Below are 57671 nucleotides of genomic sequence, written 5' to 3'. Positions count from 1 at the left end.
ATGGTTCTTCTAAGCACACTGACATCATGAAGACTCAAGGCTTAAAACAAGCGCTGAACAAGTACGGTTTTGATGCGGCCTTTGGTGGCGCGCGCCGCGATGAAGAGAAATCACGGGCGAAAGAGCGTGTGTATTCATTCCGCGATAAGAACCATACATGGGACCCTAAAAACCAACGTCCTGAGCTATGGAAGACGTACAACGGTCAGGTTAATAAGGGTGAGAGCATTCGTGTATTCCCGCTGTCTAACTGGACTGAGCTTGATATCTGGCAATACATCTATTTAGAAAACATCGAGATCGTGCCGCTTTACCTCGCGGACAAACGCCCAGTTGTTGAACGCGATGGCATGCTGATCATGGTTGATGATGATCGTATGGAGCTTCAACCGGGTGAAGTGATTGAAGAGAAGAGTGTGCGCTTCCGTACCCTTGGTTGTTATCCATTGACTGGGGCCATCGAGTCTGAAGCAAACACTTTAACTGGCATTATCGAAGAGATGCTGGTGGCAACGTCGAGTGAGCGCCAAGGCCGAGCGATCGACCACGATCAGTCAGGATCGATGGAGCTTAAGAAACGTCAAGGTTACTTCTAAAGGATCTAAGGAAAGATAATGAACAGTGCAGTTGAAGCTCAATTAGCCGAGCTTGGTATCGAAGGCTATTTAACACAACACCAGTACAAGTCGTTACTTAGATTCTTGACTTGTGGCTCGGTGGATGACGGTAAAAGTACATTAATCGGTCGCTTACTCCATGACTCAAAACAAATTTATGAAGATCAGCTAGCGGCAGTGCACTCAGACAGCCAACGTGTGGGCACCACGGGTGAAAAGCCCGACCTTGCGTTGTTGGTCGATGGCTTACAAGCTGAGCGCGAGCAGGGGATCACGATTGATGTGGCTTACCGCTATTTCTCGACGCAGAAACGTAAATTCATCATTGCAGATACTCCTGGACACGAGCAGTACACACGTAACATGGCTACAGGTGCATCGACATGTGACTTAGCTGTGATTCTGGTTGATGCACGTAAGGGCATTCTCGATCAAACTCGTCGTCACTCTTTCATTTCCAACCTGTTGGGTTTGAAGCACTTTGTTGTGGCGATCAACAAGATGGACTTAGTGGATTACTCCCAAGAGCGCTTTGAAGAGATCCGCGATGAGTATCTGAAGTTCTCTGAGAATCTGACAGGGGATATTGATATTCAAATCATCCCGATCTCAGCGCTTGAAGGGGACAATGTGGTGGATAAAGGCCAAAACCTGACTTGGTTTAAAGGCCCATCATTGCTTGAGCTTCTTGAAACGGTCGATGTGGATCAAGAAAAAGGCGCGGGTGAATTCCGCTTCCCTGTGCAATACGTTAATCGTCCTAACCTCGATTTCCGTGGTTTTGCGGGGACCATTTCTTCTGGTTCGATCAAAGTCGGTGATGCCATTAAAGCATTGCCATCGGGTAAAACGTCAACTGTGGCTCGTATTGTGACCTTTGATGGTGATATCGAAGAAGCTCGTGCCGGATTAGCTGTCACTCTGACGCTAAGCGATGAGATCGATATTAGCCGTGGCGACTTAATTGTTCTAGATAATGCTCAAGTGGAAACCACAAACCATTTGCTTGCCGATGTGGTGTGGATGACAGAGCAACCCCTGCAACCGGGTCGTGACTATGACATCAAAATCGCAGGTAAGAAAACCGTAGGTCATGTTGAAGCGATTCGTCATCAATATGACATTAATAATCTCTCGACTCATAGCTCGGCAGAGCTGCCATTGAATGGTATTGGTTTGTGTGAATGGTCTCTTAATGAGTCAGTCGCGCTGGACAATTATCAAGACTGTGCAGATACCGGTGGCTTTATCATTATCGATCGTCTGACAAACGTGACGGTTGGTGCCGGCATGGTTAAAGAGAGCCTCGCCGTGGTTGAGCGCGATTTGACGGACATCTCTGCGTTTGAAGTTGAGCTTAATGCGCTTGTCCGTAAACACTTCCCACACTGGGAAGCAAAAGACGTCAGCCAGTTTCTGAAAAAGTAACTGGCTTACCCAAGTACGATAATTTCAGGCTCTGTCTGCTGTTGTACTTGGGGCGTCGCTACCTAACTGAATTGCGAAATGTCGTTAGGTATTCTCCTAATACCAGAATGCTTCGGTGGAGCCCAAGAAAACCGAGCATTCTGATGTTCTTTTCGCTTGCGCTGATTTTTGTCTGTTTACTCGTTTGTCGGTGTTTCATGGATAAATGAGTCGTTGTTGTGCCCTTTGGGGCTATTTGGTAAGGAAAGGCTATGTGGGAACAAGGGTTTGTGTTAGCGATTTTGCTTGGCATTATCACTTGCTTGCTTGTCACGAAAATTAAGCCTAGTTATGTCTTTGCGGGGGCCGCTTTTATTGCATTCATGGCTGGGATGATGGATTCAGCCACTATCGCATCCAATTTTACCAACTCTTCATTGTTAACCCTGGTTCTATTGATTCTTGCATCCTGTGCTCTAGAAAAAACACTGCTGATCAGTTGGGTGAGCCGAAGTATCTCTGAGGGCCAGTTAGGCAGCGTGATTGCTAAGCTCGGCGTATCGACAGCCTTGCTCTCTTCATTTACGAATAATACCGCTGTGGTTGTTTCATTGATTGGGGCGATTAAGCGTAATCAGCAGCATGCACCTTCGAAATTACTTATCCCCTTGTCTTACGCCGCCATTTTTGGTGGCACATTAACTTTGATTGGTACGTCGACTAACTTAATCATCAACAGCTTTGTCGAAGACGCAGGCTTACCGAGCCTGAGCTTTTTTACACCTACGATGATAGGTTTGGCTGTGCTGGTGGGAGGGATGCTGATTCTTATTCCACTGAGCTACTTGCTACCGAATTATGATGATCAAAACCAAGAAGATTTACCTTACTTTCTTGAGTCTCGCGTTGAGCCTGGCTCACCGCTAGTTGGGCGTACGATCAGCGAGAATAATTTACGTGCGCTGCGCAAACTGTTTCTTGCAGAAGTGGTGCGCGATGGTGTTACTGTTTCTTCTGTGGGACCGGATTTTGTGCTCAACGCAAAAGACCGCCTGCTGTTTTGTGGCGATGTTGAGAGCGTCGCGACCCTGCAAGAAATTCCGGGCCTCAAGTTGTTTGGTCAGCAGCACTTAAATGGGCAAAACTTTATCGAAGTTGTGGTGAGCTCGTCGGCGACATTTTGCTACAAAACCCTCAAAGAGAGCCGATTCCGCGACCGATTCGATGCCGTTGTTGTGGCGATTCGCCGAGGCCACGAACGCCTAGAAGGTGGCTTGGGTAGCATTACCTTAGCGCCAGGGGACACGTTAGTTCTGGTTCCAGGCAAGCGTTTTGAGTCTGAACGCCGAGCTCATCGTAAAGAGTTTGTTTTAGTGCATGACTTGGACTCTAGCGCTAGGCTTGATACGAATAAGTCTTCCATTGTATTACTGGGCTTTGCAGCCGTAATTGGATGCGCTCTATTAGAGTTAGTGCCGATTATTAAAGGTCTAGCTGTGTACCTTATCGCGCTTATTGCGTTTGGTATTGTGCAGATTTCAGAACTGCGCCGCCGTTTTCCGATCGATATCGTCGTGATTGTCGGTTCCGCTTTGTCTATTGCTCAACTGATGATCTCTTCTGGATTGTCAGAAAGAATGGGAGTGATGTTTATTGAAGCGTTTAATGGCTGGGGAGTATTTGGTGCGTTGGTGGCGACTTATATCATGACATTGGTACTCACTGAATTGGTGACAAACAATGCCGCGGCTGCGCTTTCTTTTCCTATCGGCTATAGCATGGCGGTGGGTTATGGCGTGGATCCGATGCCATTCATCATGGCGGTTTTGTTCGGCGCGAGTGCGAGCTTTATCTCTCCCTACGGTTACCAAACTAACCTGCTGGTGTACAGCGTAGGAAATTACAAATTGACCGACTACGTGAGAATTGGAGTGCCAATTTCGATTGTGTACTCTGTATTAGTACTTACTTTGATCCCGGTCTTTTTCCCGTTTTAATTCCGATATTTACAAGGATACGTTATGACTGCCGAAACGACGGTAAAAGATGAAAACATTGTTTGGCACCAGCATTCGGTTGATAAAAAGTTTCGTGCTGAATTAAAGAAGCAAAAACCTGCCGTATTGTGGTTCACTGGTTTATCTGGAGCGGGTAAATCAACCGTAGCAGGGGCGTTGGAAAATCGCCTTGCAGCATTGGGTTACCACACCTATTTATTGGATGGTGACAATGTACGGCATGGTTTGTGTAGCGATTTAGGTTTTTCTGAACAGGACCGTCGCGAGAACATTCGTCGCATTGGTGAACTGGCGAAGTTGATGGCAGATGCGGGTTTAATTGTTCTGTCGGCGTTTATTTCACCGCATCGTGCAGAGCGGAAGTTAGTGCGCGATTTATTGCCAGAAGGCGAGTTTATCGAAGTGTATGTCAATGCATCTCTAGAGGTTTGCGAAGGTCGAGATCCTAAGGGTTTATACCGTAAAGCCCGTGCGGGAGAGATTCCTAATTTCACTGGTATTGATTCGGAATATCAAGCGCCAGAGAACCCTGAAATCGATTTGCCCGCGGGAGAAAAGAGTGTCGATGAGCTGGTAGATTTGTGCTTAATCGATCTTAAACAACGCGGTGTGATCCGATAAAAAAGCATTTAGATCATAGGTGACCTAAAGCTCTTTGAGCTGCTTGAGAAGTATTTGGATCATAGGTGATCAAATGCTTCTCAAGCTGGCTAGACGGTATGATGAACCGTACTTTTAGCTTCACTATGGACACTAAATCTATGATTTAACAGTGCAAGCATTTGATCGTAGTATTCGGCATGTGGTTTGTTTCCGAGCAAGGTACAGAGCTCATTACCTGTGGGTGTGAAGCGGTAATATAAAAGGCGGACACCTTTGCTGTTTACGTTCAGTGACAAGTTTTTACCTTGGTAGGTGAGGGCCAACGGTGTCTCGATACTAATTTCGCCAGATTCAAGTTCGGCACTGTGCAGCAGCCCTAATTCAATTAAGAGCAACAAGCTTGAATACGGCAGTTGAAAACTTCCCATATTTAGGCTGTTGGCGACGTCTCGCTTGCCGAAGCTAAATATTCCTCCTTGCGCTTTGTAACCAATCAGCAGTTTTCTGCTGTGATCCCCTCCAAAACTGCACGCTAAAGAGGCGGCTCTTTGCAGAGTTTGTGCTTCCTTTGGTGACATATCTTTGAGGGTTTTCAACGCTTTCATGGACGTTGAACCCGGATTGGTCACTTCACGCTTCATCACTTGAGCCCATAGCTTTTGCATCGCGCTGTTATGGATGTCTTGAGCCATCTCAAAAAATCGATGCAACCAATCTTGGTCTGGCTCTCCCGCTGTCTCATCTCGGCATGAACTGTGCGCTAATTTTAAAATCTGTTCTAAGTTTTTTTGTCGCTGTTCTTGGCGTCTTTGCTCTCGCAATTGGGCTCTTTCAAACGCAGATTTGGCTGGCGGTTCGGTTTGCAGTAAGGCGTCAAGACCGTGTATTTGGGCTATGGTTTTTACCTTACTAGCACTGTCTTTTATGTAGCCTTGTTTCTTTTCTTGTTGCGTATTTTTTTTTGTGTCTGACTGATGTTCGATGACAACAGGTTGCTTTGTCGGGTCTGCCATTCGTTTTCCTACCAAGAACTGCGCGGTTCGCACGTTTAAATTTACACCTTATCTGACCAAGCGACCAGACAGGAGTTCTCAGTTTTTGAACGAATAGGGCTATTCAAAATGATAATGAGTTGTTAAAATTGTTATCGTTATTTTGGAGGGGCTATGAAGTTCTCAGAAGCAGGTAAACTCAAAAAGCACCTGTCGATAGCGTTTCTTTTGGTTATTTATGTGGGCGTGTTAGCGTATTTATCTCGTTATATCGTGTAGCACAAAGCTAAAAAAGGCGCCAGTGTGACGCCTTAGGTGTAGCGAGGCTTATCGACGACTTAAATTACATATCGTCGTAGGCTTCTATTTCTGATCCCTCAATAACGTAAGCCGTTTCTGCCAGCTCGTGGTTTATCGTCTCGGTTTTCAACGTTCCAACCACATATATAACATCCCACAACTCTTGAACAGGCGCGCCTTTCGGAAACTTCACGTAAATGATCTGGTTTGGAGGCGGTGGTGGCACGTGAATACAAGCTCCAAAGTATGGCACTAATAAAAACTCGGTGACGGTATCGGCATCACCTTCAAGTGGAATAACAAACCCTGGAATTTTAACTTGGCTTCCGTTCAGTTCTGGTCGAACATTACCAATCTTGGACTGCTGCGCTGCGCCACCACTGTGATCAGATGCAGGCATGCCTATACTGTCGAACAATTTACGCTCTTTTTCTGGAACAAGGTCAATCCAGTCAAGCTTCAATGGTTCTTCGCTGGCCATAACAGGCGCTGTGAATGCGACGACCAGCAAGCAACTTGCGAGTATTTTTTTCCACATTTTATTAAATCCTTATTGTCATTCCGTCACTCAGTGACTGTCGGTAGGCGCGGAGTGCGGGAATGAAACCAATCACAATACCAGCGCATTGTACGAAACCTAATAACATCCACTCATAAGTAGATAAGATGCTTAAGGTGAGATGTATTCCATAGTGTTGTTGGATGATCGGCTGCGCGATAGCAAGAATGGCATACAGCCCAGTAACGCCAGTAATAATACCAGCAGCAGTAAGCAAGCTAGCTTCACTAATTAAGAGTGAGAAAACATGACGAGGCCTTGCTCCCATGGCACGCAAAATCGCCATTTCACGGCGGCGTTCCTGTAGGCTAGTTAATAGACTGCTTAACATACCTAACAACCCTGCTATCACGACAAAACCAGATACTGCCATTAGGGCTTGCTCTGCAACCGACATCATTCCCCATAACTCATGCAACGCAACGCCGGGCATAATGGCGCTGAGCGGCTCTTTGGGGTAGGTGTTAATTTGTCTTTGCAGGGCGAAAGTTTGAATACGAGATTTCAAACCAACGAGCATAGCGGTAATTTGTTTGGGCTGAAAGTCTCTGTTTTTGAGATCTTGTGCCTTGGGTGTCGGACCCAAACGCGCACCACTTTCCCATCCGACGTGAATGGCTTCGATTGCTTCTAGTGATACATGGACGGTTTTGTCGACTGGTGTTCCTGTAGGTGCAAGGATACCGACAACTTTAAATGGCAGATTGTCATGACGGCTAAAGCCAACGTCGCTAATGCCGTGGGCAATGATGATTTCGCTACCGATATCATAACCAAGTTGTTTAGCGACATCAGAACCTAGCACGGTTTCAAATAAACCATTGAATTCTCTACCCTTGCTGAATGTTAGTGGTTGCTTACTTCCAAACTTGTAATGCTCAAAGTAACTGTGATTGGTTCCCATAACTCGGAAGCCTTTATGCGAGTCGCCAAGCGAGATTGGAATAGCCCAATCGACTGAACGATGATTGGCAAACTCTTGGTAGCTTTTCCAATCGATGTTGTTGGTCGCATTACCAATACGAAAGACAGAATAGAGCAATAGGTTCACTTGCCCAGAACGTCCACCAATAATGAGGTCAGTGCCTGAAATTGTATTGGCGAAGCTATCCTTAGCTTGAGTTCGGATACGCTCGACGCCCAAGAGGAGTACCACTGAAATCGCAACGGTCATGATGGTTAGAATTGCCGTCGCTTTGCGGTTCATCAAGCTTTTCCAGGCGAGCTTTACAACAGCACTCATGATATGGCTCCTAGGCTAGATACTTGATTAATGTCGGGTAGATTAAGCGTGCGATCGAATAAGGGTTCGAGTGTTGGGTCGTGGCTAACGAATACCAGTGTGGCATTGGCTTGATTCGCTTGCTCCATAAGGAGCTCAATAAATGCTTTACGATTGTCATAGTCTAAAGCTGAGGTTGGTTCGTCAGCGATCACTAACTCTGGATGTCCTATCAGAGCTCGAGCCGCAGCCACACGTTGTTGTTGACCAATACTCAATTCAGAGACAGGGCGTGTATGAAGCTCGTTTGGCAAGTGTAGTCGTTCTAGTAGGGCCTGAGCCTGTTCATTTAATGTTTGAGATGAGGCACCTAAATGGGCACGGTCACGTCGTATTTTACTGAACTGACATGGCAATAATACGTTTTCAAGTACGTTAAGGTACGGCAATAAATTGAACTGTTGAAAGATGTAGCCAATATGATTGGCGCGAAAGCGGTCTCTCTGACTGGCACTTAAACTAGCAAGATCAGTATCGAGTACAGATAGAGAGCCTGAAGTTAATGTGTTAATCCCCGTCAACAAAGCGAGCAAGGTCGATTTACCGCAGCCACTTGGACCTTTGATAAACACATGCTCGCCTTGTGTAATGTGTAATTTGGGGATGTGGATGGTTGCGTTGGTTGAACCGGGCCAGAAAAATTGGGCATCCTCTAGCTCGACAACATTTGGTGTGGTTTCAGTCATATTAAATCACCAAAGCTGTGGCGTGTAAGTGGGTACTTACACGCCACTCGTGTTATTTGATTACGATTTGGGTGTTATCTTTGCTTAATTTAATTGCTGATTGCATGGTATCAGTGAATATATTGACGCTGATGGACTCTGTAGTTGGGAATTGGTTAAACCAATCGGTTTGGATTTGGCTAAGTTGATTAACTTGTTCGCAATTGAAGCGATATTGCACCGAAAATTCACCGTGACCGCCATGATCGTGCGCCTCATCATGATCGTCATGGTGGTCATGTTTATCATGATGTTCATTATGATCATGGTGTTCGTGCCCTTCATGATCGTGATGTGCATGGTCATCATGGTCGTGCTCACTATGATCATGTTCCTCATGAGTTTCGCTTAGGTTGTGGCTCACGTAAGCTTCTTCAACATTACAATCAGCTTGTGAGTTAATAGCGAACAATGCGTTGCTGTCTTCGAGTGCAGCGACGGCTTGTTTAAGCGCTTGCTCTTGTTGCGCGTTTTCTGGAGCATGTTCGAAACCCACAACATCAGCTCCAGGAGCTGTAATCTCTACTAACAGATCTTTGCCATCTTGGGCGATATTAAACTCGACGTGACCATGCACATGAGCACCATGCTGGCGGTATTCGTTTGCATTCGCTGCTGTCGATAAAGTGAGGCCAATAGCAAGGGCTAAAACGTGTTTTGATGACATTGTATTTTTCCTAATTTTACTGGCATTAACCAAAGGCGGTATTGCTCAGATTCGAGTTTCACTAAGTTATTGTTCCCTGACACACTAGGTGCGGAAATGAACTCAATAATTTTGAGTGTGGAATAGTTTGGAAATTAAGCAAAATAAGGAGGGGCACGAGCAGCGCCAAGAACTTCTTCGCCGTACACGAGATGCAAAAAAACATGATGATGCTGGGCGCGCGTAAAAGTCGGTGTAGAGAGGGTAGGTTGTACCTTTGCTATACCGTGCTGAACACCAGAAAATAATTGGCAATGATGATGGGTATGATGGTCGGGCGTCAGATCGACTTGATGAAGTACAACCGCAAAGTTCCAAGCGATCAGCAACGCAACACTGAAAAATAAAGCAGTGCGATACCAATATCTTAGTATTTTTTGCTGGTGGTGGTACATCTGAGCTCCTCTTACCGACTGTTATAATATAACACCCATAATGAATAAAAGTTCACTCTTTTGTTGGCTAGCAGAAAAATTTAACTCAACACATACGTGCCGAAAAATATTGGTAATACTCTCTGATGGAAGTGTCGCACTTATAAAGAGCAGAGTTGTCACTGCCCATGCTTCTAATCAAATTCATATAGCTCCTTACAACAAGAACAAGGAGCCATTCAATGAAGCTAGATGTTCTGTTTAATAAGCTCAATAACTTTTGTTATCTCATCTTGCTCAAGTGCGCCCTCTTTGACGAACAGAACTTTGCCCGTTTTGTCTTGAACAATAATGGCCGAGCTTTCTTCTTTCAGGTCCCAAGTATTAGCAACTACGCCATTTTCATCAAGAACCATGGATGACCAAGGAAACTCTTTTTTGCTGTCTTGAGCTGAAGACTTCACGAACGAGCCAGTCCCCCAAATTGCATCATCTTGGTTGATGATAGTCGTCGTCTGGTAGCTTTCTTGTGGAAAATTTTCCGCTGTTATTGCTGACATTAAAGGGGCATTCATTTCTTTTGAACTGCTACGGCCTGCGATGGCTTGAATAACACGAACTTTGCCTTGCATATGTTGAGTTGCCCAGGGTTGGTATGCAACGCCTTCGCCTTGTAAAACAATCTCGCCGTAAGCGGCAACATTGACAGGAGGAACGCTTTTACCCACTGACAAGTTGTGTGCAAAGGTCAAGCTTGGCGTTAAGGCCAATAGCAGAGGTAGGAGAGTCTTAGTTTTCATATTGTTATATTCCGTACGAGGTTTGGAAGCTTCCAGTATATATCCAGATCTTAGAAATTTGTAGGACCGTTTATAACATTTATTTAACGTATGGAGTGGTGTAATCTTGCGTTATATTTAGAATTTGCTAAAATGAGTTCCGTCGCAAATTGCGCATTAAGATTGCAGAGGAAAAATAAGCAATCCGTGTTTTCTCAAAGGAATTGAGGTGAGTTATGCTACGTGAGTTTGCTGTATATCGACCATTACAAGTGGCCCGTTTTGTTAAAACGTTGTTCAAAGGTCAGTTTTTTATTGTTGGGGTTGGCTGTTTTCAGTTCGACAATGGCAAAGTGTTACTACCTGACGTCAACGATCATAAAAGGCTCACCATCTTTAAAGAAGTCAACCAAGTGATAGCATCATTATCGGCTTAGTTAGCTTGATACCCACTTAGATTTAGAAAAGAGCGACCATATCGGTCGCTCTTTTTGTTGCTGGTTAGGTTTATCCTTGGAGGCTTGGTGGGAAGCAAACTCCCGTTCCTCCGATGCCACAGTAACCATCAGGGTTTTTCGCCAAATATTGCTGGTGGTAGGTTTCCGCAAAGTAATAAGGACCTGCTGGTTGTATTTCGGTGGTGATGTTCGCGCGCTGCTCTTCTTGCAGTGCTTGCTGATACAAGAGTTTCGATTTCTCTGCGCTCTCGAGTTGCTCCGTCGAATAAGTGTAAATTGCAGAACGATATTGAGTACCTAAGTCGTTACCTTGACGCATTCCCTGAGTTGGGTCGTGTTTTTCCCAAAAAACAGCCAGTAGCTTTTCTAATGAGATGACGCGTTCATCGAAAACGACTCGTACGACTTCTGTATGACCCGTTTTACCCGTACAGACTTCTTCATAGGTGGGATTGGGTGTGTACCCCCCAGCGTAACCGACCGAAGTAGATACAACGCCGTCGAGTTGCCAAAATACGCGCTCAGCGCCCCAAAAACAGCCCATTCCGAGCAAAATCTGCTGTTGGTGTGACGCCAGAGGCGCCTTTAGGTTAGATTTATTTACAAAATGATGATCGTCAATCTGCATTGGTTGATCTCTACCTGGCAAGGCATCTTCTATACTGATCAATGTTTGTTTGTTGAGCATGGTATTTGTCCTTCAATACGTGTCTTAAATTTGCGAACTTTTTCATTTCGTCTGTATCTGATGCTGTGATGACATAGACCGCGTTAAACCTATTAATATTACAGACTTAGAACCTAATTGGCGTTATCATTATTTACGTTTACTTAACCTCATTCAGCCATAAAAGCATGATAAAAAAAGCTCTCCCCACCATTGTTGGCCTGTTAGCCTTTTCTCATGGTGCCTATGCCGATGTTTCTTTGACTTTGAAAGGCATTGATGGCGCTTTAGAAGAGAATGTCAGTGCGTATCTATCATCTATTCCAGAGAAGGATTACTCCACTTCTCTGCGTTTTCAAGCGAGATTAGATCAAAGTATCACTGAAGCGCTTAACGCGCTTGGGTATTATCATGCAAAAATTTCATACTCTATTCCTGAAGCGAATGATGAGTTAATTGTGCTCATCAAGCCGGGCTTGCCAGTGAAAGTGAAAGTCATGGATGTGGTCATCACTGGAGAGGCCAAGGACGATGAAGAATTTGCAAAACTTATTGAGCGCTCTCCGCTCAAAGTTGGTCAAGTTTTGAATCAAGGCCAATACGACACCCTTAAGTCAGGCATTCGTAACTTGGCGCTTCAGCGTGGTTACTTCAATGGTGAGTTTACGCTAAGTCGATTAGAGGTTATCCCTGATCTGAACGAAGCTAATGTCCGTTTGCACTACAGCAGTGGAATACGTTTCAATTTTGGCGACGTTTCTTTTATTGGCAACCACATCTGGGAAGACCGTGTCGCATCACTACAACCTTTTAAAGAAGGGGACCCATACAACGTTTCGAAGCTGGGCGAGTTTAACCAGAAGCTATCAAATACGGAGTGGTTTTCCTCAGTTTTTGTTGAGCCTGAATTGGATAGGCTTGATGATGGCCGAGACTTGCCAATTAAAGTGTCTTTATCTCCTGCTTCGAAGAATCAGATCGAGACGGGTATTGGTTACTCAACGGATGTCGGCGTTCGAGGAACGTTGAAGTGGAAGAAACCTTGGGTGAGCTCCCGAGGACACAGTTTCAACACTGCTTTATCCCTATCTAAGCCAGAGCAAACCGTGACTGCTTCTTACAAAATTCCTTTAGAAGATGTCGCTAACGATTATTATCAAGTTCAATATGGGCTTAAAAACCTAGACAACCGTGACACACAGAGTATCGAGTCTAACCTTGCAGTGGAACGTCATTGGTTAGCAGACGGTGGTTGGCATAATACCGTTTATGTTCGTCATTTGTACGAGAGCTTTACGCAAGGTTTACAAGATGATGAATTCAACTTCGTACTTCCAGGTGCGACATTTTCTCGGACTAGGGTTCGAGGGGGCAATATGCCAATGTGGGGAGACAAGCAAAGCATCACTATTGAGTATGGTGATACCGCTATGCTTTCTGAAACTAGAGTGCTCCGCTTAATTGGCTCGACTTCTTGGATTCGTGGTATTGGAGAGAATCATCGTGGTTTGTTCCGCTTAGAAGGTGGTGCGAATATTACCGATGAACTTGAAAAACTATCACCGTCGCTGCGTTTCTTCGCTGGTGGTGACAATAATATTCGTGGTTACGGCTATGAATCTATTTCACCTGTGGATGAGAGTGGTGCTTTGACGGGTGGTAAATACATTGTTAGCAGTACATTAGAATACCAATATCGTGTTTATGGAAACTGGTGGGCTGCAACGTTTTACGATATTGGTGATGCGTTTAATGAAACACCAGATTGGAAATCAGGCGCAGGTGTTGGTATCCGCTGGGCGTCTCCGGTGGGCCCTGTTAGTTTTGATTTTGCATGGGGGTTGGATGCAAAACCAGAACGAGAGTTTCGTATCCACTTCTCATTGGGGCCTGAGCTATGATCAAAATGATGTTTAAGTGGACCAAATGGCTGTCGCTCAGTTTGATTGGTCTATTGCTGTTGCTCATCATTATTGTCGCGACAGTTTTGTTTACCCACCCAGGCCTCAAATTTGCCTTGTGGGGAGCTGAAAAAGCATTACCACAATTGCAGATTGAAAAAGTGCAGGGTTCATTGTTTCCTCGCTTCGAACTGCATAACGTCAGTTTTGTCGATGAGTCTTTGAATATCGACGCCAAAGTCGAGCGTTTAGCTTTGGCAGTGAACTTCCGCTGTTTCTTTGACCCTAAGGTCTGTGTCGATGAGTTAAGACTGCAGGGGCTTGACTTTAAGATGCCAGAGCTACCGCCAGCAAGCGAGGAGCAAGAGGAAACACCACCACTGCGTTCTATCAGTACGCCAGTGCCAATTTTTGTTAATAAAGTCAGCTTTAATGACATCAATGTCAATGTGCTGGGCAATCAAATTGATTGGCAAATGTTCTCGACCGCTTTGTCGATGCAAGGCGATCGTTTGGTGATCGCACCAACAGCATTGAAAGACATTAATGTTGCGCTCGCACCAAGTGAAGCGGCCCCAGAAGCGGTTGTTGAAGAGCCGAAAGAAGCCGATGCTACGCCGCAAGATATTGTGTTACCCGAAGTATGGATTCCACTGACGGTGGAAGCGCGCCGTCTTGATATTCACAATTTCAAACTGGCGGGAGAAACGCCAGTGATCGTCAATCATCTTGGTTTGGTTGCAAGAGCAGGCGGTGAACGTGTTGATGTCAAAACGTTAGAGCTCGACATGCCAGAAGTGGAAGGCAAGTTGAGCACACAAGTGACGCTTTCTTCTGATTACCCTATCAAAGCGCAATTGGACGCGTTAGTAAAGCAAGCAGATGCGAAGGGACAAAAACTGTCGCTTTCGGTCTCGGGTTCGGTTGGTGATTTGTCACTAAATGCTACGCTTTCTGAGCTTGTACAAGCGGAGATCAAAGGTGATATTCAACCGCTTAAAACGCAGTTACCGTTTGATGTCGCGATTAAAAATGTACAGGCGCAATGGCCGCTATTTGGACAAAGCGATTACCAGGTTTCTGTACCAAGCTTGGCGGCAAAAGGCTCACTTGATGGCTACGAAGTCGCATTAGAAACCAAAGCTTCGGGCAAAGATATTCCCGCCGTTGATGTCGCACTAAACGGCAAAGGTACGTTAGAGCAAATTGACCTCGAAAGCCTTGTAGTGAAAACCTTAGGGGGCGAACTCTCTGGGAAAGTCATGGCCAATTGGGCCGCGCCAATCAACTGGCAAGCTGACTTAAACCTGAAGAACATTCAACCAGGATTGCAGTGGAAAGAAGCCGAAGGGGATATCAGCGGTAATCTTTCGACTTCGGGGTCGTTAACAGAACAAGGCGGTTGGCAAGTCAGTTTGCCTAAGTTAGACATTGACGGCATTTTGCGAGGTTATCCGCTGAATGTTGAAGGGCAACTTGAAGCGTCAGATAAGAACGGCAAAGGCGAAGACATCCAACTTACCACTCAGGGTTTAGCGCTTTCTCATGGCCCGAACCAACTGAGTGCAAAGGGTAAGATCGATAAGCAAATTCTGATGGATGTTGAGGTTAACTTCCCTGATTTTGCAAAAAGTGTTCCCGATCTTGCAGGTAAAATGCAAGGTAAAGTAGCACTACGTGGTAGCTTGAAAGAACCAGACATCAATCTTGATCTCGCTTTAAATCAGATAAACTGGCAGCAACAGGCGAACGTAGAAACGATCACCTTAAAGGGCGATGTGAAGCCTCTGCCAGCACCAAAAGCGAATATAAGCCTTATTGCGAACAACATTACCTATGACGACATAAAAGTTGATAGTGCTGACCTTGAAGTCTCTGGGGATGAAAAACTGCATCAACTTACGCTCGATGTAGTGTCTGACCTGGTGTCGACCAGTTTAGAAATTGAAGGGACATTCCAGCAGAAACCAGAAATGATTTGGGATGGGGCGCTGCGCCGCTTGACGCTGAGCTCGCAACAAGGCCCGTGGGCGTTGCAAAAATCGACCGCGGTGAAGGTCAATATCGACAAACAGATCGCGAACGTTCAAGCGCATTGTTGGTTGCAAGCGGAGTCGAGCGTATGTCTAACCGAAGACATTAGTGTCGGTAAGAGTGGCCAGGCGAAGTTAGCCATCAATGATTTTGATTTTGACCAAATCAAACAATTCCTGCCGCCAGAAACCAAGCTGCAAGGCTCGGTTAATGCACAGGCTTTTGCTAAATGGGCACCAGAGAAAAAGCCTGAAGTAACCTTAAGTGTCAATATGCCAAAAGGCCAAGTTGAACAAGCGCTTGAACAGCCAATTAAAGTCGGTTGGGAAAGCTTCAACTTTAAAGCAGCATTAGCGAAAGACAAGCTTGATGCCGAGTGGCTATTTGATGTGAAAGATAACGGCGACTTGTCTGGTAAGGTTTCTTTACTGAATGTCTCGACTGAAAAGCCCACTATTGATGGTAAGGTTTCACTCTCTACGTTCCACTTGGATTTCTTGGCACCGTTGATTGGTGAGTACAGCTTGTTTAAAGCAAACATGAATACTGACCTAGCGATATCAGGTGACGTCATGCATCCGAAGGTGAACGGTCAGTTCTTGATTGACCAGATGAAGCTACAGGGTGAAGTCACACCGATAGATATAAACTCAGGGCAGGTCGTCATCAACTTTAAAGGCCATCAAGCGGACTTGGATGCCGGAATTTTAACCCCGGATGGTGAGTTGAACGTTACCGGTGATGCCGACTGGCAGGACTTACAGAACTGGCGCACTAAAGCGCGTGTATTTGCTAAAGAGCTCAATGTTGATTTGCCTCCAATGGTAAAAATCAAAGTGGAGCCTGACATGACAATAGATGTGACCCCTCAGCTTGCGAAAATTGAGGGTGATATTAATTTGCCATGGGGCAGAATTGTCGTCGAAGAGCTTCCACCAAGTGCGGTAGGTGTATCGAGTGATACCGTTATTCTCGATAAAAACTTGCAGCCAGTGGACGATGTGGCTGCGATGCCGTTTGATGTGGAAACGAACATCAACATTAAAATTGGTGATGACTTCCAACTTGCCGCTTTTGGTTTAAAAGGTGGGTTGAAAGGGAACCTAAACGTGACACAAAAAGACAAAGGTCCTTTCATCGTTGGTGAAGTGAATGTTGTCGACGGTTCTTATCGTTCGTTTGGTCAGGACTTATTGATTAAAGAAGGTAAGATTCTGATGAATGGTCCACCAGATCAACCTTACTTGTCTATCAAAGCGATTCGTAATCCAGACAATACCCAAGATGATGTCATTGCAGGGGTACAAGTGTCGGGCCCAGCATCTGATCCGAGTATAGAAATTTTCTCAGAGCCCGCGATGAACCAAGCCAATGCACTTTCTTATCTACTTCGTGGTCAAGATATTGATGGTGAAGCCGGTGGTAATGCAATGACGACTACCTTAATTGGTTTAAGCTTGGCGAAGAGTGGTCGTGTGGTTGGTGAAATCGGTGAAGCCTTTGGCGTACAGGATTTACAGCTGGACACTGCTGGGTCGGGCGATGATTCGCAAGTGACGGTGAGTGGTTATATTCTGCCAGGTTTGCAGGTGAAATATGGTGTCGGCATCTTTAACTCCCTAGGTGAGTTCACTGTGCGTTACCGATTGATGCAAGACTTGTATTTAGAAGCAGTATCTGGTGTAGATAGCGCCGTTGACCTACTCTATCAGTTTGAGTTCGATTAAAGTGCTTTAACCTAAGCATACACAGTCATGACTAAGGAGTGGTTATGCAGCATTTGATTTTTGTCTACGGCACGTTACGCAAGGGAGAGTACAACCATCAGTATTTGCGCTCGGCGCAGTTTCTTGGTTTACATGAAACGGATGCTCAATTTGCAATGTATGACTTAGGCCCTTATCCAGCGTTGTCTGTTGGGCAACGCTCGATTCAAGGTGAGGTGTACCTGATTGACAGTGAAACCTTATCTGAGCTAGATAGGTTAGAAGATGTGCCAGTGGAATATCGCCGAGAGAGCATCGTCACGCCGTTTGGCCAAGCTTGGATCTACTTATATCAAGATACTGAGCAATTAACCGAAGAAATCGCTTCCGGAGATTGGTGTCAAAAGGTGTGAGCTATACTGACATTATCAATAGCAACGAGCTAAACACTAAGGAGTCACGATGAAAGCATTCGTAATTGGAGTAATGGCGTTGCTTCTTGCTGCATGCGCACAAACAACACTACCGACTTCGAATAATGTGACCGATTGGCAAGTGTTTGGTAAGCAGTCAGCTTTAGATGGATTACGGGAGTTATCTGAGGAGCGAATTGCGAAGCTGGATGATGTTAACCATGCGACGCCAGAACTGATAATGGCTTATCAAGCGGGTTACCAGCAAGGTAAACAAGAGTATTGCGAGCAAAGTGCTTATATGCTCGGTGTTATCGGGCGGCCGTATTTTGGCATTTGTGATGATGTTGACCCCTTCTTTCAACATGACTACGACGCTGGACGAATGTCTTCAGCAGGCGCACCTATCTAGTTGACACAGGTAAGATGAAAGCAAAAGAGCTGCCCTAGAGCAGCTCTTTTTAATTTTGTATCAGCAGTGATGCTTATTTTTTCTGAGCTCGCTCGTAAGATTCTAGGATCTCAGCTTTAGCGGCAGCAACATCTGCCCAACCATCCACTTTCACCCATTTGCCTGCTTCAAGCTCTTTGTAACGCTCAAAGAATTGCGTGATCTGCGCTTTCAGTAGTTCTGGGATATCGTCCACATCTTGGATGTGCTCGTACTCTTTCGAGATTTTTGAGTGGGGAACCGCAAACACTTTTGCATCTTCACCCGATTCATCTGTCATCTTCAAAACGCCAACAGGACGGCAGCGAATGACTGAACCTGGCATGAGTGGGTATGGTGTTGGTACCAATACGTCGACTGGGTCGCCATCAAGAGACAGGGTATTGTTCACGTAGCCATAGTTGCATGGGTAGAACATTGGTGCAGACATGAAACGGTCGACAAATACAGCACCAGAGTCTTTATCTACTTCGTACTTGATTGGATCTGCATTTGCAGGAATTTCGATAACGACATAGATATCTTCAGGCAGCGACTTGCCTGCTGGTACATGGTTTAAGCTCATTAGAATATTCCTTTTCATTAACGATGAGTCACACAAAAGCGGCTTCATCTGATGATAAATTCGCGTTTCACTTTAGCGACAAAAACGCGGCAGGTAAACACCTGCCGCGTTGGACAAAGGTCTGAAATTATTCTTCGTCGCGGTGCAGTTCAAGGAACTCTTCAACTTTGCGAACCATGTTCTTCGAACCCACAAAGAAAGGTACACGCTGGTGCAACTCAGTAGGCTTGATGTCCATAATGCGATTCACACCGTCCGATGCAATGCCGCCAGCTTGCTCAATGAGGAATGCCATAGGGTTACATTCGTAAAGCAGGCGTAGCTTGCCTTGCGGGTGGCTTTGTGTGCTTGGGTAAAGGTAGATACCGCCTTTCAGTAGGTTGCGGTGGAAATCAGCAACCAGCGAGCCAATGTAGCGAGAAGTGTATGGGCGACCGTCTTCTGGCACGTTTTCTTGGCAGTACTTGATGTACTTCTTCACCCCTTGAGGGAAACGAATGTAATTACCTTCGTTGATGGAGTAGATCTTACCATCATCAGGAATCATCATGTTTTCATGAGAAAGACAGAAGCTGCCGATAGATGGGTCGTAAGTAAAGCCGTTTACACCGTTACCAGTTGTGTATACCAACATGGTGGAGGAGCCGTAAATTACGTAGCCCGCAGCCACTTGTTTGTGACCAGGTTGTAGGAAGTCTTCTTCAGTTGGTGGAGTACCGATTGGAGAAACACGACGGTAAATCGAGAAGATAGTACCAACAGAGACGTTCACATCGATGTTAGAAGAACCATCAAGTGGGTCCATCAGTACTACATATTTGGCGTTTTGGTTGAGTTCTTTATTGAACGCAACTGCTTCGTCTTCTTCTTCACTGGCAACGCCACACACTTGATCACGAGCTTCAAGCGCGGCTTTGAACTTATCGTTCGCGTAAACATCGAGCTTTTGCTGATCTTCACCTTGGACATTTTCCGTGCCTACAGCACCAGTGATATCACCGAGACCCGCTGCGTTGATTTCGCGGTTAACGATTTTTGCAGCTAAACGAATGGAGGCTAAAAGGGATGATAGATCACCGCTAGCGTGGGGGAAATCCGCTTGTTTTTCGACAATGAACTCGCCTAGGGTGCGCAGTCCTGACATGGTTAATCCTTACATTTTCATTTCATTGGGGGTAGTGCGCAAGTGAGCATCTCTTTATGGATGTTAAACGATTGCGCTGGATGTAAGTTTAAGTCGCAGATCTTTTTAATGGTAATGAAGTAACTGTTTGAGATCTCAATTTATTTGTAGACTTATTTGAGGGATTCATCAGTAAGCAAGAGGTTGTACAGTCTGTGTTCAACCTTGTCATATTTGTGAAAGGGACTGCAAGAAGAAGGCTAAAGTCACTCGCTTTTCAGGCGGTAATCGCGATAATGAAAGCATTAAAAAACGCATTACAAGGTTTAGTTTATGCACATTCATATCTTGGGTATCTGTGGCACATTTATGGGCGGCGCAGCGATTCTAGCGCGCCAATTAGGACATAAAGTCACTGGTTCTGATGCCAACGTTTATCCGCCAATGAGCACACTGCTTGAGTCTCAAGGTATTGAAATTATTGAAGGCTTTGACCCGTCTCAACTCGACCCTCAACCAGATCTTGTGGTGATTGGTAATGCGATGAGCCGTGGTAACCCTTGTGTCGAGCATGTGCTCAACACTAACATGCGTTACACCTCTGGCCCGCAGTGGCTCAACGAGTTTTTGCTGCATGATCGTTGGGTATTGGCGGTATCGGGTACACATGGGAAAACGACCACGTCGAGCATGCTTGCTTGGATACTTGAAGATTGTGGTTATCAACCGGGTTTCTTAGTCGGTGGGGTACTCGGTAACTTCGGAGTGTCTGCTCGTTTGGGTGAAAGTATGTTTTTTGTCGTTGAAGCGGACGAATATGACAGTGCTTTTTTCGATAAGCGTTCTAAGTTTGTGCATTACCATCCTCGCACTTTAATCATGAACAATCTTGAGTTTGATCATGCTGACATCTTCGATGATCTAGAAGCGATCAAGCGCCAATTCCATCATTTAGTGCGAACTGTACCGGGCAATGGGTTGATCTTAGCGCCGAGGCAGGATCAAGCGTTAGCGGATGTATTAGAGCGTGGCTGCTGGACTGAAAAACAGTTCTCAGGTGAGGATGGTGACTGGCAAGCGCACAAATTAGTGCTTGATGGCTCAAAATTTGACGTTGCGTTGCAAGGCGAGAAGGTTGGTACCGTCGAATGGAATTTGGTGGGTGACCACAATGTGGATAATGCGCTGATGGCAATCGCTGCTGCACGACATGTTGGAGTCACTCCGGATCTTGCTTGCCAGGCATTAGGGCGTTTCATCAATACCAAGCGCCGTTTAGAGCTGAAAGGTGAAGAACAAGGTGTGACGGTTTACGATGATTTTGCGCATCACCCAACGGCAATTGAACTTACTGTCGGTGGTTTGCGTAACAAGGTAGGTGAAAAACGCATCCTTGCTGTGTTAGAGCCGCGTTCTGCCACCATGAAGCGTGGCGTACACAAAAACACACTTGCAGAGTCACTACACAGTGCAGATGAAGTCTTCTTGTTCCAGCCAGATAATATCGAGTGGTCTGTGCAAGACATTGCCGACCAATGCACACAGCCAGCGTTTGTCGATGCGGATATAGATAACTTTGTAGCCAAGATCGTCGAACGTGCGCGACTAGGTGACCAAATTCTAGTCATGAGCAACGGTGGCTTTGGTGGTATTCACGGAAAACTTCTTGAGCAGTTAAAACAAAAAGCCTGATTGATATGCAAAACAAAACACAACCCTCTCATAAAAAAGCCATCACGTTGGCATTAACGGGTGCTTCTGGTGCTCCCTACGGCCTTCGTCTTTTAGAATGCTTGGTTGCGGCGGATTATCATGTCTACGTTCTGATTTCTTCGGCGGCTCGTGTTGTGATGGCAACCGAGCATAATCTTAAGTTGCCAAGTGGCCCAGAAGCGGCGCAGCAAGCATTGGTAGAGCACCTGAACTGCAATCCAAATAACATCACCGTTTGCGGTAAAGACGATTGGTTCTCGCCGGTTGCGTCTGGTTCTGCTGCACCTAAGCAAATGGTGGTTTGCCCATGCTCTGCGGGAAGCGTTGCGGCCATAGCACACGGTATGTCGGACAACTTGATCGAACGGGCCGCTGATGTAGTAATGAAAGAGCGCGGGCAGCTGTTGCTCGTGGTTCGCGAAACGCCATTTTCAACGCTACATCTGGAGAACATGCACAAGCTATCGCAAATGGGCGTCACCATCATGCCAGCGGCTCCGGGTTTCTACCATCAGCCAAAGAGCATTGAAGACTTAGTGGATTTTATGGTGGCGAGAATTCTCGACCACTTAGGTATTGAGCAAGGTTTAGTGCCTCGTTGGGGTTATGACCAGCGTTCGTGAGCTGATTGTGTAACCACTCAAATACCTTTACAATCCATCCAACTCATCGGGGAGCAAACCCATTTAGCATTGAGTCAATCAATGCATTGGGGCGCTGAGACCTAAGTGTTTAACTAGGGACCCGTATTACCTGAACCAGATAATGCTGGCGTAGGAATTGAGTCTGGATATTGGAAGTCCTTAATAGCCGCCTCAAACCCTGTGCCGCTCAACTTATTTCTCTGAAATACTCATGGAGAGCGAGCAGTGAAACCCACTCTAAATCTGATTGCCCTAGCTGCAATTACTTCAACTTCAGCGTTTGCTGCTGAAAACCCATTAACTATTTATACCTACGATTCTTTTGCCGCAGATTGGGGGCCGGGTCCTAAAATCGAGCAAGCTTTTGAAGCAAAATGTGGCTGTGACGTTAACTTCGTAGCGTTGGACGATGGTGTGTCGATTCTGAATCGTCTTCGTCTTGAAGGCGGTAATAGCAAAGCGGACATCGTATTAGGTTTGGATAACAATCTGATGGCAGAAGCGAAGAAAACCGGTCTGCTTGCCGAGCACAATGTAGATACGTCCAATACAGTGTTACCAAACGGTTGGAGTGACACGACGTTTGTACCGTACGATTACGGCTACTTCGCGTTTGTGTACAACAAAGAGAAACTGGCTAATCCGCCGAAAAGCATGAAAGAGCTGGTGGAAACGCGCGACGATCTGAAAGTGATTTACCAAGATCCGCGGACTTCAACGCCGGGCCAAGGCTTAATGCTATGGATGAAATCTATTTATGGCGACGATGTGACGCAAGCGTGGCAGAAGCTAGCGAGCAAAACCGTAACGGTCACGAAAGGTTGGTCTGAGGCGTATTCTATGTTCCTCAATGGTGAGTCCGATTTAGTGCTTTCTTACACCACTTCACCTGCGTACCACTTAATTGCGGAAAACGATTCGAAGTTTGCTACGGCGAATTTTGCTGAAGGCCACTACATGCAAGTTGAAGTAGCCGCCAAAGTGAAAGGGGCAAAAAACTCAGAACTTGCTGATCAATTTATGAGTTTCATTTTAAGTGATGAGTTCCAATCGGCGATGCCAACGGGTAACTGGATGTACCCAGTCACTGACGTTGAGTTACCTAAAGGTTTTGAAACTTTGAGTGTTCCAAGCAAGTCGTTGAGCTTTAGTGCTGATGAAGTGGCAAAAATGCGTAAGTCTTGGATTCGCGAATGGCAAAGCGCATTGACGTTTTAGCTGACGTTTCCATCCTCATCTGAATGAGATAGGTTTTACCTTTGAATTCTGTTCCAAAAATAGGTTTAGGGGTCGCGATGATCATCGCGACCTTTGTTATTTCTGCCCTAGGTGCTTTGATTGTTCAAGCCCCTTCACTTGATGTGTCTGTGGTATGGGGCGACCCGTACTATCAACATGTCACCAAGTTCAGTTTCTACCAAGCGTTTCTTTCCACATTGCTCAGTGTTGGCTTTGCCATTCCAGTAGCGCACGCACTTTCGCGTCGCCAATTTATTGGTAAATCATTACTGCTTAAGCTGTTTGCATCGACACTGGTTTTACCGGTTTTGGTTGGTGTTTTTGGGTTGTTAGCGATTTATGGCAACAGTGGTTTGTTGGCGCAGTGGTTGCAAAGTTTCGATACTAAACTGCCATTCTCTATTTACGGTTTGAACGGTATTTTACTCGCCCATGTGTTCTTTAATTTACCTTACGCGGCGCGATTGCTTCTGCAAGCCTTGGAGTCTATTCCTGCCGAGCAGCATAAGCTTTGCGCGCATCTTGGGATGAGCCATTGGGATAAGTTTCGCTGGGTAGAATGGCCGCGTTTAAGGCAGCAGCTTCCCCACGTTTGTGGGTTGGTGTTTATGTTGTGCTTTACCAGTTTTGCCACTGTAATGGCGTTGGGGGGCGGGCCAAAATCCACCACCATTGAATTGGCCATTTACCAAGCGATTAAGTTTGATTTTGATTTACAAGCTGGGGCGTTATTGGCGCTGTGGCAGATGCTGTTATGTGGACTGCTTGCTATTGGTGTGCAGAAGTTAACAAAGCCTGTTGCTATCAGTGCTGGCAGCACATCGGTACAGCAATTTTTAACGAAGGATCATGGGTGGTCAAAAGCTTGGGATAGCTTTTGGATCATAGGTGCCTTTTTACTGGTAATACCGCCGTTATTGATGGTGTTACTGAGTGGCATCAACCAACAAGTTTGGACAGTATTAACCGATGAGCGTTTTTGGTTTGCGCTATTGAACTCCCTCAAAGTCGCCTGTGTCGCTAGCGCGCTTGCGGTCGCTGCAGGGGTGTCCATACTATTGACCAGTCGCCGTTGGCGGTTGCAGTACAAAAACACGCGAGCCGATCAGATAGAGTTAATCGGCACCATTATTTTGGTGACTCCAGGTCTGGTGATTAGCACCGGTTTATTCTTACTACTGCGCGCATTTACCGATGTTTTTAGCTTGGCATTTTTTGTCGTGATTTTGGTGAACGGTTTGATGGCTTTGCCTTACGTGATCAAAACGCTAGCGCAGCCAATGCTGCACATTGAACAACAGTATCAGTATGTATGTGCCAGCTTAGGCATGCGTGGCTGGCAACGGTTTAAAGTGGTGGAGTGGCAGGCGCTACGCAAGCCGTTTGCACATGCGTTTGCGATCAGCTTTATGTTTGCAATAGGGGATTTAAGTGCCATCGCACTGTTTGGTGGACAAGAGTTTCGTACCTTACCTCTGTATTTGTTCCAGTTGCTTGGCAGTTATCAGATGGACGCAGCTGCGGTGGTATCGGTGACCCTATTGTTGTTGAGTGTGGGCTGTTTTGCCTTGATTGAGAAAGTATTGAAAACGAAGGAGAGAGCGTAATGTTAGTGTTGGATGATGTGCAGTACACCTACCAACGTGAACTGTTTCGTTTTGACTTAACGATTGAGCAAGGACAGATTGTATCGCTGATGGGACCAAGTGGGGCAGGGAAGTCAACCTTGCTGGCGTTGGTGGCAGGATTCATCCATCCTGACCGTGGTGATATTTGTGTTGATGGTGAGTCCATTGTGCGTAAAGAGCCTTATCTGCGTCCGTTCTCTATGTTGTTCCAAGAGCACAATTTGTTTGCTCACTTATCGGTGCGTGACAACATCGGTTTGGGCTTACACCCAGGGCTAAAGCTTACGGTGGACCAAAATCGTCAGATTGAACAAGCCGCGCAGCAAGTTGGTGTTGCAGAGTACCTCGACCGTTTGCCAGAGCATCTTTCTGGTGGCCAGCGTCAACGTGTTGCCTTAGCGCGTTGTTTTGTTCAGCCTCATCCCATGTGGCTATTGGATGAGCCGTTCTCGGCGCTTGATCCGGTGTTGCGTGAAGAGATGCTGAGCTTGGTAAAAAAACTCGCAGCAGAGCGGGGAATAACTGTATTGATGGTCACGCACCATTTAAACGATGCCAAAGCGATTGCCAGCCACTTTGTGTTTGTGGCAGATGGTAAAGTGGAAGCCGCGGGTGATATGTCTGCATTGAGTGAACAGCATGCTAGTGAGAAGCTTGCGGCATTTATCCGAGCAGCATGCTAGTGCCTGATAGTTGCTAGGTTATGCTTCTCCGCAACACAAACCATGCCTAGGGCCAAATTCAAATTGAGATCTTAAGCTCATGATATGGTCAATCATTGCTTGTACGCGCCGTGGGCGGTTTGCTCCAGGACGATAGACTAGATAAATAGGCATTGGTACCGTGTGCCATTGCGGCAACACTCTGACTAAGGTGCCACTTTCTAGCTCTTGCGTCATGTTTTGCACAGGTAAGTTAGCGATGCCTAGTCCTTTAAGTGCGCCTTTCAATATTGCTTCTACAGTTGTACTTGAGAAGTTACTGGTTATTGAAACATTGACGGTATTATCGTGTGAGATCAGCGTCCAAGGCCCTATTTCTGAAACATATTGATACCTCAAACAGTTGTGTTTTGTCAGGTCTTCTGGCGTTTCAGGTACGCCGAACTCAGCTAAATACTCAGGGCTAGCAGCCAGAACTCGAGTGGTATAGCCTAATTTTTTTGCGATCAATCGATCATCAACTATCTGACCGACTCGAATTGCCATATCAAAGCCGTGTGAAAAGAGATCAACAAAATCGTTCGATGCTTCTAACGCAATTTGTACTTTTGGCCATTGTTTTAAAAATGGCAAAAAGATGTGTTCCGCCATATACGCATCCAACGCTGGTGGCGCGGAAATACGCAGCCGGCCTTGGATCTGTTGTTCCATCTCCTGTACGTCATGGCCAATTGAGTGGAATTCCTCAACTAAGCTTGCAGCACGCTCTAAAACCATTTGGCCAGCTTCGGTGATCACTAACTTTCGGGTTGTGCGCTCTAGGAGTTTGGCTTCAAAGTGTTGTTCGAGTTTGGTTATGGCTTTACTAACAGTAGATTTTGGTAGGTTTAACTCCAGCGCGCACTTGGTTAAGCTCAGTAGTCGACAGCTTGTGACAAAGATAGAAAGCGTTCTAAAGTCAATTGTTTCTAAATTGCGAACAATCACTTTCAATTATCCATATTGTTTCAATATTAATCTGATTATAGTCTGGCACCTCATCCTTAGCCATCAAGTTATTGTCATTTGAGGTAAACACCATGTCCAACTCTGTAGACTTATTTTCTCCTATCGAACTCGGTCAATTAGCATTAGATAACCGTGCCATTATGGCGCCTTTAACGCGAGCTCGTGCTGGCGCAGACCATATTCCTAATGACCTTATGGTTGAATACTACGCTCAACGTGCGAGTGCCGGACTTATCATTGCTGAATGCACCATGGTGATGGAAGGTACGTCTGCTTTCATGGCAGAGCCGGGCATTTACAACGAAGAGCAAATCGCAGCTTGGAAAAAGGTAACGGATGCGGTTCATGAGAGAGGCGGTAAGATTGTACTGCAAATTTGGCATGCGGGACGAGCTTGTCATCCTGATCTGAATGAAGGAAAAACACCTGTAGCGGCGAGCGCATTGGCTATTCGTGATGAATTAGTCCATACCCCTTCGGGTAAGCAAGCATATACGGTACCACGAGCACTCGAAGTGGATGAGATAGCTTCCATTATTGCGGCGTTTAAACAAGGTGCAGAAAACGCCAAGAAAGCCGGCTTTGATGGGGTCGAGATACATGGCGCCAATGGTTATCTTATTGATAACTTCCTTCGTGACGGCTCAAATTTACGTACCGATGAATACGGTGGCTCGGTTGAAAATCGTGCTCGATTTTTACTTGAGATAGTGAAAGAAGTCGTTGAGGTATGGGGACCTGGAAGAGTCGGTCTGCGTACATCTCCGCTAAATGGATTTAATGACATGAAAGAGAGTGATCCGGTTGGTTTGGTGCGTTACTTAGCAGAGCAACTTAATTCTTTCGATCTTGCTTATTGGCACGTGATGCGTGCGGATCTGAAAGGCGTACAAAAAGCAGATGTTCTCAAGCCAGCACGCGAAAACTATCAAGGTCACTTAATGGCGAACGTGGGCTACAGTGCACAAGAAGCGGCAGCAGCAATTGCAGAAAACAAAGTTGATGTGGTCGCATTTGGCGTTCCCTTTATCGCAAACCCAGATTTAGTTGAGCGATTTAAGAAAAATGCACCTCTTAATGAGGCGAAACCAGAACACTTTTATTTGGGTGGAGCAGAAGGTTATACCGATTACCCAGTGATGGCATAACCCTTACTTGTTTCATATAAAAAGGACGCTAATGTTAGCGTCCTTTTTCGTTTCTGTATTTACTTAGCCTTGCGGTTTTACGACCATCACATTGATTGGAGAATATTCCACAACCTTACTCGCGACGGAGCCAAGCATTACTTTATTGATTTTAGAGCGCTTGTGACTTGGCATAATGATGAGATCAGCGCCTAAACGTTCTGCATAATCAAGAATGGTCGCGTAGGCCTTGCCTTCAGCAACATGCACTTGGTAAACCACATCTTCAGCAATATGCTCATTAGCGAAAGTTTTTAGTTGCTGCTTCACGTCTTGCTTCATTTTGGCTGCAGCATCTTTCGGAAAGTATGTGGCAACCATCGACATGTGAATACCAGGTAGTACCGTCAGAAGATGGATTTGAGCATTTGCTTGCTTTGCCTGCCAAACCGCTAGTTCAACTGCTCGGTCTGAAAAGCCTTGGTCATTTAGATCAACCGGAACAAGAATTTGTTTGTACATTCAATGTCTCTCATTAAGGCCCCTTTATCCTCGGGGCCAAATCGGTTATGCGCTCAATTGTTCCTTACGAGCACGACGTTTTTGGTTCATGGCAAGCACCAGCAAAATCATTAAGCATGGTACAAACACCCACTCTTTCATCGGACGGTCTGCATCCTGGATAACCCACTTGATTTCCCAATCAAAGTCGATACCTGCAGATTCTGCTGGACTACCAAATTCAACCATATCGACAATCATTTTGTTGTCACTTTCGGTCAGCATCAGACCCATAGATGAAATACGTGCGTCTGCTGTTGTCGCACTGTCTTCGAATGGAAGACGAACCGTTTTCTCAATGTAGTCGCCCTCAAGGTTTTCACCGGCAACACGTAACTCCAATGATTCTCCTACATTTAGTGTTTCCGTGATTTGAGCTACCTCAACGCCAGGAGAAAGAACTTTCGCTGGGTACAGCATGTCCCACCAAAAACCTGGACGGAAAAACGAAAATGTCAGTACTAATAATAGGACTGTTTCCCACCACTTGTTACGCGTGAACCACCATCCTTGAGTTGCCGCAGAGAATATCAGCATTGCAATGATCGATGAGATGACCGTGAGTGCCAAATGCCACCAAGAGTCGATCCCCATTAACAATAGCTGGGTATTGAACACAAACATGAACGGCAAAATAGCGGTTCGAATATCGTAAGTAAAACCTTGGATACCGGTACGAATTGGATCTGATTTCGCAATTGCTGCTGCTGCAAAAGCCGCAAGACCTACAGGTGGGGTATCGTCGGCCAAAATACCAAAGTAGAAAACGAACAAGTGCACCGCTATCAACGGAATAATCAAGCCATGCGCTGCGCCGAGCGTAACAATAACCGGCGCCATTAGCGTAGAGACTACGATGTAGTTCGCCGTTGTTGGCAGACCCATCCCCAGAACCAAGCTAATGATGGCGGTAAACAGCAGCATAAGAATGATGCTGCCACCAGAGATAAACTCGACGAAGTCGGTCATCACTAGGCCGATACCTGTTAGTGTAACAACACCAACAACGGTGCCCGCTGCCGCGGTTGCAACGCCGATACCAATCATATTGCGCGCACCAGAAACTAAGCTCTCGGCAAGATCGACAAAGCCATCTTTGGTTTGCTGAAGCATGTCACCTTGCTTTGACAGCAGTGCAATCAACGGACGTTGAGTAAGCAAAATGAAAATCATGAACACCGTTGCCCAGAATGCCGAAAGGCCAGGTGAGAAACGTTCGACAGTCAAACACCAAACCAATACGACGATAGGGAGTAGGTAGTGCAAGCCTGACTTAACGGTTGGGCCAGGATCAGGTACTTCTGTTAATTCTGCATCAATCTCAATTGCGCCATCTTGCACGTGATTTGCTGAGACTTTCACCAACCCAACGTACGCGATTAATAGTGCGACGGTAACAATTGGTGTCGCGGCATCGCCAAAGACGTCCTTTGTCCAACCCACTCCGTAGTAAACCAATGCGCTGATCACACACAATCCTAAGATTGTGCCAGTAAAGGACAGCAGACTTTGTACTAGTGTTGGGTTGTGGCGACGAGGAAGGCCTGTCATGCCTGCTTTACATGCTTCAAGGTGAACAATGTAAATTAAAGCAATATAAGAGATTAGCGCTGGAAGTAGGGCGGCTTTAATCACTTCAACGTAGGAGATACCGACGTATTCCACCATCAAAAATGCTGCTGCACCCATGATTGGCGGTGTTAACTGACCATTGGTTGAAGCCGCTACCTCTACCGCCCCCGCTTTTGTGCCGGGAAAGCCAACACGCTTCATCAGTGGAATGGTAAAGGTGCCAGTTGTTACTACGTTTGCGATTGAAGAACCAGAAACCAGACCAGATAAACCTGATGCAACAACGGCCGCTTTAGCTGGACCACCTTTCATATGGCCAAGCAACGAGAAGGCAACTTTAATGAAGTAAGCACCAGCACCAGCGCGTTCCAGCATTGCTCCAAACAATACAAACAAGAAGACAAAAGAGGTAGAAACACCTAGCGCAACCCCAAAAACGCCTTCTGTTGTTAGCCACAAGTGAGACATGGCCTTGTTCAAGCTTGCCCCTTTGTGCGCGATAACGTCAGGCATGTAAGGGCCTGCAAAGGTGTAAGTAAGGAAAACAGCAGCCACGACCATCAATGGTGGACCAAGAGCTCGGCGTGTTGCTTCTAAAAGGAGGATCATACCGATAACAGCAACAACGATATCAACCGTTGTCGGTGCGCCTGATCGTCCTGCTAGCTCGGTATAAAAAAGGTATATATACGCTGCTGAAAAGCTGCCAGCCAACGCGAGTATCCAATCAACAAGAGGGATATGATCGCGAGGAGAGTTCTTCATCGCTGGATAAGCAGTGAAAGCCAAAAAGATCGCGAAAGTAAGGTGGATAGATCGCGCTTCCGTGTCGTTCAGTACGCCAAAATTGAAAATAAATGGTAACGGGGATGCGTACCATAATTGAAATAGTGACCAACACAGAGGAACAAACCAAAGGATTCGTCCTTGCATTCCCGAAGGGCTACGTGCACCTGTGTCTGCCTGAGCCACCATTTCTTGCACATCTTGTGACGGAGCTTGATTCGTCGCCATGTACTTTTTCCTTATTATTGATGGTCCTGTCTGATTTTTATCGAGAACCACACTTCGCCTCTATCAGTGTAGTGAATGGAGCGAAGTTTGCTTTCGAGTATTTTGCTGCCTGAACTCAAAGTGTTGATTGTTGGATACTCTGTTAGGCGGCGTTTAAGTTTTCTTGGGTATGAGCTCGCAGTTTTCAGAAGAAAACTGGCGAATGAAGCATACAGTTAGAATGTGCTACAACCTGTATGCTCAAACAGGCAGAAAATATTCTTTCCTGCCTGTATGTAGAGTCTGAGGAAATTACTTAATTAGACCCATTTCTTTGTAGTATTTTTCTGCACCTGGGTGAAGAGGAATAGAAAGACCAGCTTTCACCATGTCTTCTTTCTTCAAGTTTGCGAATGCAGGGTGTAGACGTTTGAAGGTATCAAAGTTTTCAAACACAGCTTTTGCCACGTTGTAAGCGACATCGTCTGAAACATCAGAGGTCGTTACCATTGTTGCTGCAACACCAAAGCTGTTTACGTCTTTGTCTGTACCGCGGTACATACCAGCCGGTACTGAGCTAAAGGCGTAGTATGGGTTGTCGGCAACAATTTTATCGATTTTAGGGCCTGTTGCTGAAACTAGCTTCGCATCACATGATGTGGTTGCTTCTTTGATTGAACCGTTCGGGTGGCCGACCATGTAAATGAAGGCGTCAATTTTGTTATCACAAAGTGCCTGAGAGCGTTCAGAGCCTTTTAGCTCAGACGCCAATTTGAAGCTGTCGTTTGTCCAACCCATCGCTTCCATGACAACGCCCATCGTTGCACGGTCACCAGAGCCTGGGTTACCGATGTTTACTCGCTTACCTTTCAGGTCTTCAACGTTTTCAATACCTGAATCTGCACGCGCAATGATGTTGAAAGGTTCTGTATGAAGAGAGAACATTGCGCGTAGCTTCTTGTACGGGCCTTGTTCTTCAAACTTGCTCGTACCGTTGTAGCCGTGGTACTGCCAATCCGATTGCACGATACCAAAATCTAATTCGCCTGCACGGATAGTGTTAACGTTGTAAATTGAGCCACCAGTTGATTCTACTGAACAACGGATGTTGTGGTCTTTACGACCTTTATTTACCAACTTACAGATAGCACCACCAGTTGGGTAGTAAACACCAGTCACAGAGCCAGTACCGATGGTAATAAACTCTTGAGCGTTAACTGCGCCTGCGCCCATTACGGCTGCAGCGATAGCGCCTACTTTGAGAAGTTTGTTAAATGCCATGAATTTCCCTTCCTTATATTCATTATTTACCCGGAAATAACCATAAATCACTTCTGGAGTTTCCTATTTGGAAACGGCACCTTTTTCAATCCAATCGTTTGAAAAAGCGAGCGAATCATAACAAAAAATTGGCAGAAAATTATCCAATTGTTAAATGTTATAGTTGATAAGTCTGAATTTTGTATCAGGGGATAGGATTCAATTTGTGATTTAATTCTTTTTATAACAATTACTTAATTAACGTTTAGTGACTGAAATGAAAAAGATCAATTGCGTGATGTTAATCACAAAATAGGTGGTTAAAGAATGAGCGGAGTAAGCAAAAAATTTACATAAATTATGGGCTACAAAATGAGACTTCTTTTATAACCCACAATGAGTTAGCTGATTGAAGCTTTATAGAACTTAACCAGTATATTCGAACAGCTCGCACACTGATTTGAAGAGTTGCTCAGTCGTAATTGCCATGGTTGGCGTAATGAAAATGGTATCGTCACCCGCGACAACGCCAAGAATACCTTCGGATTTACCGAGTGAATCAAGCAAGCGAGCAATCAACTGTGCTGCACCTGGGCCGGTGTGAATTACCACTAACGCTGCATTACGATCGATGTCTAGTACCAGTTCACGCAGAGAGCTGCTGACTGTTGGGACACCTAGCTCAGCAGGAAGACAGTAAACCATTTCCATTTTTGCATTGCGCGTACGGACGGCGCCAAATTTAGTCAGCATACGTGAGACTTTAGATTGGTTGATACTCTCAAACCCTTGCTGTTTGAGTGCGTCAACAATCTCGCCCTGTGAGCCAAAGCTTTCTTCTTTTAACAGGGCTTTAAAGGCGCGAACTAAGTTGTCTTGTTTTTCTGAATTGCGCATAGTCATTACAAATCTCTTATTACGGGTCAGCAATTTTGCATATTCTCGCATATATATTCAGGCGGTGCCAAAGAGTCCCAGGATTATGTTAGATGCGTCACTGTAAACTATATACCACATAGAATTCTTTAGCGCGCTGAAGTAGGGCTGTATCTGTTTTCTTGAATTCCTTGTCATTTCAACAGAATAAAAGAATAATCCAAGCCCCATTTGTAGCACGGTAACAGCGAGTTGCGCGAGGTCGCAAAGCTAGCGTTAATTGATTGTAATCAAGTTGTGATTCCGATAGCTTTATTTAAGTTGGTTACAAACTACCCTACGAATACGTTTATAAGAGAAATACTCTCAAGGAGAACTACATGAAAGTAGCCGTTATTGGTGCCGCTGGTGGCATCGGTCAAGCCCTGGCCCTTCTACTTAAGAACCGTCTTCCTGCTGGTTCTGATCTAGCCCTATATGATATTGCTCCAGTAACTCCTGGTGTGGCCGCTGATCTTAGCCACATCCCTACGCCAGTTTCTATCAAAGGTTACGCTGGTGAAGATCCTACTCCAGCACTAGAAGGCGCGGATGTTGTGCTAATTTCTGCTGGTGTTGCGCGTAAGCCAGGTATGGATCGTGCGGATCTATTTAATGTAAACGCTGGTATCGTTAAATCGCTAGCGGAGAAGATTGCGGTTGTTTGTCCGAAAGCTTGTGTTGGTATCATCACAAACCCTGTAAATACAACAGTGCCAATTGCTGCTGAAGTTCTTAAAAAAGCGGGTGTTTATGATAAGCGTCGTCTATTTGGTGTAACAACGTTGGATGTTATCCGTTCAGAAACGTTTGTTGCTGAGCTAAAAGACAAAGATCCAGGTGACGTTCGCGTGCCAGTAATTGGTGGTCACTCTGGCGTAACGATCTTACCTCTACTGTCTCAAGTAGAAGGTGTTGAGTTTACAGCTGAAGAAGTAGAAGCATTAACGAAACGTATTCAAAATGCAGGTACTGAAGTTGTCGAAGCGAAAGCGGGTGGTGGTAGTGCAACACTATCAATGGGCCAAGCTGCATGTCGCTTTGGTCTGTCTCTGGTTCGTGCTCTTCAAGGTGAAGAAGGCGTAGTTGAGTGCGCCTACGTTGAAGGCGACGGCGAGCACGCGACTTACTTCGCGCAACCTGTGAAACTGGGTAAAGAAGGCGTTGAAGAAGTACTAAGCTACGGCAAACTCAGCGATTACGAAAAGTCTGCATTAGACGGTATGCTAGAAACACTAAATGGCGACATCAACATTGGTGTTGAATTCGCAAAGTAATCTAGAAAGCCTATATAAGAAGAAAGCCGATCATTTTGATCGGCTTTTTTGATCCTTGATTTCTCAACTTCGTAAAAATAGTCGAATAAAACCACGTAATGAAGGAGAAGATGATGGAAGCGAGTCGAATCCGTAAAGGCATGGTTGTTGAGTGCCAACAAGGCGTCGGTACGATACTAGTGGTCGACCATGAAGCAGAGACGGTATTGTTGTCCAAACAAGGGACTGAACAGCAACTCGCCGTTAGCTTTGATGAAATAGAAGATGATCCACAACTGCATGGCGGTAGTGACAGATATTACTAGCGCCTCGGGCGTCGTCATTAGGTATCAAACGTAAAAAAGGAAGAGCATGCTCTTCCTTTTAGCTATAAGCCTTGCGTTATGGGTAGCTATTGATTACTTCGTGCGTTGTACAGCGACATGAGCCAGAGTAACAAGCGCTTGTTTGTATTCAGACTCTGGCAACACTGATAGTTCTGCGATTGCTTTGTCTGCTTCTTCTAGAGCTTTTTGCGTTGTGTATTCCAGAGAGCCTGCTTCTTTCATGACCGCAAGAATTTCTTCTAAGCGATCCATGCCATTCGCTTTCTCAATCGCTTCACGAATCATGATGGCGTTTTCTGGTGTGGTATTACGCATAGCATGGAGCAGAGGTAAAGTTGGCTTGCCTTCGGCCAAGTCATCACCCACATTTTTACCCATGTCTTCGCCATCAGAAGTGTAATCCATGACGTCATCAATGAGCTGAAACGCAGTGCCTAGATACTTACCGTAATTTTGCATTGCGATTTCCACATGCTCAGGAGCATCATTTAAGATTGCACCGATTTGAGTTGCGGATTCAAATAAGCGCGCAGTCTTAGAGTAGATGACTTGCATGTAGCTTTCTTCTGTCGTGTCAGGGTCGTTACAGTTCATCAACTGCTGTACTTCACCTTCGGCGATCACGTTTACGGCATTGCTCATTAGTTTAAGGATCTTCATGGATCCTAGTTCCGTCATCATCTGAAATGAGCGTGTATAGATAAAGTCCCCAACTAATACGCTAGCCGCATTGCCAAATGCTGCATTCGCAGTGGCTTTACCACGGCGCATGTCTGATTCATCTACCACGTCATCATGCAGCAAAGTCGCTGTATGGATGAACTCAATAAACGCAGCTGCCATTGTATGACCATTGCCTTGGTAACCAAGTGCACGGGCTGACAGTATCGCTAAAAGCGGTCTTAGACGTTTGCCTCCACCACTCACGATATAAAAACCGAGCTGGTTGATTAAAGAGACATCAGAATTAAGTTGGGCTTGAATTGTTTCATTCACTTTTGCCATGTCATCGGCAGTAAGCGCTTGGATAGTTTTAAAATCCATCGTATATCCGGCTGAAGTTAGACCCTGCAAGGCTTATTCGATTTATATAATTGTCGAATAATACACTAAAAAACGTTGATTAATACATTACTAAAGGGCATGATTGCCGCACTTTTCTTTGGCGATTAGCTTTTCGCCAATTTTTTCAAAATATGGCTTGTCATAGGAGCATCTATTCTGTAGAATCTGCGCCCTATTGATGATTAGTTTAGCGCACACCCTCAAGAAAGGCTGTGCGGAAAAAGCGGAGTAAAATATGTACGCTGTTTTCCAATCTGGTGGTAAACAACACCGTGTAAGCGAAGGTCAAACTCTTCGTTTAGAGAAATTAGACGTTGAAACTGGTGCAACTGTAGAATTTGATAAAGTTCTTCTTGTTGCTAACGGCGAAGACATCAAAGTTGGTGCTCCTCTTGTAGAGGGCGGCAAAATTGTTGCTGAAGTTGTACAACACGGTCGTGGCGATAAAGTTAAAATCGTTAAGTTCCGTCGTCGTAAGCACTCTCGTAAGCAACAGGGTCACCGTCAGTGGTTCACTGAAGTGAAGATCACTGGTATCAACGCTTAATCTATTAGGAGAGTTTAACAATGGCACACAAAAAAGCTGGTGGTTCTACTCGTAACGGCCGCGATTCAGAAAGCAAACGTCTAGGTGTTAAGCGTTTCGGTGGTGAATCTGTACTTGCAGGTAACATCATCGTTCGTCAACGTGGTACTAAGTTCCACGCTGGTAACAACGTAGGTATCGGTAAAGACCACACTCTATTCGCTCTTACTGAAGGTAAAGTGAAGTTCGAAGTGAAAGGTCCTAAGAACCGTAAGTTTGTAAGCATCGAAGCTGAGTAATTAGGTTTTTAACCAAATTACTTAATAGCTTTAAGCTGAATTCAAAAGCCCTGCCGAATCGGCGGGGTTTTTTATTTGTGGCAGTCGACATATCGAAGTTTCTCGCTAAGATCCTAAGCGATTTGAATCTGGGAGCTTAGATCTGTCATCTGCTAAAATTGTCGGATGACATAGTAAGATTTAATCCACGCACGAAGTAGTCGGAGTAAAAGATGAAGTTCGTAGATGAAGCGGTAGTAAAAGTTCAGGCTGGTGATGGCGGTAGTGGCGTTGTCAGTTTCTGGCGTGAAAAATTCATCACTAAAGGTGGCCCTGATGGCGGTGATGGCGGTGACGGTGGTGATGTTTATATCCAAGCCGATGAAAACCTAAATACCCTGATTGATTACCGTTTCCAGCGCTTCTACGAAGCTGAGCGTGGTGAAAACGGTCGCGGTGGTAACTGTACAGGTAAGCGTGGTAAAGACATCGTTCTTCGTGTACCTGTGGGTACGCGCGCTGTGGATATCCACACAAATGAAATCGTGGCGGAAGTTGCTGAACACGGTAAGAAAGTGATGATCGCAAAAGGCGGTTGGCACGGTCTAGGTAACACGCGTTTCAAATCTTCAGTAAACCGCGCGCCTCGTCAGAGAACATTGGGTACAAAGGGTGAAGTACGCGAAATTCGCCTTGAGCTATTGCTTCTTGCTGATGTGGGTATGCTTGGTCTACCTAATGCTGGTAAATCAACCTTTATCCGCGCAGTATCAGCAGCAAAACCGAAAGTCGCTGATTACCCATTCACGACGTTGATCCCAAGCTTGGGTGTCGTAAGTGTCGTACCAGAGAAAAGTTTTGTTGTTGCAGACATCCCTGGTTTGATCGAGGGTGCAGCAGATGGCGCTGGCCTTGGTATTCGATTCTTGAAGCACTTAGAGCGTTGTCGAGTGTTGCTGCACATGATCGATATTATGCCAATTGATCAGTCCGATCCGGTGCAAAATGCATTGACGATCATTGATGAATTAGAACAATACAGCGAAAAACTGGCAAGTAAGCCGCGCTGGTTAGTGTTCAACAAAGTTGATCTAATGCCTGAAGAAGAAGCGAATGAGAAGATCCAAGAAATCTTAGACGCACTAGGTTGGGAAGACGAGTACTTTAAGATCTCGGCGATCAATCGTAACGGTACTAAAGAGCTTTGTTACAAACTGGCTGACTTTATGGATAACCTACCTCGCGAAGAGGAAGAAGTGGCTGAAGAAGATAAAGTTAACTTCATGTGGGATGATTACCATAAAGATGCGATGGCGGGTAAAGACGTTATCACTGAAGATGACGACGATTGGGATGACTGGGACGATGAAGAAGATGACGGTCACGTTGTCTACGTTCGTGACTAATCAGAACGGTCAAACAATGCCTGTTTGCCTATAATTCATTAAGCCGCAATTATTTATTGCGGCTTTTTTTGTATCTAAATCATATTTAGGTGATGTGATTTACGGCACAATAACCGATACGTCGTGTTTTTTGAGGGTTAGTTTGGCCCTCGCGCGTATGAATGAGTAACACCCTAAAAGGAATTAGACTTATTTATGACTCTAGAAACCATACCGCCTAGAGAGTTGGCGGTATCTACTCAACGATCGATTTCTCGTCTTGTCGCCCAAGCCGGACAAATGCTACTTGCTCATGGTGCTGAAAGTACTCTTGTGAGCGATATTATGCGTCGTATTGGCCTTGCTTGTGGGGTGAATGAAGTTGCGGTAGCACTATCAGCTAATGCATTGGTTGTGACGACGGTAATGGATGGGCATTGCATCACCACCACCCGAAGCTGCGCTGATCGTGGCATCAATATGCGCGTTATTACGCAAATTCAACGAATCTGTATCATGATGGAACGTGGTTTGCTCGATTCAACCATGGCGCAGAAAAAGCTGAACGCTATCAGTCCAGAGCGTTATAACCGCTGGTTGGTGGTGTTTATGATTGGCTTGTCTTGTGCGGCATTCAGTCATCTAGCTGGTGGTGATTGGGGAGTCTTCATCATGACCTTTTTAGCTTCAGCTGGTGGCATGATCGTTCGCCAAGAAATTGGTCATCGTCATTTCAACCCTCTATTGAACTTTGCTGCGACCGCTTTTGTGACTACCTTAATTTCAGCACAGGCGGAAATTTACCAAATCGGTAATCTACCTACCGTAGCAATGGCATCGTCGGTATTAATGCTTGTACCTGGTTTCCCACTCATTAACTCTGTCGCAGATATGTTGAAAGGCCACATTAATATGGGGATTGCTCGATTTGTGATGGCTAGTTTACTAACGTTGGCGACATGTTTGGGGATCGTTGCTGCGATGAGTGTAACTGGAATTTGGGGGTGGGCAATCTAATGAGTTTATTTGATTTGATGTTTGGCCTGTTGAATGACATGTTTTTTGCGGCGATTCCCGCCGTAGGATTTGCATTGGTTTTTAACGTGCCACAAAGAGCTTTAGTGTATTGCGCTGTTGGTGGCGCGATTGGTCATGGTAGCCGCTACTTGATGATGCAGTTTGGCATTCCTATTGAGTGGGCAACCTTTTTTGCTGCGACGTTAGTTGGGATGATTGGTGTGTACTGGTCTCACCGTTTTCTCGCGCATCCAAAAGTGTTTACTGTGGCTGCTTTGATCCCGATGGTGCCGGGTGTGTTTGCGTACAAAGCAATGATCGCTATGGTAGAAATCAATCATGTTGGCTACTCACCCGAGCTTGTCGCAACCTGTATGGAAAACTTTCTTAAGGCCATGTTTATTATTGCAGGTTTAGCTGTTGGTCTTGCGGTTCCAGGGCTGTTATTCTATCGCCGCAGACCAATTGTATAAGGACCTAACATGATCATTAGTATGATTGCCGCGATGGCCGACAATCGCATCATTGGCAAAGACAATCAAATGCCTTGGCATCTTCCCGCCGATTTCGCTTGGTTTAAGCGTTGTACCATGGGAAAACCGGTTGTGATGGGACGCAAAACCTATGAGTCTATTGGTCGCCCTTTACCAGGTCGCTTGAATATTGTTATTAGCCGTGATGAGACACTAAAGATCGAAGGTGTCACTACCGTAACATCGATTGAGCAGGCTCTGGAAGTCGCAGGTGATGTGGAAGAAGTGATGATCATTGGTGGTGGTGCGATTTACACCACTTGTCTGCCTATGGCCAATAAACTGTATGTAACACACATTGAAGCCGCGATTGATGGTGATACTCAGTTCCCAGATTGGGGAGACGAGTTTAAGGAAACTTACTCAGAAATGTATCAAGCCGATGAGAAGAACGCCTACAACATGCGCTTTACTGTGTTAGAAAAGTAATTCGAGATTAACACCGCGTAGTTAATACGGTAATGCCGCTCGTATAACAGCGAGCGGCCATCCCAACCTACCGTCATCCTTAAAAGCGACGAAAGAGCGAGATTCAGGAGCCTCTATACGAGTACTTTGTTGTCAAAGGTATTTCTATCTATTCGCAGCGCGAGGATATTAGATTTCTAGTCTCGTTAAGGCTCGTTGGAATGACCCTACAGGAGGTGTTAAGTGACAGGTATTCCTCCTACTATGGATTATCGACTGTTATTCAGTGTTTAACTTAACGCATCCTGAGTAAAAATTTTCTTATCTTCCCAACGGATCATGGTTAGGCTTCCGCCCCAAACACAGCCAGTATCTAGCCCGATGACTTCGTTGTTCATATAACCTTGCAGTGCAGCCCAGTGCCCAAAGAGCACCGCTTTGTTTAAGTGGATACGTTTAGGCACATCAAACCATGGAATAAGTTCGTTACCAGAAACTTGTTGCGGTGGTAATTTACAATCCATATCCAAACGACCATCAGGGAAACAAAAGCGCATCCGCGTAAAAGCATTGATAATATAGCGGTATCGGTCCAAACCCTGTAGAGAGTCATCCCAGGAATCCGGTTGATTGCTGTACATGTTTTTTAATAGCCAAGGCAGCTCTTCACTTTGGATGATGCGCTCAACTTCACGGGCACACTTTCTCGCTGTTTTTAGATTCCACTGCGGTGATATGCCAGCGTGACACATCACGAACTCGTCATGCTCGGCCATTAGAGGTTGCTGAGCTAGCCATGTCAGTAGTTCCTCTTTGTCAGGGGCCGTGAAAATAGGTGCGGTTCTATCTTTGTCTTTGACCTTTTTTATCCCGTGAGCCACTGCTAGAAGGTGAAGGTCGTGATTACCAAGCACCACGATTGCGCTTGCGCCAAGTGACTTCACAAAGCGTAACGTTTCTAGTGATTTAGGCCCTCTGGCGACCAAATCACCAGCAAGCCAAAGTTGGTCTTTTTTCGCAGAGAAAGATACTTTTTCTAGTAGTCGCTGCAATTCATCAAAACAGCCTTGGATGTCACCAACAATATAGGTAGCCACTGAATCTCCAATTTACTAATTTAAAACATTTGGAACAGCCAAGCGAAATGGTTCGATTTCGGTGATGAACTCTTGCCCTTTCTCATCCAGCATTTTGTAGTGTCCTTGCATAACGCCGACAGGGGTTTCTAACGCGGTTCCGCTACTGTACGTGTATTCATCATTGCTTGGAATAAAGGGCTGCTGGCCTACCACTCCGTCACCTTCAACCGTCATTTGCTTGCCATTCGAGTCTGTGATTAGCCAGCGGCGGCTCACTAACTGTACGGTTTGCTGGCTAAGGTTTTTGATGGTGATGATATAAGCGAAAACGTAGCGTTGTAGCTCTGGGTTGGACTGTTCTTCGATGTATTTGGTGTGAACTTGAATTTTGATGCAAGGTTGAATGACGTCCATGTGCACTCCTCAGAAACGTAATATCCCAATAATAATAAGCCAAACCTACAAGGGTTTGGCTCATTGTTTGAGTTCTTAGTGCTGCGGGTTATCCGCAAGCCAGTTCGCCATTGCGACGAATTGTTCTAGCGTCAGGTTCTCTGGACGCATGCTTGGATTAACACCTAGCTCTTCTAGTACTTCTGTGCTTAACAACGATTTGTAGCAGTTACGAACGGTTTTACGACGTTGGTTAAAGCCTTCACGACAAACGCGATCGAGCAAACGCAGATCTTTTGCCGGGCATGGCAGCTCTTCGTAAGGCACTAAACGAACAACGGCAGAATCCACTTTCGGTGGTGGAACGAATGCCGTTGGCGGTACTTCCAGTACCGGTACCACTTTACAGTAGTACTGAGCCATTACCGTTAAACGGCCGTAAGCTTTGCTGCCAGGGCCGGCGGCTAAGCGGTTTACCACTTCTTTTTGCAGCATAAAGTGCATGTCTTGAATGTCTTTATGGAACTCAAAAAGGTGGAACATCAATGGTGTAGAGATGTTGTATGGCAAGTTACCAAAAATGCGCAGCTTGTTGTTTGGCTTCACTAGTTGAGTGAAGTCAAAACGCATAGCGTCACCCTCATGGATGGTCAACTTATCTGCCAGTTCAGGGTGAGTACGTAGGCGTTCCGCCAGATCGCGGTCTAATTCGATAACTGTGAACTTATCTACTTCACGACCTACCGGCTCAGTGATTGCACCAAGACCAGGACCGATTTCAACCAGGTTTTGACCTGGTTTTGGGTTAATCGCTGATACGATCCCATCAATAATGTATGGATCGTTCAGGAAGTTTTGACCAAAACGTTTACGCGCTTTGTGTCCTAAATGGACATCATTTCTCATTGTTTCTTCTCTACCAAATCTATCGCATGCGTGAGCGCTGTTCGGAAACTCCCTGTATCCGCTTGACCTGTCCCTGCCAGATCTAATGCAGTACCGTGGTCCACCGATGTTCTAATAAAAGGTAGACCAAGAGTAATGTTTACTGAACGACCAAAGCCTTTGTATTTTAATACTGGCAATACTTGATCATGGTACATGCCTAAAACAGCATCAGCATCATTTAAATATTTTTCATTGAAAATGGTATCAGCCGGCAGAGGGCCGATCAGGTTGATACCTTTTTCTTGTCGAATTTTTTCCAGTGTCGGAGTGATGGTTTCGATCTCTTCACGACCTAAGCAGCCATCTTCGCCAGCATGAGGGTTAAGCCCGCAAACGTAGATGTTTGGTTGTGCGATAGCAAACTTTTCTACAAGGTCTTTATGAAGAATATCGATGATTTTTTCTAATCGCTCTTCGGTGACAGCTTTGGACACATAAGCTAAAGGAATATGTGTTGTAACCAGCGCCACGCGTAGTCCTTCCGTTGCTAGCATCATTACAACTAGCGGCGTTTGTGACTTCTCGGCGAAAAATTCAGTATGACCACTGAATGCAACACCTGCGCGATTAATCACCCCCTTATGAACAGGGCCGGTGACAATAGCATCAAATTCATCATTCATACAGCCTAAAGCCGCTCTTTCTAGCGTTTTTAGTACATAGTGGCCATTCGCTTCATTGAGCTCACCTGCGACCGCAGGTTCCGATATTTGGATATGGTCAACGATAAGCGTGCCCGCTTTTTGTGCTTTAGGTGCTTCTTCTGGATTGTAATCAGACAGTTGGACTTCGATGCCAAGCTGCTTGGCTCGCTCCATCAGCATATTCTTATCGGCACAGACGACAATTTGGTGCGCCCAATCTTCTTTCGATAGGGCAAGCACTAAGTCTGGGCCGATACCCGCAGGTTCCCCTGCGGTTACGACAATTCTACGAATTGTATTAGTTGTCATTGTTGTCATCCACGATTTCAACAAACGCACTTGCGCGTAGCTCTTGCATCCATGCGCCCGCTTCTTCATTAAATTTACGGTTAAATAGAATGCGGTAAGCTTTATTCTTCATCGCTGAGTCAGTACGGTCAACTTGGCGACGATCCAACACTTCAACGATATGCCAGCCGTGAACGGTTTTGAACGGTTCGCTGATTGAGCCAACTGGCAGAGTTTCTACTTGGTGCTTGAATTCTGGCACGTAAAGATCTGGTGTTTGATAACCTAGTTCACCGTCTTGTGCTGCCGAGCCAGGATCTTGACTGTATTGTGTTGCCAATTGAGCGAACGTTGCTTCACCGGCTTTGATGCGGCGTACAAATTCATTCAGTTGCTTCTTCGCCCCTTCGTCGCTCAGAATCACGGTTGGTTTAATCAAAATATGACGCGCATTTACTTCCGTTACCGCAACCGTTTCTAGGCCTTTGACATCCTCTATTTTTAGGATGTGGAAACCAACGCCACTACGGAATGGACCAATAATGCTGCCTTTGTTTTGCATCTTGATCTGATCAGCAAAGATGGTTGGCATCTCTTCTTTACGCATCCAGCCCCAATCACCACCTTGTAAAGCTTTAGGACCTTTAGAGTAGGTGTAGGCCATCTCCGTAAAATCTGCACCTTCGTTTAGCTTTTTCGCGAGCGCTTTAGCTTCTGCTTCTACAGCAGATTTTTCTTTATCGTCAGAGAAGCGCAGTTGAATGTGTCCAATTTTGTATTGAACAGTCGCATTGGTTTCTTGTGATAGTTGCTCAGCAAGGCTATCTACCTCTGCTGGAAGGATATTAATACGGCGACGAACCAGTGCATTGCGGGCTTCTGATGCGGCGATTTCCTTACGAATTTGTTCGCGGAATTCTGGGTAACTTAAACCTTCACTTTCTACAGAAGCGGCGAGTTGTTCTACTGTTTGCTCATTATTACGTGCGATCTCTGCAATCGCTTGGTTTAAACGGTTGTCGTCAATACGCACACCAATACGGTCTGCTTCTTGGCCTTGCAACGTGTCAATAATAAGTTTTTCAACAACTTGTTCTTTTAATACGCTGGTAGAAGGTAAGCTCTTTCCACTTTGACGTGCGTTGGCTTGCAGCGTTTTCATCGCTGTTTCGATGTCGCTTTGTAGAACTACACCGTCGTTCACGATGACCGCAACCTTATCGATCTCTACTGGTGCTGCAACCGCTCCGCAAGAGAGTAGGGTCGTGAATAAGATTGATTTCCAAATTTTCATTTAAAATTCCGTCAGTATTTTTGAATAGGCGTCTTATTCATTTAAGACGCCTATTTTGATTAATTGTTCAGATAGAATGGGCGGCCGTACTTAATCGCGTTGTCAGAACCATCCAGTTCTTTGACAGCAGTGTCTTCACGCTGGTTGGTCGCAAAGCCTTGAATACCGAAGTTAACGCTGAAGTTATTTTCGTATTCAGGTGATGCCCCGGTGCTGCCGATAGCTTGGTCTTCCCAACCAAGCAATTGGTTTGAGTAAGTGACGCCAATGTACCAACAGTCAGATTGGTAACGTAGGCTCGCTAACCATTCTAGGTCCGCATTTTCATTGAGGTCGTAGTAGTATTGACCACTCGCAGACCAGTTCGGGTTGAACTCGTAGGCCGCTACAATACCTGCTTGAGAAATACCTTTACGAGTAATTGTGTCTAGGTTTTCGAGAATGATCGTATCTTCGATGTATTCACGCGTAACGTAGCGATAGTTACCCTGAATAAAGCCGCCGTTGAATTGGTATTCCAAGGTACTGTTTGCCAACTGCATGGAGCTCAAATCAATATCGTATTGAATTCCACCGTGATAGAACAAGTAATCGTTGTAGTTGAAATCAGCTTCAATTGCCCATGATGAGTAATTGGTTGTCTCATCCGGAAGATTTGGGCTGTTGCTCAGTTTGGTCTTTTTATCGAAGTAGTAAATCTGACCAAATGAAACGTTAAGACGCTCTTTATAGTCATCATCAAAGAAGCGAGTACTCGCACCGTAGCTTAACTGGTTCGCCGAGGCGATTTTATCAATGCCACTGTACTTACGACTGCGGAATAGCCCGTAGTAGTCGGTTTGTAGCAAGGTGGTATCGTAGTTGTAGATGTTGGTTTGATCTTCTTCAGGTACGTACAAGTACTGCAGCTGAGGCTCCAGTGTTTGTGTGTAGCCCTTGATCCAGCTTGTATCTCGCTCTAAGTAAAGTTGCGCATGCGTACGGAACTCAGGAATAACACGAGAAACTTCATCATCCAACTGGTTTTGCAAGTTTACATCTGTCAAACCCGTTAAGTCTTGAGAGTAATACGTAGAGAGCACACGCGCTTCTGTTGTCCACGTTGCCCATGAGTTTGAGAGTGGTAATGTAAGCCCTGGTTCAATGTGAACACGGGTCGCATTTGGTCGCGCAGCATCGCTCGTATCGAAGCGGCTGACTTGGCTCTTCACGTCAAAGTTAAGGTAATCTCCCCACAACGGCGTGTAGTAGTTCAAGTCTAACTGAGGAAGCAGGCGATAAGGGCGGTTCTCTTCTTTCAATAAGATTTGGAAGTCACGAACGGTTAACGAGGCATCCCAGAAGTCAGAACGATATTGTACTTGTCCTTCTTGAACCAGTTGACCATCTTCACGGTTACCAATGTCGGAGTCGAGATCGAGGAAGTAATCAATATCACTCACTTTTGAGTAATCGACTTTGACTATCCACTGTTTATTGATGATACCGTCGTGTTTAACTTGGTAGCCCCAACGAGACTCGTCCTGATATTTGCGATCACTATTGAGGTATTCGCCTTTGATTTCCCCATTTCCCCAACCATCTGTTAGATAGCGGAAATCAGTATCGAGTTTTGTACCACGTTGCTGCATATAGAGCGTGGTGAGTGTCATGTCATATTGAGGCGCGATGTTCCAATAGAATGGCACCTCGACTTCCATACCATCACTAGAACCGTACGATAAAGAAGGGAAGAGGAAACCCGTTTTGCGCGTATCTCCAATTGGCATGGTTAGATACGGCACATAGAAAACAGGCACATCTAACACTTCAAATCGAGGATGGTGCAGCGTCGCTGTCTCTTCATCTTGGTCAACATCGATGCCTGACGCAACCAATCGCCATGAATTATCGCCTTGAGGGCACGATGTGATAGAGCCGTCTTCGAGTTCATAAACCGACTGACCTGTGCGAGCGATATAGGCTGCAGTGCCTCGGCCTTGTTGGCAAAGGAACTGATAATCGGTGTTCTCAAGTGAAAACGTATCTTGATTAATGTCGTTAGTAACACGATCAGATCGAGCTTTGACTTGGCCGTCATTGAAAGTCACGTTGCCTTCGGCAACCACGACGTTGTCTTGTTGGTGCAGCGTTACGCTATCTGCGGTAATTTTCTTCTGGCCTTGGGTGACTTGTACATTACCTGAGTACTGAGCTTTGTCACCATTGATGGCTTGCAGGGTGTCAGCTTCTACCACTACTGGGGTATTAAGAGCGTCCTCCTCGCCACTTGTATCGACCAAACATTGATCTGTGGCGGGCATTTCCTGCACACTATCATGGATATTCGCTTCAGCTTGAGTGGTGGGTACAAACAAGGCGGTGCTGATAGAGGCCGCTAAAAATGTGCGGGAGAAATGTTGCATTGAATTGAACTTTCCTGTGTCACTACTACTCGATGGCTATAGGGCTTGTTGTACCCTAGCGTAATAGCCAAATGAATCAACTATAGTCGCATTTATCCCAGCGTATTGATTCACTGTGGCATAATGACGACAAAATAGCTGCAAAGATAAGCAGGCGAAATGGCCTAGCCGAAATAAAACTAATTCCATTATCATAAAGGAAATCGTTGCATCCGGCACTATAAGACCGCCGTCGTCGATAAAAATTCATTGATAGAGAACACATAATGCATATTTTTGGCAAAATTCTGGGTGCCTTTTTTGGCTTGTTACTTGGCGGGCCGCTAGGTTTACTCTTTGGCTTATTTATTGGCCATCAATTCGATAAAGCACGTCGCTTGAGTCAAGCCGGGTTCTCTACTGGCGGCTTTGGAAAAGGGCCAAGTCAAGCTCAGCGCCAAGAAGAGTTTTTTAAAGCGGCGTTTGCGGTAATGGGACATGTGGCAAAAGCGAAAGGCCAAGTCACCAAAGAGGAAATCCAACTGGCTTCAGCCATGATGGACCGCATGAATTTGCATGGCGAACAGCGTCGCGCAGCGCAAGACGCGTTTCGTGAAGGTAAAGGCAGCGACTTTCCGTTAGAAGATGTTCTTGTTCGTGTGAAAATTTCGACAGCTGGTCGCTTTGACTTGTTGCAATTTTTCTTAGAGCTGCAAATCTCGGCGGCCTTTGCAGATGGCTCGATCCACCCGAGTGAACGAAATGTACTACACAAGATTGCACGTGGTTTGGGTTTCTCTTCTGAGCAATTAGAGCGTCGTTTGCAAATGCAAGAAGCCGCATTTCGTTTCCAAAGCCAGGGCGGTTTTCATGGTCAGCATCAAGGCCAATCTTCTGGTGGTAGCTGGCAACAAGCTTCACAAGCAGATCAACTGGCTGACGCGTACAAAATTCTGGATGTGTCTTCAGATGCCGACAGTAAAACCGTCAAGCGTGCTTATCGTAAATTGATGAACGAGCATCACCCGGACAAATTGATGGCTAAAGGTTTACCACCAGAGATGATGAACGTCGCGAAAGAGAAATCTCAAGAGATTCAAAACGCTTACGATCTTATTAAGAAGGTTAAAGGCTTTAAGTAGTCGGACATTTTCTATCAAACATTTGGATGTAAAAAAGGGCACTCAGTGCCCTTTTTTTTCATGTCTTAGTCTTTGAGTTGCCGGTGTCTTTAGCTTTTGGCCTATTATGTCCCTAATGCTAATTGACCTCACATCCCCCCAGTTTAGTTGGCTTGATTCAAGTCCCAATCGTATTCGTATTTCACTTTGCCAGAGAAGTTTTTGTATTGCGGAGCATACTTTGCGATGTGGTTGAAGACTTGTTTCTCTCCACCAAAGTCCGCTGCAAACCAATCATAAATAGAAGACAGCTGCGCCGTGTTTCCTTGGATAGATACGCCTTTGCTGCTGTTGATAAATGTTTTGGCGGCACTATCCAGTAGAGCTTGCGTGTTGTCAGCAGTGAATGCTTGAGCTTGTAGGTTAGGGCATCCCAAACTTGCACAATTTACGGCGTAATGCGTCCTTGGGTCATTCCAAATTGGACGCAAAATTCGATGTTCAATATCGTTTAAAGTTAGATCCTTCCCATTGACCACGACCACATCGTCTCCCCAAGGACCAAAGCTAAATAAACCACCTAGCTTGGTGATTGATTCGACTGGATAGTTATCCAAAATAAGATCTACCGTGATGGCGTTGTAAAGGTTTACCCAATAGGCATATTGCTCTGCTTGGCTGTATTGTAGAGGGTCTAGTTTTGCCAAACGCTGGATGTATTGTTTCAGCTTGGTTTTATCGACAGAGGAGACTTGGCTATAACGAAACAAGGTATTCTCGCCTTGTTCAACTAAATAAGTATCGAGCAGTTGTTGCCATTCTTGATGAGAAATTTGGGTTTGGTTGGCTTGATTCGATTGTTTCCAATATGGCCATAAGTCGGATTTAGGCGCGGAAAATGTCGAGAAAGAAACCAGAGCACACAACAGCAATAACAGACGCTTCATAGAGATACCTTTGAATGAGATATTGTTGATAGTGTAGACCAGTTTAGTGCTTGTTTTCTTTCAGTAATCAGTGGCCTTTATTCGCCGTCATTCCGAGGAGCATAAGCGATATCAGGAATCTAATACCCACAAACTCTTGAGTAAAGGCAGTATTAATCTGCACAGTGCGCTCTGGCAGTCGATCCTGAATCACACTCCTTCGTCGCTGTTCAGGATGACGAATTTCAACAGAGGCGTTCGGTATTCCGTAAGCAAAGCGATATAAAATCAGTTGTCTAAATAATTAAAAGGGCCGACAATTGCCAGCCCTTGATTTGTGTATGTACTAACGCGTCTTAACGCAAGAAGCTCGGGATATTTGCCTCGTACTCGGCAATCTTATCTTCATGCTGAAGGGTTAGGCCAATGTTGTCCAAACCGTTTAGCAAGCAATGACGACGGAACGAATCGATTTCAAAGCTGTACTCTTTGCCGTTGGCGCGAACCACATTCGCTTCTAGGTCGACCTCGACTTCTGCACCTTCATTCGCCTCAACAAACTGGAAGATTTCATCCACTTCTTGCTCAGTCAAGCGAACTGGTACCATTTGGTTGTTGATCGAGTTGCCGTAAAAAATATCGGCAAAGCTTGGAGCGATCATCGCTTTGATGCCGTAATCCGCTAGTGCCCACGGTGCGTGCTCACGAGATGAGCCACAGCCGAAGTTTTCACGAGCCAGCAAGATAGACGCGCCTTGGTAGCGAGGTGCGTTCATCACGAACTCTGGATTTGGCTGTTCGCCAGCATCGTCTAGGAAGCGCCAGTCATGGAATAGGTGCTTACCAAACCCTAGGCGGGAGACCTTTTGTAGGAACTGCTTTGGAATGATGGCATCAGTATCAACGTTCGCTGCATCTAGAGGAACAACTAAGCCTGTGTGTTGTTTAAAGCCTGACATTGGTTTGCTCCTTAGTCTAGTTCACGAATATCTACAAAGTGACCAGCAATTGCTGCTGCCGCTGCCATCGCAGGGCTCACTAGGTGGGTACGGCCATCACGACCTTGGCGGCCTTCAAAGTTACGGTTTGAAGTAGACGCACAACGTTCATGTGGGCCCAAACGGTCATTGTTCATTGCTAGACACATCGAGCAACCTGGTAGGCGCCACTCAAAGCCCGCTTCTTTAAAGATAACGTCCAAGCCTTCCGCTTCTGCTTGCGCTTTTACTTGCTCAGAGCCAGGAACGATCAGCGCTTGAACGTGAGGCGCGACTTTGCGACCTTTCGCTACTTCAGCGGCTGCGCGCATGTCTTCGATACGTGAGTTAGTACAAGAACCAACGAAGACTTTATCGACGTTGTAATCAGACAATGACTTGCCTGCCTCTAGGCCCATGTAAGCCAATGCTTTTTCTGCCGATGCCTTTTCTACTGGGTCGGCAAAGCTTTCTGGTGCTGGGATAGGTTGATCTACCGCGATCACTTGGCCTGGGTTAGTACCCCAAGTGACTTGTGGTTTAATGTCTGCTGCGTTTAGCGTCACGACTGCATCAAACTGAGCATCATCGTCAGTTTTTAATGTCTTCCAGTATTCTACTGCTGCATCAAAGTCGGCACCTTGAGGTGAGAATTTACGGCCTTTGATGTATTCGAACGTGGTTTCATCTGGCGCAATCAAACCGGCTTTCGCACCTAGCTCTATCGCCATGTTACATACGGTCATGCGGCCTTCCATTGAAAGGTCAGTGATCGCTTCACCACAGAATTCAACCACGTAGCCTGTACCGCCAGCTGCTGTAGTTTCACCGATGATTGCTAGCACGATATCTTTCGCCGTGATACCCGGAGCCACTTTGCCTTTTACTTCGATCTTCATCGTTTTGGCGCGCGCTTGTTTTAGCGTTTGAGTTGCTAATACGTGCTCAACTTCTGATGTACCAATACCAAAAGCGAGAGAGCCGAATGCACCGTGTGTAGCCGTGTGCGAGTCACCACAAACAATGGTCATGCCCGGTAGGGTAATACCAAGCTCTGGGCCCATAACATGCACAATACCTTGGTATTTATGGTTGATGTCGTAAAGCGTAACGCCAAACTCTTCACAGTTTTTCGATAGCGTTTCCATCTGGATACGAGCCATCTCACCCGATGCGTTGATGTCTTTGGTGGTTGTCGAAACGTTGTGGTCCATGGTGGCAAAAGTTTTGCTGACCTGACGCACTTTACGACCTTTTTCACGCAAGCCGTCAAATGCTTGCGGAGACGTCACTTCGTGTACCAAGTGACGGTCGATGTACAAGATTGGGTTTTCCCCTTCTGCTGCGACGGCAACGTGTGCGTCGTAGACTTTTTCGTATAATGTTTTGCCCATTGTTTGCTTCCTTTCCTCATCGCCGTTGCCGCAATAACTGCGTTAGCGACACCCGTTTATCCAGTTATTTAGCTTATTTAGCGAACTAAACGCCTTAATATAAATGGGCTTGCTGCCTTGCTATTGCACCAATGACTTAGAGGAAAGCCATTGGTTGACCGAGGATTTAGTATTTATTATGAATCTGTTTTGTATTAAGAGTTTAAGACGTACTCAGCGATCTTATCGCCCATCTCAGACGTCGAAAGTGCTGGGTTGTCACCAGCAAGGTCACCCGTTAGTTCCCCCGCTGATAGCGCTTTTGAAACTGCCGTTTCGATGTCTTGTGCCGCCGTTTCCTCACCTAGGCTATAACGTAGCATCAGTGCCGCAGACAGGATTTGTGCCACAGGGTTAGCGATGTTCTTACCTGCGATATCTGGTGCACTGCCACCTGCTGGCTCGTACAGACCGAATTTGCTTTCGTTTAGACTTGCTGATGGCAACATACCCATAGAGCCTGTGATCATCGCACATTCATCAGAAATGATGTCGCCGAAGATGTTTGAACACAGCATTACGTCGAACTGAGCAGGGTCTTTGATAAGCTGCATAGTCGCGTTATCAATGTACATGTGTGACAACTCGACATCTGGGTAGTCTTTTGCGATTTCTTCGACTACTTCACGCCATAAGATAGAGCTTTGTAGAACGTTCGCTTTGTCGATAGAGCACACTTTCTTGCGACGTAGACGAGCAGACTCAAAAGCGATTTTTGCAATACGTTCGATCTCAAAGCTGTGGTACACCTCAGTATCAAATGCTTTTTCTGTTGCGCCTTCACCTTCACGGCCTTTCGGTTGGCCGAAGTAGATGCCGCCCGTCAGTTCACGGACTACCACGATGTCAAAGCCGCGACCCGAGATGTCTGCACGTAGCGGTGAGAAAGCTTCAAGACCTGAGTGAATTTGCGCTGGGCGTAGGTTACAAAATAGTTGGAAGTGTTTACGTAGCGGCAGTAGGGCACCGCGTTCAGGTTGGTCATTTGGTGGTAAGTGCTCCCACTTAGGGCCGCCAACCGAGCCGAATAGGACTGCATCAGACTCTTCACATGCTTTTATTGTGCTCTCTGGAAGTGGGCAACCGTGATTGTCGATCGCGATACCACCGACATCATGCTCGTCACGCTCAAACGCAATACCATGTTTCTTTTCGATTGCATCCAATACTTTATGTGCCTGCGCCATTACTTCCGGGCCAATGCCGTCACCGGGTAGGACGGCAATTTTGTACGATTTGTCTGTCATATTAATCCTTTAAGTTTTCTAATTTTGAGCTTAATTATTTCAACGAGCGTGTTCTTTCCTGAGCCGTGTAGCCCGGTTGTTATTACACAGTCGCAATCTTTTTCTGCTTCATTTCTTCGATTTTATCTGCACGATGAATGCTGTTAATAACGTGCAATAATGCTTGGCCGGAAGCCTCAACGATGTCGGTGGAAACACCCGTACCGTGGTATTTGCGACCTTTGTAGTTGGCAATGATGTCTGCTTGACCCAAACCATCTTCACCTTCACCTTTCGCGGTTAGGTCGAATTTATCCAGAACGATGTCGTAGCCTGTCACGCGGTAGATACATTGGTATAGCGCATCAACTGGGCCATTACCGACCGCTGCTTCACACATTTCTTCATCACCGCATTGCATTTTGATGCTGGTGGTAGCCATTACGCTGCCAGACTGCACGCTTAGGTAGCTCAATTTGTAGAAGTCATCTTCTTCACGCAAGTTCGAGAAGTGCATTAGGGCTTCTAGGTCGTAATCGAACACTTGGCCTTTGCGATCAGCAAGTTTCAAGAAATCCGCATACAGCGCGTCTAGGTTGTACTCGTCTTCGTTGTAACCCATGGTATCCATATGGCTCTTCACGGCAGCGCGACCGCTGCGGCTGGTTAGGTTCAGAGCTTGGTTTTTTAGGCCAATAGACTCAGGGGTCATGATTTCGTAGGTATTCTTATTCTTCAACATGCCATCTTGGTGGATGCCTGAAGAGTGGCTAAACGCATTTGCACCCACAATTGCTTTGTTGCTTTGAATAGGCATATTGCATAGCTGGCTAACCAACTTACTGGTGCGGTGAATTTCATCATGCTTAATGCCAGTGTGAACGCCCAAAAACTCTTGACGAGTCTTGATGATCATTGCGATCTCTTCAAGTGAACAGTTACCCGCTCGCTCTCCAATGCCATTGATCGTGCCTTCTATCTGACGTGCGCCAGCTTGAACGGCGGCAATAGAGTTGGCAACTGACATCCCCAAATCGTCGTGACAGTGAACGGAGATGATCGCTTTATCAATGTTCGGAACGCGGTTAAATAGGGTTTCAATAATCCCACCAAACTCACTTGGTACGGTGTAGCCAACGGTATCTGGAATGTTGATTGTACTCGCACCTGCATTGATGGCGGCTTCTACCATGCGACATAGGTTGTCGATTGGAGTACGACCAGCATCTTCACAAGAAAACTCGACATCATCAGTGTAGTTACGTGCATGTTTAACGGCGTTGACTGCCATTTCTAGTACATCGTCGTAGCTGCGGCGTAGTTTGTCTTCTACGTGAATGGTGGAAGTGGCTAAAAACGTGTGAATACGGAATTGGTCAGCCACTTTTAAGGCTTCAGCGGCAGCATCAATGTCTTTCGCAACGGCACGCGAAAGGGCACAAACTCGACTGTTTTTTATGTTTTTTGCGATGGTTTGTACAGACTCGAAATCACCTGGTGAAGAGATTGGGAAGCCAGCTTCGATAACATCAACGCCGAGTCTTTCCAGCGCATAGGCAATCTGCAGTTTTTCTTTAACCGTCAAGCTTGCTGACAACGCTTGCTCGCCATCACGCAATGTGGTGTCGAATATAATGACCTGATCGTTCATGTTTGCTTCCTTCCTGATTTCTGCACTTTCGCGCAAGTGAATCGTTTACTTCCAGTATTTAGATATAAAAAAACCCGCATTCTCATGCGGGTTCTTAGAAATTGGTGTGGTTATTTTTCTTCCACAGCCTACCCGCGCGAACTGGTCACGATCAGGAGGAGGCTAAGCAGGATAGAAAAATGAGCTGACATAGTTGTTAAGCTTTCCACATAATTAAGTTAACAAATTAGTACCGCACTCCATGAAGCGCGTCAACCCTAAAGTCGATTTTTTATTCATATCGGATGAGTCTTTTCGTTTGCTTGAAAAAAATGATGCACTAAGTGAAACGACATGATGCGATAGAAACGTGCTAGAAGAAGTAAGTTCTCATCAAGTTTGCGACGTTTCATTACCAAAACAAGCATCGGGATTGCGACTTGTCACACAAAGGTCCGAATTGTTTGGCAAAAGTTTTGAATGACCATTTATAGTAGTGCAGTTGCACTAGGTAAAAGAAATAAGGGTTAGGGAAAGAATGAGGTTAACAAAACAATTTGGACGTTCAGCCATAGTATTTACTCTGGTCAGCTTGTCGGGTTGTCAGCTGTTTCAATCGCAGACCTATGTGGAAGTGGCTTCCCCCGTTGTTATGAATGATCACTCGCAGAGCGTCATGGTTATCAATGATCAAATGGATCGATTTTTGAGTTATGAGGGACGCGAATCGTTCTTGAATCAGATGCTTGTTGCCCTTGAGTCTGACAGCCGAAATAAGTTTAAAGGTAAAGATCCGGAAACGTATTCTTGGTGGAAGATCCGCGTTCAACCTAGTGAGAAACAGCAAGCGGAAGTTTTCCGACCAACCACTGAAGGTGTCGATACTTCAAACCCAGTAGAGTTTATGGATGTTTCTTACCGCTCTAAGACCACATTAAACCTACGCTCTAAACCGAGTCTTGAAGGGGCAAAGCTTGGCGTATTATCGAAAGGGGAAGTCTTTAATGTGCTAGCAAAAGTGGTTGATCAACCTTGGTTTCTCGTTGAACAGAAAGGAGTGATAAAAGGTTATGTCCATAAGGATTATGCGCGCAGCAATGTGATAAATCGTGACATTTTATCTACTCAGCCTAACCCTCTACTAGAGCCTAAATCGAGTAAAACGGAGCAAACGAGTATAGAGCATGAACTGTCGGGAAACTATACTTGCCGCTCACTGAGCTATGAGCTTACAAAAGATGGCGACATGACGACGGGCTCTTTGCGCGCCTGCCGCAAGAAGAGAAAAGTCTGGTATATAGACACCCCTCAACCGCAACCAGCAAACCCTTCTTAATGTTCTATTTTTATGGTTATGCCCAATAGATAAATTGTTGGGCACACCTTAATTTGGCCTTTGTCATTAATTGTCCAAATTCCCGTCATGCTGTTGTCACCTAAACCTCCTACTTTTCACACAAAGGCGTTGTCAAAGTAAGGAAAGGTCACATGCGAACCATAGAGACAATTACACAGCCAATTGCAACCATTGCTAAGTTTGATTTAGCGCTCTCTAGTGTTTGTCTTAAGCACCGTTTTAATCAACAAGTCGCCAATATCAGCAAAGGAGTCTCCCACAGTGGTGACGGGCATCTTTACTTGGTGTTGGGTTTATTAGCTTGGTATTTAGATAAGGAGCAAGGAGTCTGGTTTTTACTGGCGGGTTTACTTGCTTTTGCTATCGAGCTACCAATTTATTGGACGCTGAAAAATAGTTTTAAGCGTCGTCGCCCTGAAGAGCTTAGTGCACTCCTTCCTGCTTTTATTACTCCCTCCGATCGCTACAGTCTTCCTTCAGGACACACTGCCGCTGCGTTTGTCATGGCGACGCTGATTGACCATTTCTATCCGAGCCTAGGCGTTGCTGCATTCTTTTGGGCAAGTTTAATCGGAACCGCGCGAATCTTATTGGGTGTGCACTTTTTTACCGATGTCATCATTGGTGCACTGCTTGGCAGTCTTTGTGGTGGATTAGCGATTGCGATGTTAGGAGGCTAATTGATGAAAATCTTGTACGGTGTTCAAGGGACAGGAAACGGACATATTGCACGCGCAAGGGCGATGAGTCATGCGTTTAAAGAGCACAATGTTGAGGTCAACTTTTTGTTTTCTGGGCGAGCGCCGGAAAAATACTTTTCAATGGAAGCATTTGGCGATTACCAGACTCGCCGAGGCTTCACCTTTATTACCGAAAAAGGCTCTGTAAACTACGCGAAAACAGCATTGAATAACAATTTGGTGCAGTTTTTCAAAGAAGTTAAGCAACTCGATCTGTCGTCCTACGATCTTATCATTAATGATTTCGAACCTGTGACTGCGTGGGCAGCGAGACAACAAAATAAGCCTTCTATTGGTATTAGCCACCAAAATGCTTTCCGTTATCCGGTGCCACTAAAGGGAGCAAGTTGGTTAGATAAATCCGTCATTGAATACTTTGCGCCTTCTCAACATCACCTTGGTTTGCATTGGCATCATTTTGATCAACCTTTGTTACCACCAATAGTGCATACCGTCGATAGCCAAGCAGAAAACGACGACTTCGTGTTGGTGTATCTGCCGTTCGAATCGATAGAAGATATCTCGGACTTATTGTTCCACTTTAATCAACAAGCGTTTATCTGTTATCACCCGGATGTGATCGAATGTGAGCAGGTAGAAAACATAGAACTGCGCCCTTTATGCCACAGCAACTTCCAGCATCATTTGCATCGCTGTAGTGGTGTCATTGCTAATGGTGGGTTTGAGCTTCCTTCAGAAGCCTTGTCTTTGGGGAAAAAATTGTTACTAAAGCCACTCGCGGGTCAATTCGAGCAGCAGAGCAATGTTGCGACCTTAGAAGATTTAGGGCTTGCGATGTCGATGGAGAGCTTAGACATTTCCGCAGTACGCCAGTGGCTAAAGGAGCAACAAGCCGAAAGTGTGAAATACCCAGATGTTGCTCAGGCTATTGTTCATTGGGTACTGCAAGGTGCATGGGATTCAAAAGCAGAGTTATCCAGACAACTGTGGGAGCAGGTTGATTTTCCAAGTTACGTGTCGAACATTTAAGTACGTTGTTCAGTACACTGTTCCTTCCATTTTTGACACGATTTTGTTGCAGCCTTTCTGTTTAGAAGGCTGCATTTTTATTCTTCCTCTCTCATTTCTATTCAGTGTGTATTTGCTGATAATTTGACTGATAAGTGCAAAATTCAATCAGAGATATAGCTGTCATCTGTTGTTCTTATTCCAACTAATAACTGAGCTAAATGCATGCTTGTGTTGACCGCCTGTCCTATCAATTTGCTAAATACGTCCTCAAAGAATGCATTTTTACGTGTTTTATAGTTTTTTATGTTTTTATCAAGTCTTTGTTATTTAATAAATAAATACCTAATTGGCTAAAATTTACTGATTAAATATCAATCTAGTTGCGAAACCGCAATCGATTAGTTGATAGTACAGTTCGAGCCGGAAGTATCCGGACGATAAA

At 45.5% G+C, this 57671-nt stretch carries 54 protein-coding genes and 1 riboswitch (1 of these 55 cut by a window edge); of the genes, 27 read left to right on the top strand and 27 right to left on the bottom strand.

All coding sequences use genetic code 11. The features are described 5' to 3' along the window. From cysD to cysC, 4 genes are all read left to right on the top strand, one after another. Positions 1 to 596 carry the 3' portion of a sulfate adenylyltransferase subunit CysD gene (gene cysD / locus R7D93_RS14220; RefSeq protein WP_005379592.1) on the top strand. 313 nt of this gene lie to the left of the window's left edge, so 596 of the gene's 909 nt are visible here — the last part of the coding sequence; the start codon falls outside the window, past its left edge; it ends in the stop codon at positions 594 to 596. Between the two features lie 18 nt (positions 597 to 614). Beyond that, positions 615 to 2045, top strand: coding sequence for a sulfate adenylyltransferase subunit CysN (gene cysN / locus R7D93_RS14215; protein ID WP_017633444.1), 1431 nt, complete (start codon positions 615 to 617; stop codon positions 2043 to 2045). 251 nt (positions 2046 to 2296) lie between these two features. Next, the gene (locus R7D93_RS14210) at positions 2297 to 4021 is read left to right on the top strand and encodes an SLC13 family permease (protein ID WP_017820289.1); all 1725 of its coding nucleotides are present in this window, start codon (positions 2297 to 2299) and stop codon (positions 4019 to 4021) included. A gap of 24 nt (positions 4022 to 4045) precedes the next feature. Next, complete coding sequence (cysC, locus tag R7D93_RS14205; protein ID WP_225467945.1) at positions 4046 to 4663, top strand: adenylyl-sulfate kinase; 618 nt, start codon at positions 4046 to 4048, stop codon at positions 4661 to 4663. 89 nt (positions 4664 to 4752) lie between these two features. Here the strand turns inward: cysC and R7D93_RS14200 are convergent, their stop codons facing one another. The 7 genes from R7D93_RS14200 to R7D93_RS14170 form a co-directional block, all read right to left on the bottom strand. After that, positions 4753 to 5658, bottom strand: coding sequence for a TIGR03899 family protein (locus R7D93_RS14200; RefSeq protein ID WP_064353580.1), 906 nt, complete (start codon positions 5656 to 5658; stop codon positions 4753 to 4755). 322 nt (positions 5659 to 5980) lie between these two features. After that, positions 5981 to 6475 carry a DUF3299 domain-containing protein gene (locus R7D93_RS14195; protein ID WP_005379600.1) on the bottom strand — a complete coding sequence of 165 codons (495 nt, stop codon included), beginning with the start codon at positions 6473 to 6475 and terminating at the stop codon, positions 5981 to 5983. Between the two features lie 4 nt (positions 6476 to 6479). After that, on the bottom strand, positions 6480 to 7739 hold the full coding sequence (locus R7D93_RS14190; protein ID WP_005379602.1) for an ABC transporter permease: 1260 nt from the start codon (positions 7737 to 7739) through the stop codon (positions 6480 to 6482). Beyond that, positions 7736 to 8464, bottom strand: coding sequence for an ABC transporter ATP-binding protein (locus R7D93_RS14185; RefSeq protein ID WP_042522447.1), 729 nt, complete (start codon positions 8462 to 8464; stop codon positions 7736 to 7738). Before R7D93_RS14185 ends, R7D93_RS14190 begins: the two co-directional genes overlap by 4 nt. Positions 8465 to 8516: 52 nt before the next feature. Further along, the gene (gene zrgA / locus R7D93_RS14180) at positions 8517 to 9170 is read right to left on the bottom strand and encodes a zinc uptake protein ZrgA (protein ID WP_225496752.1); all 654 of its coding nucleotides are present in this window, start codon (positions 9168 to 9170) and stop codon (positions 8517 to 8519) included. Between the two features lie 134 nt (positions 9171 to 9304). Continuing rightward, the gene (locus tag R7D93_RS14175) at positions 9305 to 9604 is read right to left on the bottom strand and encodes a DUF2607 family protein (protein WP_080996158.1); all 300 of its coding nucleotides are present in this window, start codon (positions 9602 to 9604) and stop codon (positions 9305 to 9307) included. A 227-nt stretch (positions 9605 to 9831) separates the two neighbouring features. Next, complete coding sequence (locus R7D93_RS14170) at positions 9832 to 10383, bottom strand: YtfJ family protein (protein ID WP_132936730.1); 552 nt, start codon at positions 10381 to 10383, stop codon at positions 9832 to 9834. Positions 10384 to 10598: 215 nt separating this feature from the next. On the opposite strand from R7D93_RS14170, the gene R7D93_RS14165 reads away from it, so the two are divergent. After that, the gene (locus R7D93_RS14165) at positions 10599 to 10799 is read left to right on the top strand and encodes a DUF1107 domain-containing protein (protein ID WP_005379612.1); all 201 of its coding nucleotides are present in this window, start codon (positions 10599 to 10601) and stop codon (positions 10797 to 10799) included. 70 nt (positions 10800 to 10869) lie between these two features. Here the strand turns inward: R7D93_RS14165 and msrA are convergent, their stop codons facing one another. After that, complete coding sequence (gene msrA, locus R7D93_RS14160) at positions 10870 to 11508, bottom strand: peptide-methionine (S)-S-oxide reductase MsrA (RefSeq protein WP_005379620.1); 639 nt, start codon at positions 11506 to 11508, stop codon at positions 10870 to 10872. Between the two features lie 167 nt (positions 11509 to 11675). Between msrA and R7D93_RS14155 the strand changes: the two genes are divergently transcribed. The 4 genes from R7D93_RS14155 to R7D93_RS14140 are packed head-to-tail and all read left to right on the top strand — an operon-like array spanning position 11676 to position 17953. After that, positions 11676 to 13388 (top strand): autotransporter assembly complex protein TamA, encoded by a 1713-nt coding sequence (locus R7D93_RS14155; RefSeq protein ID WP_104975815.1) that lies wholly within the window; start codon positions 11676 to 11678, stop codon positions 13386 to 13388. Further along, positions 13385 to 17149, top strand: a complete 3765-nt coding sequence (locus R7D93_RS14150) for a translocation/assembly module TamB domain-containing protein (protein ID WP_225496762.1) — start codon at positions 13385 to 13387, stop codon at positions 17147 to 17149. Before R7D93_RS14155 ends, R7D93_RS14150 begins: the two co-directional genes overlap by 4 nt. A gap of 44 nt (positions 17150 to 17193) precedes the next feature. Further along, entirely contained in the window at positions 17194 to 17541 is a 348-nt protein-coding gene (locus tag R7D93_RS14145; RefSeq protein WP_017633453.1) for a gamma-glutamylcyclotransferase, read from the top strand. A 49-nt stretch (positions 17542 to 17590) separates the two neighbouring features. Continuing rightward, positions 17591 to 17953: a DUF2799 domain-containing protein gene (locus R7D93_RS14140; protein ID WP_017633454.1), complete on the top strand. Its 363-nt coding sequence runs from the start codon at positions 17591 to 17593 to the stop codon at positions 17951 to 17953. Between the two features lie 73 nt (positions 17954 to 18026). On the opposite strand, the gene ppa is transcribed toward R7D93_RS14140, so the two are convergent. Beyond that, positions 18027 to 18557, bottom strand: coding sequence for an inorganic diphosphatase (ppa, locus tag R7D93_RS14135; RefSeq protein WP_005379635.1), 531 nt, complete (start codon positions 18555 to 18557; stop codon positions 18027 to 18029). Between the two features lie 127 nt (positions 18558 to 18684). Then, entirely contained in the window at positions 18685 to 19701 is a 1017-nt protein-coding gene (gene fbp / locus R7D93_RS14130; RefSeq protein WP_005383114.1) for a class 1 fructose-bisphosphatase, read from the bottom strand. A 312-nt stretch (positions 19702 to 20013) separates the two neighbouring features. Here fbp and mpl point away from each other — a divergent pair, with 312 nt between their 5' ends. The 5 genes from mpl (at position 20014) to thiQ (ending at position 25587) form a co-directional block, all read left to right on the top strand. After that, on the top strand, positions 20014 to 21372 hold the full coding sequence (gene mpl, locus R7D93_RS14125; protein ID WP_225496764.1) for a UDP-N-acetylmuramate:L-alanyl-gamma-D-glutamyl-meso-diaminopimelate ligase: 1359 nt from the start codon (positions 20014 to 20016) through the stop codon (positions 21370 to 21372). Between the two features lie 5 nt (positions 21373 to 21377). Further along, entirely contained in the window at positions 21378 to 22016 is a 639-nt protein-coding gene (locus R7D93_RS14120; RefSeq protein ID WP_025768362.1) for a flavin prenyltransferase UbiX, read from the top strand. Between the two features lie 37 nt (positions 22017 to 22053). Further along, positions 22054 to 22190, top strand: a riboswitch (TPP riboswitch). A gap of 72 nt (positions 22191 to 22262) precedes the next feature. Beyond that, positions 22263 to 23255: a thiamine ABC transporter substrate binding subunit gene (gene thiB, locus R7D93_RS14115; RefSeq protein ID WP_104978741.1), complete on the top strand. Its 993-nt coding sequence runs from the start codon at positions 22263 to 22265 to the stop codon at positions 23253 to 23255. A 41-nt stretch (positions 23256 to 23296) separates the two neighbouring features. Continuing rightward, positions 23297 to 24883, top strand: a complete 1587-nt coding sequence (gene thiP / locus R7D93_RS14110; protein WP_225496766.1) for a thiamine/thiamine pyrophosphate ABC transporter permease ThiP — start codon at positions 23297 to 23299, stop codon at positions 24881 to 24883. Continuing rightward, positions 24883 to 25587 (top strand): thiamine ABC transporter ATP-binding protein, encoded by a 705-nt coding sequence (gene thiQ / locus R7D93_RS14105; protein ID WP_225496768.1) that lies wholly within the window; start codon positions 24883 to 24885, stop codon positions 25585 to 25587. The genes thiP and thiQ overlap by 1 nt, the downstream gene beginning before the upstream one ends. A gap of 18 nt (positions 25588 to 25605) precedes the next feature. Here thiQ and R7D93_RS14100 read toward each other — a convergent pair whose 3' ends face one another. Beyond that, positions 25606 to 26553 carry a LysR family transcriptional regulator gene (locus tag R7D93_RS14100; RefSeq protein WP_005379650.1) on the bottom strand — a complete coding sequence of 316 codons (948 nt, stop codon included), beginning with the start codon at positions 26551 to 26553 and terminating at the stop codon, positions 25606 to 25608. A gap of 92 nt (positions 26554 to 26645) precedes the next feature. Between R7D93_RS14100 and R7D93_RS14095 the strand changes: the two genes are divergently transcribed. After that, positions 26646 to 27722 carry an alkene reductase gene (locus R7D93_RS14095; RefSeq protein ID WP_225496770.1) on the top strand — a complete coding sequence of 359 codons (1077 nt, stop codon included), beginning with the start codon at positions 26646 to 26648 and terminating at the stop codon, positions 27720 to 27722. Between the two features lie 63 nt (positions 27723 to 27785). Here R7D93_RS14095 and R7D93_RS14090 read toward each other — a convergent pair whose 3' ends face one another. From R7D93_RS14090 to argR, 4 genes are all read right to left on the bottom strand, one after another. Next, complete coding sequence (locus tag R7D93_RS14090; protein WP_005379654.1) at positions 27786 to 28223, bottom strand: universal stress protein; 438 nt, start codon at positions 28221 to 28223, stop codon at positions 27786 to 27788. 45 nt (positions 28224 to 28268) lie between these two features. After that, a complete protein-coding gene (locus R7D93_RS14085; protein ID WP_005383099.1) occupies positions 28269 to 30848 on the bottom strand; it encodes a TRAP transporter permease in 2580 nt (859 codons plus the stop codon). Between the two features lie 291 nt (positions 30849 to 31139). Further along, a complete protein-coding gene (locus tag R7D93_RS14080; RefSeq protein WP_005379657.1) occupies positions 31140 to 32108 on the bottom strand; it encodes a TAXI family TRAP transporter solute-binding subunit in 969 nt (322 codons plus the stop codon). Between the two features lie 405 nt (positions 32109 to 32513). Beyond that, the gene (gene argR, locus R7D93_RS14075) at positions 32514 to 32984 is read right to left on the bottom strand and encodes a transcriptional regulator ArgR (RefSeq protein ID WP_005379659.1); all 471 of its coding nucleotides are present in this window, start codon (positions 32982 to 32984) and stop codon (positions 32514 to 32516) included. Between the two features lie 359 nt (positions 32985 to 33343). On the opposite strand from argR, the gene mdh reads away from it, so the two are divergent. Both mdh and R7D93_RS14065 read left to right on the top strand, forming a co-directional pair. After that, on the top strand, positions 33344 to 34279 hold the full coding sequence (gene mdh, locus R7D93_RS14070; RefSeq protein WP_005379660.1) for a malate dehydrogenase: 936 nt from the start codon (positions 33344 to 33346) through the stop codon (positions 34277 to 34279). 113 nt (positions 34280 to 34392) lie between these two features. Next, on the top strand, positions 34393 to 34584 hold the full coding sequence (locus tag R7D93_RS14065) for a hypothetical protein (RefSeq protein ID WP_005379661.1): 192 nt from the start codon (positions 34393 to 34395) through the stop codon (positions 34582 to 34584). A gap of 93 nt (positions 34585 to 34677) precedes the next feature. On the opposite strand, the gene ispB is transcribed toward R7D93_RS14065, so the two are convergent. Beyond that, entirely contained in the window at positions 34678 to 35649 is a 972-nt protein-coding gene (gene ispB, locus R7D93_RS14060) for an octaprenyl diphosphate synthase (protein WP_005383097.1), read from the bottom strand. Between the two features lie 256 nt (positions 35650 to 35905). Here ispB and rplU point away from each other — a divergent pair, with 256 nt between their 5' ends. From rplU to folA, 6 genes are all read left to right on the top strand, one after another. Next, positions 35906 to 36217, top strand: coding sequence for a 50S ribosomal protein L21 (gene rplU, locus R7D93_RS14055; protein WP_005383096.1), 312 nt, complete (start codon positions 35906 to 35908; stop codon positions 36215 to 36217). Between the two features lie 20 nt (positions 36218 to 36237). Further along, entirely contained in the window at positions 36238 to 36495 is a 258-nt protein-coding gene (rpmA, locus tag R7D93_RS14050; protein ID WP_005383095.1) for a 50S ribosomal protein L27, read from the top strand. Between the two features lie 212 nt (positions 36496 to 36707). Then, a complete protein-coding gene (cgtA, locus tag R7D93_RS14045) occupies positions 36708 to 37880 on the top strand; it encodes an Obg family GTPase CgtA (RefSeq protein WP_042522432.1) in 1173 nt (390 codons plus the stop codon). A 195-nt stretch (positions 37881 to 38075) separates the two neighbouring features. Next, positions 38076 to 38876: a threonine/serine exporter family protein gene (locus R7D93_RS14040; protein WP_005379664.1), complete on the top strand. Its 801-nt coding sequence runs from the start codon at positions 38076 to 38078 to the stop codon at positions 38874 to 38876. After that, on the top strand, positions 38876 to 39349 hold the full coding sequence (locus R7D93_RS14035) for a threonine/serine exporter family protein (protein ID WP_005379665.1): 474 nt from the start codon (positions 38876 to 38878) through the stop codon (positions 39347 to 39349). Before R7D93_RS14040 ends, R7D93_RS14035 begins: the two co-directional genes overlap by 1 nt. A 9-nt stretch (positions 39350 to 39358) precedes the next feature. Next, positions 39359 to 39838, top strand: a complete 480-nt coding sequence (gene folA / locus R7D93_RS14030) for a type 3 dihydrofolate reductase (protein WP_005379666.1) — start codon at positions 39359 to 39361, stop codon at positions 39836 to 39838. 269 nt (positions 39839 to 40107) lie between these two features. Here the strand turns inward: folA and apaH are convergent, their stop codons facing one another. The 6 genes from apaH to lptD form a co-directional block, all read right to left on the bottom strand. Further along, positions 40108 to 40914 carry a bis(5'-nucleosyl)-tetraphosphatase (symmetrical) ApaH gene (gene apaH, locus R7D93_RS14025; protein WP_042522430.1) on the bottom strand — a complete coding sequence of 269 codons (807 nt, stop codon included), beginning with the start codon at positions 40912 to 40914 and terminating at the stop codon, positions 40108 to 40110. A gap of 15 nt (positions 40915 to 40929) precedes the next feature. Beyond that, positions 40930 to 41310: a Co2+/Mg2+ efflux protein ApaG gene (gene apaG, locus R7D93_RS14020; RefSeq protein ID WP_005379668.1), complete on the bottom strand. Its 381-nt coding sequence runs from the start codon at positions 41308 to 41310 to the stop codon at positions 40930 to 40932. Between the two features lie 75 nt (positions 41311 to 41385). Then, positions 41386 to 42195, bottom strand: a complete 810-nt coding sequence (gene rsmA / locus R7D93_RS14015) for a 16S rRNA (adenine(1518)-N(6)/adenine(1519)-N(6))-dimethyltransferase RsmA (protein WP_005379669.1) — start codon at positions 42193 to 42195, stop codon at positions 41386 to 41388. Further along, entirely contained in the window at positions 42192 to 43190 is a 999-nt protein-coding gene (gene pdxA / locus R7D93_RS14010; protein WP_005379670.1) for a 4-hydroxythreonine-4-phosphate dehydrogenase PdxA, read from the bottom strand. Before pdxA ends, rsmA begins: the two co-directional genes overlap by 4 nt. Further along, positions 43180 to 44463 carry a peptidylprolyl isomerase SurA gene (surA, locus tag R7D93_RS14005; protein ID WP_053306855.1) on the bottom strand — a complete coding sequence of 428 codons (1284 nt, stop codon included), beginning with the start codon at positions 44461 to 44463 and terminating at the stop codon, positions 43180 to 43182. Before surA ends, pdxA begins: the two co-directional genes overlap by 11 nt. Before the next feature lie 59 nt (positions 44464 to 44522). Further along, the gene (gene lptD, locus R7D93_RS14000) at positions 44523 to 46868 is read right to left on the bottom strand and encodes an LPS assembly protein LptD (RefSeq protein WP_005379673.1); all 2346 of its coding nucleotides are present in this window, start codon (positions 46866 to 46868) and stop codon (positions 44523 to 44525) included. Positions 46869 to 47134: 266 nt separating this feature from the next. Between lptD and djlA the strand changes: the two genes are divergently transcribed. Next, a complete protein-coding gene (gene djlA, locus R7D93_RS13995; protein ID WP_005379675.1) occupies positions 47135 to 47989 on the top strand; it encodes a co-chaperone DjlA in 855 nt (284 codons plus the stop codon). 143 nt (positions 47990 to 48132) lie between these two features. Here the strand turns inward: djlA and R7D93_RS13990 are convergent, their stop codons facing one another. From R7D93_RS13990 to leuA, 5 genes are all read right to left on the bottom strand, one after another. Beyond that, positions 48133 to 48915 (bottom strand): DUF547 domain-containing protein, encoded by a 783-nt coding sequence (locus tag R7D93_RS13990; protein WP_213968490.1) that lies wholly within the window; start codon positions 48913 to 48915, stop codon positions 48133 to 48135. Between the two features lie 335 nt (positions 48916 to 49250). Next, a complete protein-coding gene (leuD, locus tag R7D93_RS13985; RefSeq protein ID WP_005379679.1) occupies positions 49251 to 49853 on the bottom strand; it encodes a 3-isopropylmalate dehydratase small subunit in 603 nt (200 codons plus the stop codon). Between the two features lie 11 nt (positions 49854 to 49864). Further along, entirely contained in the window at positions 49865 to 51265 is a 1401-nt protein-coding gene (gene leuC, locus R7D93_RS13980; protein WP_005379681.1) for a 3-isopropylmalate dehydratase large subunit, read from the bottom strand. A gap of 194 nt (positions 51266 to 51459) precedes the next feature. Continuing rightward, positions 51460 to 52551: a 3-isopropylmalate dehydrogenase gene (gene leuB, locus R7D93_RS13975; RefSeq protein WP_225496772.1), complete on the bottom strand. Its 1092-nt coding sequence runs from the start codon at positions 52549 to 52551 to the stop codon at positions 51460 to 51462. Between the two features lie 82 nt (positions 52552 to 52633). Then, on the bottom strand, positions 52634 to 54181 hold the full coding sequence (leuA, locus tag R7D93_RS13970) for a 2-isopropylmalate synthase (RefSeq protein WP_005379685.1): 1548 nt from the start codon (positions 54179 to 54181) through the stop codon (positions 52634 to 52636). A gap of 517 nt (positions 54182 to 54698) precedes the next feature. Between leuA and R7D93_RS13965 the strand changes: the two genes are divergently transcribed. From R7D93_RS13965 to R7D93_RS13955, 3 genes are all read left to right on the top strand, one after another. After that, on the top strand, positions 54699 to 55496 hold the full coding sequence (locus tag R7D93_RS13965; RefSeq protein ID WP_047101941.1) for an SH3 domain-containing protein: 798 nt from the start codon (positions 54699 to 54701) through the stop codon (positions 55494 to 55496). A 152-nt stretch (positions 55497 to 55648) separates the two neighbouring features. Beyond that, the gene (locus tag R7D93_RS13960) at positions 55649 to 56197 is read left to right on the top strand and encodes a phosphatase PAP2 family protein (protein ID WP_005379690.1); all 549 of its coding nucleotides are present in this window, start codon (positions 55649 to 55651) and stop codon (positions 56195 to 56197) included. Between the two features lie 3 nt (positions 56198 to 56200). Continuing rightward, the gene (locus tag R7D93_RS13955; protein ID WP_054576647.1) at positions 56201 to 57247 is read left to right on the top strand and encodes an MJ1255/VC2487 family glycosyltransferase; all 1047 of its coding nucleotides are present in this window, start codon (positions 56201 to 56203) and stop codon (positions 57245 to 57247) included. Positions 57248 to 57671 lie beyond the last annotated feature (424 nt).

The sequence above is a fragment of the Vibrio sp. YT-15 genome (assembly GCF_033337445.1).
GTDB lineage: Bacteria > Pseudomonadota > Gammaproteobacteria > Enterobacterales > Vibrionaceae > Vibrio > Vibrio alginolyticus.
This window is presented reverse-complemented; position numbering and strand designations above follow the sequence as displayed.

Coding starts and splice junctions, on each gene's coding strand:
- cysN (WP_017633444.1), top strand. CDS start 615: ATGAACAGTGCAGTTGAAGCTCAATTAGCCGAGCTTGGTATCGAAGGC.
- R7D93_RS14210 (WP_017820289.1), top strand. CDS start 2,297: ATGTGGGAACAAGGGTTTGTGTTAGCGATTTTGCTTGGCATTATCACT.
- cysC (WP_225467945.1), top strand. CDS start 4,046: ATGACTGCCGAAACGACGGTAAAAGATGAAAACATTGTTTGGCACCAG.
- R7D93_RS14200 (WP_064353580.1), bottom strand. CDS start 5,658: ATGGCAGACCCGACAAAGCAACCTGTTGTCATCGAACATCAGTCAGAC.
- R7D93_RS14195 (WP_005379600.1), bottom strand. CDS start 6,475: ATGTGGAAAAAAATACTCGCAAGTTGCTTGCTGGTCGTCGCATTCACA.
- R7D93_RS14190 (WP_005379602.1), bottom strand. CDS start 7,739: ATGAGTGCTGTTGTAAAGCTCGCCTGGAAAAGCTTGATGAACCGCAAA.
- R7D93_RS14185 (WP_042522447.1), bottom strand. CDS start 8,464: ATGACTGAAACCACACCAAATGTTGTCGAGCTAGAGGATGCCCAATTT.
- zrgA (WP_225496752.1), bottom strand. CDS start 9,170: ATGTCATCAAAACACGTTTTAGCCCTTGCTATTGGCCTCACTTTATCG.
- R7D93_RS14175 (WP_080996158.1), bottom strand. CDS start 9,604: ATGTACCACCACCAGCAAAAAATACTAAGATATTGGTATCGCACTGCT.
- R7D93_RS14170 (WP_132936730.1), bottom strand. CDS start 10,383: ATGAAAACTAAGACTCTCCTACCTCTGCTATTGGCCTTAACGCCAAGC.
- R7D93_RS14165 (WP_005379612.1), top strand. CDS start 10,599: ATGCTACGTGAGTTTGCTGTATATCGACCATTACAAGTGGCCCGTTTT.
- msrA (WP_005379620.1), bottom strand. CDS start 11,508: ATGCTCAACAAACAAACATTGATCAGTATAGAAGATGCCTTGCCAGGT.
- R7D93_RS14155 (WP_104975815.1), top strand. CDS start 11,676: ATGATAAAAAAAGCTCTCCCCACCATTGTTGGCCTGTTAGCCTTTTCT.
- R7D93_RS14150 (WP_225496762.1), top strand. CDS start 13,385: ATGATCAAAATGATGTTTAAGTGGACCAAATGGCTGTCGCTCAGTTTG.
- R7D93_RS14145 (WP_017633453.1), top strand. CDS start 17,194: ATGCAGCATTTGATTTTTGTCTACGGCACGTTACGCAAGGGAGAGTAC.
- R7D93_RS14140 (WP_017633454.1), top strand. CDS start 17,591: ATGAAAGCATTCGTAATTGGAGTAATGGCGTTGCTTCTTGCTGCATGC.
- ppa (WP_005379635.1), bottom strand. CDS start 18,557: ATGAGCTTAAACCATGTACCAGCAGGCAAGTCGCTGCCTGAAGATATC.
- fbp (WP_005383114.1), bottom strand. CDS start 19,701: ATGTCAGGACTGCGCACCCTAGGCGAGTTCATTGTCGAAAAACAAGCG.
- mpl (WP_225496764.1), top strand. CDS start 20,014: ATGCACATTCATATCTTGGGTATCTGTGGCACATTTATGGGCGGCGCA.
- R7D93_RS14120 (WP_025768362.1), top strand. CDS start 21,378: ATGCAAAACAAAACACAACCCTCTCATAAAAAAGCCATCACGTTGGCA.
- thiQ (WP_225496768.1), top strand. CDS start 24,883: ATGTTAGTGTTGGATGATGTGCAGTACACCTACCAACGTGAACTGTTT.
- R7D93_RS14095 (WP_225496770.1), top strand. CDS start 26,646: ATGTCCAACTCTGTAGACTTATTTTCTCCTATCGAACTCGGTCAATTA.
- R7D93_RS14090 (WP_005379654.1), bottom strand. CDS start 28,223: ATGTACAAACAAATTCTTGTTCCGGTTGATCTAAATGACCAAGGCTTT.
- R7D93_RS14085 (WP_005383099.1), bottom strand. CDS start 30,848: ATGGCGACGAATCAAGCTCCGTCACAAGATGTGCAAGAAATGGTGGCT.
- R7D93_RS14080 (WP_005379657.1), bottom strand. CDS start 32,108: ATGGCATTTAACAAACTTCTCAAAGTAGGCGCTATCGCTGCAGCCGTA.
- argR (WP_005379659.1), bottom strand. CDS start 32,984: ATGCGCAATTCAGAAAAACAAGACAACTTAGTTCGCGCCTTTAAAGCC.
- mdh (WP_005379660.1), top strand. CDS start 33,344: ATGAAAGTAGCCGTTATTGGTGCCGCTGGTGGCATCGGTCAAGCCCTG.
- R7D93_RS14065 (WP_005379661.1), top strand. CDS start 34,393: ATGGAAGCGAGTCGAATCCGTAAAGGCATGGTTGTTGAGTGCCAACAA.
- ispB (WP_005383097.1), bottom strand. CDS start 35,649: ATGGATTTTAAAACTATCCAAGCGCTTACTGCCGATGACATGGCAAAA.
- rplU (WP_005383096.1), top strand. CDS start 35,906: ATGTACGCTGTTTTCCAATCTGGTGGTAAACAACACCGTGTAAGCGAA.
- rpmA (WP_005383095.1), top strand. CDS start 36,238: ATGGCACACAAAAAAGCTGGTGGTTCTACTCGTAACGGCCGCGATTCA.
- cgtA (WP_042522432.1), top strand. CDS start 36,708: ATGAAGTTCGTAGATGAAGCGGTAGTAAAAGTTCAGGCTGGTGATGGC.
- R7D93_RS14040 (WP_005379664.1), top strand. CDS start 38,076: ATGACTCTAGAAACCATACCGCCTAGAGAGTTGGCGGTATCTACTCAA.
- R7D93_RS14035 (WP_005379665.1), top strand. CDS start 38,876: ATGAGTTTATTTGATTTGATGTTTGGCCTGTTGAATGACATGTTTTTT.
- folA (WP_005379666.1), top strand. CDS start 39,359: ATGATCATTAGTATGATTGCCGCGATGGCCGACAATCGCATCATTGGC.
- apaG (WP_005379668.1), bottom strand. CDS start 41,310: ATGGACGTCATTCAACCTTGCATCAAAATTCAAGTTCACACCAAATAC.
- rsmA (WP_005379669.1), bottom strand. CDS start 42,195: ATGAGAAATGATGTCCATTTAGGACACAAAGCGCGTAAACGTTTTGGT.
- pdxA (WP_005379670.1), bottom strand. CDS start 43,190: ATGACAACTAATACAATTCGTAGAATTGTCGTAACCGCAGGGGAACCT.
- surA (WP_053306855.1), bottom strand. CDS start 44,463: ATGAAAATTTGGAAATCAATCTTATTCACGACCCTACTCTCTTGCGGA.
- lptD (WP_005379673.1), bottom strand. CDS start 46,868: ATGCAACATTTCTCCCGCACATTTTTAGCGGCCTCTATCAGCACCGCC.
- djlA (WP_005379675.1), top strand. CDS start 47,135: ATGCATATTTTTGGCAAAATTCTGGGTGCCTTTTTTGGCTTGTTACTT.
- R7D93_RS13990 (WP_213968490.1), bottom strand. CDS start 48,915: ATGAAGCGTCTGTTATTGCTGTTGTGTGCTCTGGTTTCTTTCTCGACA.
- leuD (WP_005379679.1), bottom strand. CDS start 49,853: ATGTCAGGCTTTAAACAACACACAGGCTTAGTTGTTCCTCTAGATGCA.
- leuC (WP_005379681.1), bottom strand. CDS start 51,265: ATGGGCAAAACATTATACGAAAAAGTCTACGACGCACACGTTGCCGTC.
- leuB (WP_225496772.1), bottom strand. CDS start 52,551: ATGACAGACAAATCGTACAAAATTGCCGTCCTACCCGGTGACGGCATT.
- leuA (WP_005379685.1), bottom strand. CDS start 54,181: ATGAACGATCAGGTCATTATATTCGACACCACATTGCGTGATGGCGAG.
- R7D93_RS13965 (WP_047101941.1), top strand. CDS start 54,699: ATGAGGTTAACAAAACAATTTGGACGTTCAGCCATAGTATTTACTCTG.
- R7D93_RS13960 (WP_005379690.1), top strand. CDS start 55,649: ATGCGAACCATAGAGACAATTACACAGCCAATTGCAACCATTGCTAAG.
- R7D93_RS13955 (WP_054576647.1), top strand. CDS start 56,201: ATGAAAATCTTGTACGGTGTTCAAGGGACAGGAAACGGACATATTGCA.